The 57671-nt window shown below is 38.5% G+C and carries 56 protein-coding genes, 2 tRNA genes, 1 other RNA gene and 1 riboswitch (1 of these 60 only partly in view); of the genes, 23 read left to right on the top strand and 36 right to left on the bottom strand.

The features are described 5' to 3' along the window. Window positions 1-88 precede the first annotated feature (88 nt). The gene (locus A6E04_RS07550; protein WP_023604600.1) at window positions 89-838 is read right to left on the bottom strand and encodes a DUF481 domain-containing protein; all 750 of its coding nucleotides are present in this window, start codon (window positions 836-838) and stop codon (window positions 89-91) included. A gap of 240 nt (window positions 839-1078) precedes the next feature. Between A6E04_RS07550 and ffs the strand changes: the two genes are divergently transcribed. From ffs to A6E04_RS07565, 3 genes are all read left to right on the top strand, one after another. After that, window positions 1079-1175: signal recognition particle sRNA small type (ffs, locus tag A6E04_RS07555), an RNA gene on the top strand. A 167-nt stretch (window positions 1176-1342) separates the two neighbouring features. Beyond that, complete coding sequence (locus tag A6E04_RS07560; RefSeq protein WP_017022919.1) at window positions 1343-1834, top strand: type II secretion system protein; 492 nt, start codon at window positions 1343-1345, stop codon at window positions 1832-1834. Between the two features lie 193 nt (window positions 1835-2027). Further along, window positions 2028-5183, top strand: a complete 3156-nt coding sequence (locus A6E04_RS07565) for a chitinase C-terminal domain-containing protein (protein WP_065610756.1) — start codon at window positions 2028-2030, stop codon at window positions 5181-5183. A gap of 74 nt (window positions 5184-5257) precedes the next feature. Here the strand turns inward: A6E04_RS07565 and A6E04_RS07570 are convergent, their stop codons facing one another. Then, window positions 5258-7750, bottom strand: coding sequence for a bifunctional diguanylate cyclase/phosphodiesterase (locus tag A6E04_RS07570; RefSeq protein ID WP_065610758.1), 2493 nt, complete (start codon window positions 7748-7750; stop codon window positions 5258-5260). A 302-nt stretch (window positions 7751-8052) separates the two neighbouring features. On the opposite strand from A6E04_RS07570, the gene A6E04_RS07575 reads away from it, so the two are divergent. From A6E04_RS07575 to A6E04_RS07585, 3 genes are all read left to right on the top strand, one after another. Further along, the gene (locus tag A6E04_RS07575) at window positions 8053-8445 is read left to right on the top strand and encodes a cystatin domain-containing protein (RefSeq protein WP_017022917.1); all 393 of its coding nucleotides are present in this window, start codon (window positions 8053-8055) and stop codon (window positions 8443-8445) included. 31 nt (window positions 8446-8476) lie between these two features. Continuing rightward, window positions 8477-8851 (top strand): DUF333 domain-containing protein, encoded by a 375-nt coding sequence (locus A6E04_RS07580; RefSeq protein WP_017022916.1) that lies wholly within the window; start codon window positions 8477-8479, stop codon window positions 8849-8851. Window positions 8852-8981: 130 nt separating this feature from the next. Further along, a complete protein-coding gene (locus tag A6E04_RS07585; protein ID WP_065610759.1) occupies window positions 8982-9836 on the top strand; it encodes a carboxylate/amino acid/amine transporter in 855 nt (284 codons plus the stop codon). A gap of 45 nt (window positions 9837-9881) precedes the next feature. On the opposite strand, the gene A6E04_RS07590 is transcribed toward A6E04_RS07585, so the two are convergent. Further along, the gene (locus tag A6E04_RS07590; protein WP_023604745.1) at window positions 9882-10511 is read right to left on the bottom strand and encodes a hypothetical protein; all 630 of its coding nucleotides are present in this window, start codon (window positions 10509-10511) and stop codon (window positions 9882-9884) included. 422 nt (window positions 10512-10933) lie between these two features. On the opposite strand from A6E04_RS07590, the gene A6E04_RS07595 reads away from it, so the two are divergent. The 3 genes from A6E04_RS07595 (at window position 10934) to A6E04_RS07605 (ending at window position 13650) form a co-directional block, all read left to right on the top strand. Next, window positions 10934-12094, top strand: a complete 1161-nt coding sequence (locus tag A6E04_RS07595) for an MFS transporter (protein ID WP_012550490.1) — start codon at window positions 10934-10936, stop codon at window positions 12092-12094. A gap of 95 nt (window positions 12095-12189) precedes the next feature. Next, entirely contained in the window at window positions 12190-12507 is a 318-nt protein-coding gene (locus tag A6E04_RS07600) for a hypothetical protein (protein ID WP_012550489.1), read from the top strand. 162 nt (window positions 12508-12669) lie between these two features. Beyond that, window positions 12670-13650 carry a zinc-dependent alcohol dehydrogenase family protein gene (locus tag A6E04_RS07605; RefSeq protein WP_065610763.1) on the top strand — a complete coding sequence of 327 codons (981 nt, stop codon included), beginning with the start codon at window positions 12670-12672 and terminating at the stop codon, window positions 13648-13650. 69 nt (window positions 13651-13719) lie between these two features. Here A6E04_RS07605 and A6E04_RS07610 read toward each other — a convergent pair whose 3' ends face one another. The 6 genes from A6E04_RS07610 to A6E04_RS07635 all read right to left on the bottom strand — a co-directional run bounded on the left by A6E04_RS07610 (window position 13720) and on the right by A6E04_RS07635 (window position 19625). Next, window positions 13720-14145 (bottom strand): GNAT family N-acetyltransferase, encoded by a 426-nt coding sequence (locus A6E04_RS07610; protein ID WP_012550487.1) that lies wholly within the window; start codon window positions 14143-14145, stop codon window positions 13720-13722. Between the two features lie 105 nt (window positions 14146-14250). After that, entirely contained in the window at window positions 14251-15612 is a 1362-nt protein-coding gene (hflX, locus tag A6E04_RS07615; protein ID WP_012550486.1) for a GTPase HflX, read from the bottom strand. 266 nt (window positions 15613-15878) lie between these two features. Continuing rightward, window positions 15879-16274 carry an ACT domain-containing protein gene (locus A6E04_RS07620; RefSeq protein WP_017022912.1) on the bottom strand — a complete coding sequence of 132 codons (396 nt, stop codon included), beginning with the start codon at window positions 16272-16274 and terminating at the stop codon, window positions 15879-15881. Window positions 16275-16309: 35 nt separating this feature from the next. Beyond that, window positions 16310-18241, bottom strand: coding sequence for a penicillin-binding protein 2 (mrdA, locus tag A6E04_RS07625; RefSeq protein WP_065610764.1), 1932 nt, complete (start codon window positions 18239-18241; stop codon window positions 16310-16312). 454 nt (window positions 18242-18695) lie between these two features. Continuing rightward, window positions 18696-18783 (bottom strand) — tRNA-Ser (locus A6E04_RS07630). 392 nt (window positions 18784-19175) lie between these two features. After that, window positions 19176-19625: an L-alanine exporter AlaE gene (locus A6E04_RS07635; protein WP_065610766.1), complete on the bottom strand. Its 450-nt coding sequence runs from the start codon at window positions 19623-19625 to the stop codon at window positions 19176-19178. 325 nt (window positions 19626-19950) lie between these two features. Between A6E04_RS07635 and A6E04_RS07640 the strand changes: the two genes are divergently transcribed. Together A6E04_RS07640 and A6E04_RS21400 are read left to right on the top strand one after the other, a co-directional pair. Then, entirely contained in the window at window positions 19951-20541 is a 591-nt protein-coding gene (locus A6E04_RS07640) for a UPF0149 family protein (protein ID WP_023603768.1), read from the top strand. 109 nt (window positions 20542-20650) lie between these two features. Then, entirely contained in the window at window positions 20651-20899 is a 249-nt protein-coding gene (locus A6E04_RS21400; RefSeq protein ID WP_065610767.1) for a hypothetical protein, read from the top strand. 92 nt (window positions 20900-20991) lie between these two features. Here the strand turns inward: A6E04_RS21400 and A6E04_RS07650 are convergent, their stop codons facing one another. From A6E04_RS07650 to A6E04_RS07665, 4 genes are read right to left on the bottom strand one after another with little or no spacing between them, the layout of a single operon-like run. Further along, the gene (locus A6E04_RS07650; RefSeq protein WP_065610769.1) at window positions 20992-21654 is read right to left on the bottom strand and encodes a potassium channel family protein; all 663 of its coding nucleotides are present in this window, start codon (window positions 21652-21654) and stop codon (window positions 20992-20994) included. Between the two features lie 2 nt (window positions 21655-21656). After that, window positions 21657-22718 carry an AI-2E family transporter gene (locus A6E04_RS07655; protein ID WP_017022908.1) on the bottom strand — a complete coding sequence of 354 codons (1062 nt, stop codon included), beginning with the start codon at window positions 22716-22718 and terminating at the stop codon, window positions 21657-21659. A gap of 26 nt (window positions 22719-22744) precedes the next feature. Then, the gene (locus tag A6E04_RS07660; RefSeq protein ID WP_065610771.1) at window positions 22745-23764 is read right to left on the bottom strand and encodes a DUF2955 domain-containing protein; all 1020 of its coding nucleotides are present in this window, start codon (window positions 23762-23764) and stop codon (window positions 22745-22747) included. Next, on the bottom strand, window positions 23754-24875 hold the full coding sequence (locus A6E04_RS07665; protein ID WP_065610772.1) for an HlyD family secretion protein: 1122 nt from the start codon (window positions 24873-24875) through the stop codon (window positions 23754-23756). The genes A6E04_RS07660 and A6E04_RS07665 overlap by 11 nt, the downstream gene beginning before the upstream one ends. A gap of 275 nt (window positions 24876-25150) precedes the next feature. Here A6E04_RS07665 and A6E04_RS07670 point away from each other — a divergent pair, with 275 nt between their 5' ends. Both A6E04_RS07670 and A6E04_RS07675 read left to right on the top strand, forming a co-directional pair. Continuing rightward, window positions 25151-26158, top strand: coding sequence for a helix-turn-helix domain-containing protein (locus A6E04_RS07670; RefSeq protein ID WP_065610774.1), 1008 nt, complete (start codon window positions 25151-25153; stop codon window positions 26156-26158). A 111-nt stretch (window positions 26159-26269) separates the two neighbouring features. Further along, window positions 26270-26722: a hypothetical protein gene (locus tag A6E04_RS07675; RefSeq protein ID WP_017022904.1), complete on the top strand. Its 453-nt coding sequence runs from the start codon at window positions 26270-26272 to the stop codon at window positions 26720-26722. 78 nt (window positions 26723-26800) lie between these two features. On the opposite strand, the gene nadA is transcribed toward A6E04_RS07675, so the two are convergent. The 16 genes from nadA to aspS all read right to left on the bottom strand — a co-directional run bounded on the left by nadA (window position 26801) and on the right by aspS (window position 41197). Further along, on the bottom strand, window positions 26801-27850 hold the full coding sequence (gene nadA / locus A6E04_RS07680) for a quinolinate synthase NadA (RefSeq protein ID WP_017022903.1): 1050 nt from the start codon (window positions 27848-27850) through the stop codon (window positions 26801-26803). A gap of 126 nt (window positions 27851-27976) precedes the next feature. Beyond that, window positions 27977-28744 carry a tol-pal system protein YbgF gene (gene ybgF / locus A6E04_RS07685; protein WP_065610776.1) on the bottom strand — a complete coding sequence of 256 codons (768 nt, stop codon included), beginning with the start codon at window positions 28742-28744 and terminating at the stop codon, window positions 27977-27979. A 24-nt stretch (window positions 28745-28768) separates the two neighbouring features. Further along, window positions 28769-29326, bottom strand: a complete 558-nt coding sequence (gene pal / locus A6E04_RS07690; protein WP_012550474.1) for a peptidoglycan-associated lipoprotein Pal — start codon at window positions 29324-29326, stop codon at window positions 28769-28771. A 32-nt stretch (window positions 29327-29358) separates the two neighbouring features. Beyond that, window positions 29359-30711 carry a Tol-Pal system beta propeller repeat protein TolB gene (tolB, locus tag A6E04_RS07695; protein ID WP_012550473.1) on the bottom strand — a complete coding sequence of 451 codons (1353 nt, stop codon included), beginning with the start codon at window positions 30709-30711 and terminating at the stop codon, window positions 29359-29361. Between the two features lie 10 nt (window positions 30712-30721). Then, window positions 30722-31762 carry a cell envelope integrity protein TolA gene (gene tolA / locus A6E04_RS07700; protein ID WP_065610777.1) on the bottom strand — a complete coding sequence of 347 codons (1041 nt, stop codon included), beginning with the start codon at window positions 31760-31762 and terminating at the stop codon, window positions 30722-30724. 16 nt (window positions 31763-31778) lie between these two features. Further along, on the bottom strand, window positions 31779-32225 hold the full coding sequence (gene tolR, locus A6E04_RS07705) for a protein TolR (protein WP_017022900.1): 447 nt from the start codon (window positions 32223-32225) through the stop codon (window positions 31779-31781). Next, window positions 32225-32911 carry a protein TolQ gene (gene tolQ / locus A6E04_RS07710; protein WP_012550470.1) on the bottom strand — a complete coding sequence of 229 codons (687 nt, stop codon included), beginning with the start codon at window positions 32909-32911 and terminating at the stop codon, window positions 32225-32227. Before tolQ ends, tolR begins: the two co-directional genes overlap by 1 nt. Then, on the bottom strand, window positions 32901-33305 hold the full coding sequence (gene ybgC, locus A6E04_RS07715) for a tol-pal system-associated acyl-CoA thioesterase (RefSeq protein ID WP_012550469.1): 405 nt from the start codon (window positions 33303-33305) through the stop codon (window positions 32901-32903). Before ybgC ends, tolQ begins: the two co-directional genes overlap by 11 nt. Before the next feature lie 189 nt (window positions 33306-33494). Beyond that, complete coding sequence (locus A6E04_RS07720) at window positions 33495-33797, bottom strand: cyd operon YbgE family protein (protein ID WP_017022899.1); 303 nt, start codon at window positions 33795-33797, stop codon at window positions 33495-33497. Next, window positions 33790-33897: a cytochrome bd-I oxidase subunit CydX gene (gene cydX, locus A6E04_RS07725; RefSeq protein ID WP_012550467.1), complete on the bottom strand. Its 108-nt coding sequence runs from the start codon at window positions 33895-33897 to the stop codon at window positions 33790-33792. Before cydX ends, A6E04_RS07720 begins: the two co-directional genes overlap by 8 nt. A gap of 11 nt (window positions 33898-33908) precedes the next feature. Continuing rightward, window positions 33909-35045 (bottom strand): cytochrome d ubiquinol oxidase subunit II, encoded by a 1137-nt coding sequence (cydB, locus tag A6E04_RS07730; protein ID WP_065610779.1) that lies wholly within the window; start codon window positions 35043-35045, stop codon window positions 33909-33911. A 17-nt stretch (window positions 35046-35062) separates the two neighbouring features. Continuing rightward, window positions 35063-36649 (bottom strand): cytochrome ubiquinol oxidase subunit I, encoded by a 1587-nt coding sequence (cydA, locus tag A6E04_RS07735; RefSeq protein ID WP_023603773.1) that lies wholly within the window; start codon window positions 36647-36649, stop codon window positions 35063-35065. 376 nt (window positions 36650-37025) lie between these two features. Next, window positions 37026-38039, bottom strand: coding sequence for a Holliday junction branch migration DNA helicase RuvB (gene ruvB / locus A6E04_RS07740; protein ID WP_012550464.1), 1014 nt, complete (start codon window positions 38037-38039; stop codon window positions 37026-37028). A gap of 45 nt (window positions 38040-38084) precedes the next feature. Continuing rightward, entirely contained in the window at window positions 38085-38705 is a 621-nt protein-coding gene (ruvA, locus tag A6E04_RS07745; RefSeq protein ID WP_012550463.1) for a Holliday junction branch migration protein RuvA, read from the bottom strand. A 96-nt stretch (window positions 38706-38801) separates the two neighbouring features. After that, the gene (ruvC, locus tag A6E04_RS07750) at window positions 38802-39323 is read right to left on the bottom strand and encodes a crossover junction endodeoxyribonuclease RuvC (protein ID WP_017022898.1); all 522 of its coding nucleotides are present in this window, start codon (window positions 39321-39323) and stop codon (window positions 38802-38804) included. Between the two features lie 98 nt (window positions 39324-39421). Then, window positions 39422-41197, bottom strand: a complete 1776-nt coding sequence (gene aspS / locus A6E04_RS07755; RefSeq protein ID WP_017022897.1) for an aspartate--tRNA ligase — start codon at window positions 41195-41197, stop codon at window positions 39422-39424. A 482-nt stretch (window positions 41198-41679) separates the two neighbouring features. Here aspS and cmoA point away from each other — a divergent pair, with 482 nt between their 5' ends. The 5 genes from cmoA (at window position 41680) to A6E04_RS07780 (ending at window position 46862) form a co-directional block, all read left to right on the top strand. Continuing rightward, entirely contained in the window at window positions 41680-42408 is a 729-nt protein-coding gene (gene cmoA / locus A6E04_RS07760; RefSeq protein WP_012550460.1) for a carboxy-S-adenosyl-L-methionine synthase CmoA, read from the top strand. Between the two features lie 49 nt (window positions 42409-42457). Then, on the top strand, window positions 42458-43432 hold the full coding sequence (cmoB, locus tag A6E04_RS07765; protein WP_065610781.1) for a tRNA 5-methoxyuridine(34)/uridine 5-oxyacetic acid(34) synthase CmoB: 975 nt from the start codon (window positions 42458-42460) through the stop codon (window positions 43430-43432). 79 nt (window positions 43433-43511) lie between these two features. Next, window positions 43512-44282, top strand: a complete 771-nt coding sequence (locus tag A6E04_RS07770) for a putative ATP-dependent zinc protease (RefSeq protein WP_065610783.1) — start codon at window positions 43512-43514, stop codon at window positions 44280-44282. A gap of 102 nt (window positions 44283-44384) precedes the next feature. Beyond that, a complete protein-coding gene (locus A6E04_RS07775) occupies window positions 44385-45893 on the top strand; it encodes an inactive transglutaminase family protein (RefSeq protein ID WP_017022893.1) in 1509 nt (502 codons plus the stop codon). Window positions 45894-45896: 3 nt separating this feature from the next. Continuing rightward, entirely contained in the window at window positions 45897-46862 is a 966-nt protein-coding gene (locus A6E04_RS07780) for an alpha-L-glutamate ligase-like protein (RefSeq protein ID WP_017022892.1), read from the top strand. 89 nt (window positions 46863-46951) lie between these two features. On the opposite strand, the gene moaE is transcribed toward A6E04_RS07780, so the two are convergent. The 4 genes from moaE to moaA all read right to left on the bottom strand — a co-directional run bounded on the left by moaE (window position 46952) and on the right by moaA (window position 49123). Beyond that, window positions 46952-47398 carry a molybdopterin synthase catalytic subunit MoaE gene (gene moaE, locus A6E04_RS07785; protein ID WP_026469751.1) on the bottom strand — a complete coding sequence of 149 codons (447 nt, stop codon included), beginning with the start codon at window positions 47396-47398 and terminating at the stop codon, window positions 46952-46954. 1 nt (window position 47399) lies between these two features. Next, the gene (gene moaD / locus A6E04_RS07790) at window positions 47400-47645 is read right to left on the bottom strand and encodes a molybdopterin synthase sulfur carrier subunit (protein WP_012550454.1); all 246 of its coding nucleotides are present in this window, start codon (window positions 47643-47645) and stop codon (window positions 47400-47402) included. Beyond that, a complete protein-coding gene (gene moaC / locus A6E04_RS07795) occupies window positions 47642-48121 on the bottom strand; it encodes a cyclic pyranopterin monophosphate synthase MoaC (RefSeq protein WP_017022890.1) in 480 nt (159 codons plus the stop codon). Before moaC ends, moaD begins: the two co-directional genes overlap by 4 nt. Window positions 48122-48133: 12 nt before the next feature. Further along, complete coding sequence (gene moaA / locus A6E04_RS07800) at window positions 48134-49123, bottom strand: GTP 3',8-cyclase MoaA (RefSeq protein WP_012550452.1); 990 nt, start codon at window positions 49121-49123, stop codon at window positions 48134-48136. Continuing rightward, window positions 49112-49258, bottom strand: a riboswitch (molybdenum cofactor riboswitch). Its footprint overlaps the gene before it by 12 nt. 233 nt (window positions 49259-49491) lie before the next feature. Between moaA and yvcK the strand changes: the two genes are divergently transcribed. Further along, entirely contained in the window at window positions 49492-50370 is an 879-nt protein-coding gene (yvcK, locus tag A6E04_RS07805) for a uridine diphosphate-N-acetylglucosamine-binding protein YvcK (protein ID WP_017022889.1), read from the top strand. 49 nt (window positions 50371-50419) lie between these two features. On the opposite strand, the gene A6E04_RS07810 is transcribed toward yvcK, so the two are convergent. From A6E04_RS07810 to uvrB, 3 genes are all read right to left on the bottom strand, one after another. Continuing rightward, a complete protein-coding gene (locus tag A6E04_RS07810; protein WP_012550450.1) occupies window positions 50420-50752 on the bottom strand; it encodes an Hpt domain-containing protein in 333 nt (110 codons plus the stop codon). 11 nt (window positions 50753-50763) lie between these two features. Beyond that, window positions 50764-52209 (bottom strand): quorum-sensing sigma-54 dependent transcriptional regulator LuxO, encoded by a 1446-nt coding sequence (gene luxO, locus A6E04_RS07815; protein WP_175365415.1) that lies wholly within the window; start codon window positions 52207-52209, stop codon window positions 50764-50766. A gap of 296 nt (window positions 52210-52505) precedes the next feature. After that, complete coding sequence (gene uvrB / locus A6E04_RS07820; protein ID WP_017022887.1) at window positions 52506-54536, bottom strand: excinuclease ABC subunit UvrB; 2031 nt, start codon at window positions 54534-54536, stop codon at window positions 52506-52508. A gap of 474 nt (window positions 54537-55010) precedes the next feature. On the opposite strand from uvrB, the gene A6E04_RS07825 reads away from it, so the two are divergent. The 4 genes from A6E04_RS07825 to rsxC all read left to right on the top strand — a co-directional run. Continuing rightward, window positions 55011-55086: transfer RNA gene (locus A6E04_RS07825), tRNA-Asn, on the top strand. A gap of 132 nt (window positions 55087-55218) precedes the next feature. Beyond that, entirely contained in the window at window positions 55219-55800 is a 582-nt protein-coding gene (gene rsxA / locus A6E04_RS07830; protein WP_012550447.1) for an electron transport complex subunit RsxA, read from the top strand. 2 nt (window positions 55801-55802) lie between these two features. Continuing rightward, entirely contained in the window at window positions 55803-56387 is a 585-nt protein-coding gene (gene rsxB, locus A6E04_RS07835; RefSeq protein WP_012550446.1) for an electron transport complex subunit RsxB, read from the top strand. Window positions 56388-56390: 3 nt separating this feature from the next. After that, the coding region annotated (gene rsxC / locus A6E04_RS07840) for an electron transport complex subunit RsxC (protein ID WP_065610988.1) crosses the window boundary (this coding region is incomplete at its 3' end): on the top strand, window positions 56391-57671 show 1281 of its 1980 nt. 699 nt of the annotated region lie beyond the right edge of the window.

Here is a 57671-nt window from a genome sequence, read left to right on the forward strand (position 1 = left end):
ATATCACTATTTAAATTTATTCATACAAAAAAGCTCAAAAATAGCTCGAGCTTTAAGATTAAAATCAATTATAACCAAGAGTTACTCATTAAAAGCCATAATTTAAGCTTAATGTACTGTAAATCTCATCGTGTGTCTTCCCTGTTGCTACTACGCTGTTATAAATATATTCAGCGTCTAACATGAGCGATAAACTTTCCATTAGCTTATTCTTTAAGAATACATGCGTCGTTGTGGTTGTATTTGAACTGCCATAATCGACACGGACACCACCACCGGCTTCTAAGCCATCTGTTATTTTTGATTGCCCTTCAATAAAAAAGTTCGCAATCATTTCTTTTTCTGAATTATTAGGTAAATCGTCATCAAATGCTTGGCGTTTAGAGTATCTATAACCAGGCCCCGCCCCGACATCTAATGCTGAATGTTCAGTATCAATAAGATTCGCACCAAAACCGCCGACTAATAGTGCTTGTTCACGATAAGTCGCAAATTGGTCATGTTCATATTTTGCATTACCAAAAGCAAAAATTCTCTCAGTGATGTCATACTTTACATCATAAATTGTCTTATTCTTATTGGTTCCGTCATCCTCTTCATTACCTTTTGTGTAATACGTAGAAAATTCGCCAGTATGATGCCATCGTGCTTCTTGATACTTTAAAATAATACCAGAATTAACTGACATCGAGGTTTCATCTGTTTTTGAATAAATGAAACCGACTTTCGCATCACCACTAAACTCACCAGAAACATCATCTTCTTCTGCCGCTACGACGGAAAAATTAAATAAAGTAAGTGCCGAAATAAACGATGCTATCGCAGTTAACCTAAACATGCGTATCCTCTTAAATTAATTATAATTGTTAATGATTATAACGGGGTTTGCTTTATTGAATGCCAAACCTACACAGTCGTATTACATTTAAGACATGAACTATCGCTGATTTTAGTTTAAATTTCTTGTTTGTGTTGTTTAATTAAGCACTTGGCCTGTTTTTCATTATTTATCCTTGCAATCTACATAGCCATGTTTAATAATCTCTCTCGTTCTAACGAACAACAGAATCTATGGAGGCCCTGGTCCTCCCGCAACACTAACTCGTGAACTCGGTCAGATCCGGAAGGAAGCAGCCGCAGCGAGTGACGTGTGTGCCGGGATGTGGCTGGGGCTTCCACCCAATCCCCCTTTGCAAAACAACATCCTCAGCTTTATTATTCCCCTAAATTAAATTCGTAATGAAAATAAAACCAACATTGTTCTAACTTCATCAAATCAATACTTTACTGCTCATCTATATTGTTTAGACTATAGCCTTCTAAATAATCAGGATTGCATACGATGAAACAGAAAGGCTTCACTTTGATAGAACTTATCATTGTAATTGTGGTTTTAAGTATCTTAGCAATTACTGCAGCATCAAAATTTATAAACCTTCAACGTGATTCTCGAATTTCAGCGCTACAAGGGCTAAAAGGAGAAATGACTGGAGCAATGAACCAACTACACCCAAAAACAATTCTTGCAGGAGTTGACACTCAAGCAAGCGGGTCTATAACAATACTTGGTGATAATATTCACATTGTATATGGTTACCCAAAAGCCGATGCAGCCAAATCTTGGAATAAACTAATGAATCAAGTTTTTGTTGATTCTCAATACAATGACAATATTCCATCTGAATGGTATTTTCATAATGACACCAGTAAACCCTATATTACTTTCATGCACAGAAGTAAAAAATACAGTACTGATAAGTGTCATATTAAATACAGTGAAGCGGTAAATAGATCTGCAATCCCTGAATTTGAATTGATTGATACTGGTTGTTAATCACATAATTTAATTAGAAATACCCCACCTTCATACAAAAACTTGTGCAACTATTCACTTTGACATGAGTTTTATTGAGATCTGTCCTGTAATTTATAAATTGTTCCTAGCACATATTTATTTCTATTCTAATCTTATTTCACATCGATTAAAAAGTGGTTGATGATTTTTGAATTATCTTTAAGGATATGAAATGGAACATTCAAATTTAAAAAGAAAACATAATTATAAATTTACCCTCTCTACCCTCACAATTTCTTGTCTTATGGCATTTAATGCTCAAGCTGCGATAGATTGCGGTCCTCTAAATACATGGAGTGGCGACACCGTTTATAATGGTGGTGACCAAGTGAAACAGGGAAATAATGCTTATAAAGCAAAGTATTGGACTCAGAATAATGATCCGGCAACGGCTGGTGAATGGGGTGCATGGCAAGACTTAGGCTCTTGCTCTGGTGATCTTGTTAATATTGCACCAACCGTCGATTTGACCTCTCCTAGCTCAACAGATAACATCGCTATTGGGGATATTGTAACGTTAACCGCTTCTGCAGCTGACAGTGATGGTTCAGTCGTTCGCGTTGATTTTTCGGTTGATGGGTCAGTAATAGCATCATCAACGACCTCCCCTTATAGCGCTCCTTGGACAGCTCTTGAAGGATCTCATACCTTTAGTGCTCAATCTTATGATGATAAAGGTGCCGTCAGCACTGAAAGCTCTGTTGTTGTAGCAGTAACCGGGACTCCAACTGACAATATTGCGCCAACGGCAAGTTTAAACTTATCTGCGTCAAGTGTAGAGCTGGGGGCTATCGTCGCATTAACCGCTGATGCAACCGATTCTGATGGAACGATTGATAAAGTCGATTTCTACGTAAACAATACGCTTATTGGTACCAGAGCAACCGCACCTTATACTCTACAATACAAAACAACGGCTGCTGGTTCACTTTCTGTTTATGCAAAAGCAACCGATAATTTAGGCGCATCGACCAACTCTTCTCCTTCTACATTAACTGTAACAAGTTCACTTCCTATTGCAGACAACTGCCGTCCTGATGGTATGTATCAAACTGAAGGGGTAAATGTTCCATACTGTACTGTTTATGATAAAGAAGGTCGTGAGTTAATGGGGGCCGATCACCCTCGTCGTGTTATCGGCTATTTCACTAGCTGGCGTGATGGTGGTGATGACCAAAACAGTTATCTGGTTAACGATATTCCTTGGGAGCAATTAACGCATATAAACTATGCCTTCGTAAGTATTGGTTCTGATGGCAATGTGAATGTCGGTGATGTAACCGACCCAAATAATGCGGCCACAGGCAAAGAGTGGGCAGGTGTTGAAATTGATCCAACTCTTGGCTTTAAGGGTCACTTCGGTGCATTAGCAACAGCAAAAGCAAAACACGGTGTTAAAACACTCATTTCTATTGGTGGCTGGGCTGAAACAGGCGGTCACTTTGGTACCGACGGAAACCGCGTTGCTGATGGCGGTTTCTATACTATGACAACCAATGCCGATGGCAGTATCAATCAAGCAGCAATTGAAAAATTTGCAATTTCTGCTGTTGAGATGATGCGTAAGTATAAATTCGATGGTCTAGATATCGATTATGAGTACCCAACATCAATGGCTGGTGCCGGTAACCCTGACGATAAGACGTTCTCTGAATCACGTCGTCCTTACTTAATGAAGTCATATCATGAACTAATGCGCGTTCTACGTGAAAAGCTGGATGTGGCTAGTTCGGAAGATAATATCCATTACATGTTAACGATTGCCGCTCCATCTTCTGCTTACCTTCTCCGTGGCATGGAAACAATGGCCGTCACTAAGTATCTCGATTACGTCAATATCATGTCTTACGATTTACACGGCGCGTGGAACGATCATGTTGGCCACAATGCCGCATTGTTTGATACAGGCAAAGATTCTGAATTAGCACAATGGAGTGTTTATGACACTGAAGCTTACGGGGGTATTGGCTATTTAAATACCGATTGGGCTTTCCATTACTTCCGTGGTTCTATGCCAGCAGGTCGAATCAATATTGGTGTTCCTTACTATACTCGTGGTTGGCAAGGTGTCACTGGTGGTGAAAATGGCCTTTGGGGTCGAGCACCATTACCAGATCAAGCACAGTGTGATGCTGGTACTGGTGAAGGTGAGAAAAACAACTGTGGTTACGGTGCATTAGGTATCGATAACATGTGGCATGATAAGAACTCATACGGCCAAGAAATGGGCGCAGGCTCTAACCCTATGTGGCATGCTAAAAACCTTCAAGAAGGTATCTTTGGTTCTTATGCAAACATTTATGGGTTAGACCCTGCAAATGATCCTGCGGATAAATTGGTCGGCACTTATACTCGTCATTACGATAATGTTGCCGTTGCCCCTTGGTTGTGGAATGCAGAGAAAAAAGTCTTCTTATCAACAGAAGATAAAGCATCTATTAACGTAAAAGCGGATTACGTGATCGATAAAGAGATCGGCGGCATCATGTTCTGGGAACTTGCTGGCGATTATAACTGTTACGTACTTGATGCCAACGGTAAACGTACTTCAGTAGATGCCACGGAAGCCGCATGTCAAACTGGCAATGGTGAATACCACATGGGTAATACCATGACTAAAGCGATCTACGATAAATTCGCCGCCGCAACGCCTTATGGTAATACCGTTGCTACGGGAGCACTTCCAACAGAAACCGTTGATATTGCTATTTCGATTGATGGATTTAAAGTGGGTGATCAAAACTACCCTATCAATCCAAAAATCAGTTTCACAAACAACACAGGACAAGACATTCCTGGTGGAACTGAATTCCAATTTGACATCCCTGTATCTGCACCTGATAACGCGAAAGATCAATCTGGTGGTGGTTTACAAGTCATCGCTTCTGGTCACACTCGTGCAGATAATATTGGTGGTCTAGATGGCACAATGCATCGGGTTGCTTTTACTCTTCCTGCTTGGAAAGCTCTTCCTGCTGGCGGCGTATATGAACTAGACATGGTGTATTACCTACCAATCTCTGGTCCTGCAAATTATTCAGTAAAAATTAATAACATTGAATATGCATTTACCTTTGAACAACCAGATTTACCTGTCGCTGACTTATCTACTGGCGGTGGTGATAATGGTGGTATTCCTGATGCAGGCTGTGACGCGACAGGTTTAGTAACGTACCCTGACTTACCACAAACAGATGTGGCAGGTAACCCTAGTCATGCAAACACTGGCGATAAAATCGTTCATAATAACGTAATTTATCAAGCAAACTGGTGGACATCAGCGACGCCAGGCAGCGATGGCAGTTGGACAAAAGTGTGTAATCTTTAATATTTAATTAATAACAAAAAGAGCAGCCATTCAATGACTGCTCTTATTATTTTTATCAAATTAAAACACCATTATTATGAGGGAGTAATTCTATATCTACTACGAAGATCTTCTATCGAGAGTGGCTTATCAAAATAATAGCCTTGAACTAAATCACATTGGTACTCTTTCAATTTATCAAACTGCTCTTTCGTTTCTACCCCTTCGGCGACAACCGTCATTTGACATGAAGCACCAATCGCTATAATCGCCTTAACTAAGGTTTCACTTTGCTCATTTACAAACAAACTATTAATGAAAGTTCGATCAATTTTAATCTCTGTAATTGGCAAAATATTCAAATAGCTTAATGACGAATAACCCGTACCAAAATCATCTAATGAGATACCAAAACCTAATTGTTGTAGTTTTTGTAGAATAGGAGACACATTATCTAATTCACTGATTAAAATATTCTCTGTTATCTCTAATACTACTCGCGATACATCGATGCCTGTTTGTTCAATAATGTGCATCACACGTTGAATGAAATTTGGCTGAATTAATTGCTTCGGAGAAATATTCACCGACACTTTCGCTGCCTCTTTTCCATTTGGCATAAACGCCAATAAGTCTTCACACGCTCGCTGCAATACAAAATCACCAATCGAATCAATAATCCCAATTTCTTCTGCCGCCGCAATAAAATCAACAGGAGAAACAAAGCCCAGCTTTTTATTATTCCATCGACATAACGCTTCAACACCACATAATTTACCCGTTTGAATATTTATCTGTGGTTGATAACAAATAAAAATTTCTGAACGATCTAAAGCAAAACGTAATTCTTCTTCTAGATGAAACTCATAACTGACTTGGTCATCAATACTTTGATCAAAAAAGAGTGAGCCCCCTTTTTGTTTTTCTTTGGACTTATAAAGCACGATATCAGCTTTAGAAATAAGAGCCGTCGAATTATTCGCATCACTTGGGTACATCGCAACACCAATGCTGCAGCTTGTCGATATCTCTTTACCATGAATCAAAAATTGCTCATTAAATACAGATTTAATGAGCTCTACTTTGACTTCTGCTTCTTCTACCGAGGTTAATAATGGGAAACAGAACACAAATTCATCCCCCCCAAATCGGGCGACTATATCTTGTCCTTTAAGCATACGACTAAATTTAGAACTTATTTTCTTAAGTAAGACATCACCAACTTCATGACCAAAGCGATCATTTATTTTTTTGAAATCATCTAAATCAACGAACATCACTGCCAATTTCTTTTCTGACAATTCAGCACGCTGGATACCCAATTCAATTTTAGATTCAAGCATCACTCGATTAGGAAGTTGCGTTAAAGAATCATGTAAGGCCATATGCTGCATTTTATTTTTCGTTTTTTCTAACGTCGTAAAATCATGATGAATACGAGTTTTAAATCGATTAAATCGCATTTCAACATAGCGACTTACCGCTAATGACAACAACGTTAAAATAAAAGCCAAGGTTAATGTTAATAATAATATCTTCATTAACTCTTTTTCATTTTGAACAATCAGCATTTGTTCTTTTTCTTCTAATAGCTTTTCAGTATCCGCCGTGTATATTCCAGCACCGATTGCCCATCCCCATGGTTTATACCCTTTAATGTAACTGAGTTTCTCTGCAGGCCCTAAAGTCGCTGGTTTAAATGAACTGGTATACTCAATGAAACCTTCACCTTTTTGAGCGATTTCTAACATCTTCTTAGTTAGATTCATTGGATTTGGGGTGTCTACTGTGTATTTTTGTGGGCTAACAAACTCTTTATTGTAATGGGCTAGTACATTACCAAATGAGTCTAATAGGAAAATATATCCATTTTTTCCATAACGAATTTCAGATATCCAACTCAATAAACGCGCTTGTATATCGTGCTCTATATCAAAAATATACTCCCCCGTACTGATGTATAAATCTAACGGTTTAAAATATTTTGCGTATCCTATTTTTTCAAACTCTTGCTCTGAACCATTCGGTTTTGGGTACCACCAACGACTAAAGCCCTCGCCTTTCTTTTTTAATAATGCGGTTAATTCTTTATGTACAAAGGTGCCTCTGACGTCTTGAAATTGGCTAATGTCCGTCCCTTCAAACTCAGGAAAAATAGGATGCATAATATTAATACCATCCATTGAATGAATAAAAAAGTACCCTCTTCCCTCATTGAATCTAACTTGTCGTAATGCATTGGAAATTAAACTAAGTTGTTCTGCTTTTGTTTTGTCTCTGTTTTTTTCATAGATAAAACGGATAGTGTTATACCCATCATCCACTCGTTCTTTTATCCGTTTCTTTAGCGTTGTTTCTGCCAAATTACGTTCATACTCTATTTGCTGAAAAATATTTTCTACTTGATGCTTAATTTGATCTTTCTGTTGATCAACAGATTCTCGATAAACGGATTCAATTAAAATTTCTACTTTTGATCTATTTTCATGAATCACCATTGCGTTTAACACGAATGTAAACACACCAATTAATACAATTGGCATAATAGAAATCAGCATTAGTAGTTTTTTATCTGATTGTCGTGGCATCAATACCCATTTCCAAAATTAGAAATACAACATGACATGATAATAAATTTACAAATTAATAACAGTAATAATCTTACTATCATTAATATCAAACAGAAAAAAATGTGACTCCTGCCAAATATAAGCACGCCTGTTACTTAAGTAAATTATAGACACATTAATAATCAATCGATTAATTTATCCTGAAATAATTGCCCTGAATATGAGACTCACAATAACCTGTGTAAATTTGATTTGTATAACCCTTAACTCCGTACTAAATTAGTGGGTATTAAATAAATAGTTACCATCTTGAGGTTTTCATGAAACGCATTGCTATATTAACACTATCAACTGTTTTATTATTCACAGCAGGATGCTCCCAACAAACAGAATCAACAACACTACTATCTTCAGATAATATAAATCCACTGTGTAATGTTGATAATGGAATGAGTGGAGGTTGGGTAACATCAACCGTAACTCCAGAAGTTGAAGCCGCTTTAAATCATGTGTTAAGCATGATGAATACATCTGCAAAACTAAAACAAATTACCGAAGTGAAAACACAAGTTGTTAATGGCATTAACTACGCGATTGATTTTGAGCTTGATGACGGTCAAATTTGGAATACTCGAGTATTTAGAAGTCTTGATGGCAAATTCAAAATGACCCAACCCGCGCAACAAGGCAGCATGACTCAAGATTGCCAATAATTTCATTTATACTGTTTTAAGAGGATTTTTTATGTTTAAGAAAACATGCATTACACTTGGCCTGCTTCTTTCTTTAGCTGCGTGCAGCTCTTCAGGCACACAAGAACCAACAACAGCTCAAAAAGCCAATCCAGCCGCTGAATTTTGTGCTGAGCATGGAACTTATGATGTAGAGTCAGGTAACTGTAACTTAAATACTGGTGAAGTTGTGAATGGATGGGAATACTACCGCAGCCAAAAGCACACGATGACAAAACCAGTTGAGAAACCAATTGGCAAGCCAAACCCTGCTGCAACTTATTGTATTGACCAACTGGGTGCTTATAATTTAGATAACAGCACGTGCACACTAAAAAATGGTGAAATGGTTGATGCTTGGGATTTCTTTCGTAGCAGTCAAAAATAATACCCTAACTTAGGCTTCTTCTAAGTAGATAAAATTAAGGCTGATTTCTCAGCCTTTTTTATTATCTTTTTCTTTACTGATAGTAAATCTCATTTAGAATGCCTTCATTGCTTTTATTAATGGATTAGACATGTCGTATTTACTTTCAATAACCTTACTTTGGGCCTTTTCATTCAGTTTAATTGGCGTGTATTTAGCAGGACAAGTCGATGCTTGGTTCTCTGTCTTAATGCGAATAGGCCTAGCGACGCTTGTTTTTCTTCCTTTCTTACGTCCAAAACAAGTCTCTTTGCCAATCGCTATTAAATTAATGCTCATTGGCGCGATCCAACTTGGGTTAATGTACGTTTTCTATTATCAATCTTTTCTCTATTTAACGGTTCCTGAAGTTTTACTTTTCACCGTAATGACACCCATTTATATCACCTTATTAAACGATGCTTTTGAAGGTAAATTTCACCCTCATTTTATGATCAGCGCTCTCATTGCCACTCTTGGAGCAATAGCTATCCGATACAATGGTATAGATGCCGGGTTTTTATTAGGCTTTGCTACCGTACAAGGCGCGAACCTTTGCTTTGCAACAGGACAAGTCACTTATAAACGGTTAATGAAAGATAACCAACTTGAACAAAAAAACGTATTTGGTTTTTTCTTTATTGGCGCGTTGGTTGTGGCAAGCGTGTGTTATGCCCTTTTTGGAAATAGTGAAAAACTTCCAACAACATCGACACAATGGGGAGTATTAGTTTATCTAGGGATAATTGCTTCTGGGCTTGGCTATTTCATGTGGAATAAAGGGGCAACACTGGTCAATGTTGGCGTTCTAGCAGTCATGAATAATTTATTAATTCCAGCGGGGATATTAGTCAACTTAGTCATTTGGAATCGCGATGCTGATATATTCCGTTTAAGCCTTGGTGGAGGGTTAATTCTCATCGCTTTAATCGTCAACCAACAATTAGAAAAACGACGTTCTCGATAAATAAATAGGGCACTATTAAAATAATAAATAGTGCCCCTTTACCAATTACTTCTCTACTCTCTTACAACCATAGGACGCAGCAGTACAAGTAAAATATAACCATGAAGCTGCACCAATAAATTTACAGCCTTCTTCAAATACTTGAGTCACTTCATAACCAAACGGCAAATACCCTTGAATAACATCTGTAGCGATAGAACCCGCAAGTAATCCTCCAGCAACTAAAAATGCAAATCCATCAATTTCAACAATATCTTTAAAATGAAAAGCCAATAGCGCTAATGCCACCACCACATAAAAGAAATAGCAGATATATTGATTTACATAACGATCATGAATTAAGAAGAAATCATCTACCGCTAAGATAGATGCCAGCATTCCCATTAATATCAACAACCTTCTGTGTTTGCCACTGTGTAGATAAATAGCACTGAAATAAGCAACGGCGAGTGAGGAAATCCAAAACCAGACTCCAATATTAGAAAGAAAACCTAAAAAGCTATGTACTTCTGTTTGTTGCGCTAAATCACGCAAGACCTGCATTGGTGTAAACCCAAGTGCCTGATGCAATCCAACAAGTGAAAGTGCATAAAATAAGATTGCAGGAATAAATGCAAAAACAAAATAAAGCATTATTTTTTTAGGTTCAAAGATCTGGCGGATAATGTGATTCAAAAGGCTACCTCTAATATGGTTGATAGGAATATGACGTAATTTACAAGCTCCAATATTCTGCCTCTCAAATGACAATAGCAACGCCGCTGCCCTCTTAAAATTAAGACCACATTAAAATAGAGGTTATCTTTACGTCTTGATAATTTAGATTAAATTTATTAATACATAATAAAAACATAACTTTCTATTTAACCCAATTCAATCAACAAAACAAATAATAACAACTTTATCAATAACTAGCGTAAATAGTGTGTTTCGCCCTGTAATATCTATATATTTATACAAAATTTAACTTTCTAAAATATCCCTTTTACCATTAGTAAATTTAATCATTACAAGAAAAATTACTCGTTTTACTTGGTCGCTTTTTAGCCTCATAGTCGCGGAAAATCTACTTCCTATTCATTATTTGAGGCACTGCGGTGAACACAACAACATCAACTCAATCACAATCTGGCTTATTCGTTCCAGTGATTGCACTTTCTTTATTTGCTATAGCATCTGGGTACTTAATGAGTCTTATCCCATTGATGTTAAGTCAATATGGAATGGAGGCGAAATACGCCAGTTGGTTAGCAAGTGCTTTTTACGCAGGCCTATTAGTTGGCGCAGGATTAATTGAACCTTTTGTTGCTCGTCTTGGTCACAAAAATGCATTTGTATTATTCTTAGCATTACTTGCTGCAACTATCGTGATCTTACCTGTAGCCCCTGTTGAATGGGTATGGATGACTCTTCGTTTTGTGGCTGGTATTGCGGTTGCAGGCGTTTTTGTTGTTGTTGAATCTTGGCTGCTTATTGGTGACGCTGAAAGTCGTCCAAAACGCTTAGGTTTATACATGGGTGCTTTATACGGTGGTTCATCTTTAGGTCAACTGGGTATCGGTTTTATTGGTATTGAAGGGTTACTTCCTTATTATATGATCATTGGCTTACTTATGATGGCTATTGCATGTTTACTGTTTGGTAAAGGTGCTCAACCCCAAGTTCAGCATCATAATGTATTAAACCTAAAACAAATTTTAAAACTAAACAAAGCGTCTATTATGGGCTGCGTTGTTTCTGGTTTATTACTCGGTGCAGTTTATGGCCTGATGCCTCTAGAACTAAAACACCGTAATATTAATATCACTCAAATTGGCAGCTTAATGGCGTTGATTGTTTTAGGTGGAATGGCAGTTCAACCATTAGTTTCGTACTTATCTCGACACTTAGGGAAAACATTATTGATGGCATTATTCTGCGTGCTGGGCGTTTTTGCTATTGGATTAACTACGCTAAGTGATCATGCTGCCGTTCTAGCAACCTCATTGGTGCTTCTAGGTATGGCCGCTTTTGCTATTTATCCTATTGCTATCTCTTTGGGTTGTGATCAGTTGGATGAGTCTTACATTGTTTCAGCAACACAAGTAATGCTATTTAGCTATAGCATTGGTTCTGTATGTGGCCCTGTATTAGCAAATACACTAATGAACACTGCTGAAGGTTTAATGAGCTATTTATTCGCCATTCTACTAGCGACCGCTATTTATATGTTACTAGCGAGTATGCGCCAACAGCGACCAATGGTTGCTGGCGAATAACGTCTAACCGGTAAAGCCTTTCTTTTCATAAAAACTAGGTTCTTAGGGTTCATAGCGATACAATAGCCCTAAGAATTCTTGATGAGTAATGACCAATGGAAGATACACAATACGTTGTGGAATGGGGTGATACGATTACCCTAAGCTTTGAAGGCGCCCAAATTGTTTCTGCATATCACACTTGCCCAGAAGAAGGCGATGAGATTGAGCTAGACTTTGGCGAAGGTTGGTTCCAAGGCCCTGACGATGAAGAATATCGTATCGAGATGCAGTTAGCACCTTTCCATCCTTATGATGAAGATCCTGTTCGTCTAGCAAACATCACCATTAATGGTGAGATTGTGAAAATTCTAGAAATTACAGAAACCGCTGATGGTGAGTTCTTCATCGAACCAAGCGACGGCGATTATTAAATAATTTTTTAATCGAATAATAAGAGCACACGGTTTAATTAACGGTGTGCTTTCTTCGTTTAGTCTCTAGTAAATAGACTTATCTCGGTAATTCTTTCATCATTCGTTCTGATATGTTACATATTGTCTTTCATTTTCAAGCGCGTATCTAGGCAGTTATCAATGAGAGCAATTGTTCATCAATTTGGTTTAGCACCAGAATCTATCACAGTAGAACCTTATACTTCAAAACCTTTGACTCCCTTTCAGATTCAGCTAAAAATGCGTTACAGCACAATAAACCCATCTGATTTAATTACCATTTCAGGGGCTTATCGCTCGCGTATACCGCTCCCTTTTATTCCAGGCTTTGAAGGCCTTGGTATAATAAAAGAACGCTACGATTCACACTCTGCATTTTCTATTGGCGACCGAGTTCTCCCTATTGGCAGTGCTGGCGCATGGCAACACTATCGAAATATAGACGAAAAATGGTGTTTTACAATCCCAAACCAACTAAGCGATGAACAAGCGGCAACCTCTTACATAAACCCAATGACAGCATGGTTGATCGTATCGGAACGCTTACGTCGACACAAAGAAATGACATTAGTCATCAATGCGGCCAACTCAGCAATTGGACTCATACTAATACGGATGCTCAATCACCTAGGAATAACGCCAATAGCATTGGTTCGTCGAGATAACACAGAAGCAGATTTTGAAGGATGTAATGTTCGTAGCATCATCAATATACAAAACAGAGATAGCGTACAACAGCTTTTGGAGAGTAAGCAGAGTACTGGAATAGACGCGGTTCTTGATTGTGTTGGAGGGATAGAAGCCTTGCAATTATCACACTTACTTAAAGAAGGCGGACAATTCATTAACTACGGTTTATTATCAGGAAAACCCATCCCCCCTACTTTTTGGCGTGAACGATCTGATATTGATTTTTCTTATTTTCACCTAAGACAATGGATTCATTCTTCAGAAAAAAACATCATCCAAGAAAAACTCAATGAAGTCATGCTGCTCGTTTATAGTGGCATTGCAGATACGATCATTAGCGCTCATTTTTCTTTAAATGACATCCATAAAGCCATCACTTATATTCAAGATAAGAAAAAGACAAAAAAAGGAAAAATACTGATTACATTTTAATACTCTCGTTCAATACTGTATGAAATAAAAAAACGTATTAAACGACAAACGTATTAAACGACAAACGCATTATTTATTTAATTGTTTTTCCATTGATAAGTGTGGAATACCCGCTTCCATAAACTCTTCGCCATAAGGTTGGAATCCTAATTTAGTATAAAAGTCTATTGCGTGCTTTTGCGAACCTAAATAAACACGTTGATACTCATTATTTTCAGCAACACTCATCAGCGATAACACAATTTTAGAGCCCAAACCTTGCGCACGGTACTCTTTAATAATTGCAATACGTCCGATATGCCCATCATTAAGAATGCGACCCGTTCCTACCGCTTTACCATCAGATAACACAAGCGCATGTACCGCGACCTCATCTAAACCATCGAATTCAATCTCAGGATCAATCTGCTGTTCCTTAATAAACACCGTATCACGGATGCTACGGATCGCACTTTTATGATCACCGGTATATTCAACATTCTTAACTTCAAACATGTTAATACTCACGCTATATTTATTATCAAATTGGTATTAGGGTATGTTATAGAGGTTGAAAGCATTAATGCCTTCAACCTCTATCAATACACATGAAACGTAGACTTATAACTCTTCGTTATTTTCTTCGTCTAAATTCGACATTAACTTTTCTAATCTTGCTAAGTCAATGGCACTTGATCGTACTGTCAGTTTAATATGACTGTATTCATATTCTTCTTTAACGACACTCATGCTTGAACGAATTTCCCCAATAATACCTTTAGCGGTATAAGGCACAATGATCTCTTCTTCAATCATTTCGTGTTGAGAAACACCAACGATATATTTGTGCAGTTTAGCAATATCAAGCGGGTTTCGAGTTGACGTCATCATCGCATCAGGAAACTCTTCCATTAACTCTTCTTGTTGCTCAACAGTCAGTTGGTCTGATTTATTAAGTACAAGTAGTTTCTTAACGTCTTCAACCCCGACTTCTTTTAGTACTTCATGCACAACATCAAGTTGTGTACGGAAAGACGCATCAGAGGCATCAACAACATAAAGCAGTAATGAAGCATCATGTGCTTCCGCTAGTGTTGAGTGAAATGAGGCAACTAAGTCGTGAGGCAGCTTTTTAATAAAACCAACAGTATCGGATACTAAGATACGAGGCTGAGTCACTGGATAGAGTGCACGTACAGTCGTATCAAGCGTAGCAAAAAGTTTATCTTCTACTAATACTTCACTTCCCGTAAGCGCTCGCATCATGGAGGATTTACCGGCATTGGTATACCCAACTAAAGCCACACAGAAAAGCTCTGAACGTTGTTTACGGCGGCCTTTCAGCTCACCTTGAACGCTTTCTAACTCTCGACGTAATTCAGCTAATTGATCTCGAACTTTACGGCGATCTAGCTCTAGATCAGTTTCACCGGCACCTTTACCCATTTGGCGTTCATTATCACCAATGGTCGATTCTCTTAATCGCGGTGCGACATAATTAAGGCGAGCCATTTCAACTTGTAAACGTGCTGTTCGAGTACGAGCGTGACGACTAAAGATTTCAATAATAATCCCGGTACGGTCATACACTCTAATGCCTAATTGGTTTTCGACATTACGTAACTGTGACGGACTTAAATCGCAATCAAATACCACTACATCAGCGCATGCAAATGGCAGATCTTCTGAAGGAACGTCGTCAAAATCTGTCTCATCAAAGAAATCTTCAGTATCAGCGTCATCACTCTCGCCTTGATTACCAGTAAGATGCGCTATTTCAGCCAATTTACCAGACCCCAGAACATTCACTTTTTGAGTAGAACTTTGTTTTTGCGACTGCGTACCGACGACTTTAAACCCTAGGGTAGTCACTAAGCGAGCAAGTTCTGCAAGTGAGTCTTTTGCCTCATCACCTTTAAACTGCGGTGTGCAGATAGAAATAAGTAAAGCATTAGTAAGTGATGCTTTTTCTGTTAGTTTCATTATTTTCTCTTAGTGCACCTAAGTGCAAACTTGGTTTTATCTAAAGTTACCTGATCCTACGCTGTTATAGATGAGCTTTATAGAGGAATAGAACACTAAATACATATATTATTTTAATTGGAGAAAAAACGACGTCATTTAGCGAGTATATTCCGCTATATCACCTTTTCAACCTTACATTTTCAATAAGACTATACATTTAGTGTTTCAGGGCTGATTTTCTGAGCAGCTTGAACGGTAAGATATGAGGGGGCGATCAACTTACATCAAGCAGAGAATTCAGACAACGCTAACATTGCCGCATCGGCTTTCTCTGTTTGAACAAGAATGTGATCATGATAATAAGCCGCAATAACGTTCGCACTAATATTATGCTCAGTTAATTTTCTAGCAACTTCCGCGGTTAAACCCACAGCATCTAAACTTGAATGAATTGTTAAAGTAATGACTTTGAATGTCGATTCAAATTCAATTCCTTCTTGCTCTGCGTGATTTTTAGTCACCACTAAAGTAAGCCCTTCTTTTTCTCTAAAAGACGCTAATGGCATTAAATGCTGATAGTCACCATACTCACCAGGCAAAGAACAAAAAACATACTCATCACTCTGAAGCTCTGGTGACATCGATTTCAATAATATCTTTAAATCTACGATTCCACTCATCTACACATCCCTTTATTTTCTCAACATTGTCTAATTTAAGTTGGTGGTAATTTAAATGAATTATCATCTAAGTTAACTTTAGGACTGACCAGAACATAATCCATGATATTACGACCAATTGGAGCCGCATATTTCCCCCACCCTGCATTCTCTAGTACCGCTGCAACTAAAACCTTGGGTGTATTTAATGGGGCAAAACTCGTAAATAAAGCATGATCTCGCAAGTGCTCTGCCACCTCTTCTGAATCGTATTCTTCACCTTTTGCTAAACCAAACACCTGACTCGTCCCTGTTTTACCACCCGCTTCGTACGCTAAATTTTGAAATAATTTACGTGCCGTCCCTGACACTAATACGCGATGCATTCCTTCTTTTGCTAAATCCCAATATTGTTCTTTAGTGCCACTGACGGGCGGAAAATCTTTAAATGCCACAGATTCAAACTGCCCATCTTCCATCACTGATTTTAGCAAATGTGGTCGATGTACCACACCTTTATCTGCAACAACCGCGGTCGCTTTTGCAATTTGCATTGGCGTTGCAGTCCAATAACCTTGTCCAATACCAACAGGGATTGTATCGCCTTGATACCAAGCTTGGTGATAATTATTATGTTTCCAGTCTCGTGTTGGCATATTAGCCGAGCTTTCTTCTTTAATATCAATACCAGATGGTTCCCCATAGCCGAATTTATTCATCCATACCGACAATCGATCAATTCCCATATCGTAAGCAACTTGATAGAAGAAGGTATCTACTGACTTTTCAATCGCCTTTACAACATTCACCTCGCCATGCCCCCAACGAACATCATCACGAAATTTACGGCTTTTAGAGTGTGGTATTCTCCACCAACCAGGGAAATTACTTGTTGTACTTGGTGTGATCACCTTCTCACTCAACGCTGCCACTGCTATCTGTGGTTTCACAGTTGAACCTGGAGGATAAACACCTAAAGTCGTTCGATTTAATAATGGGAGATCAGGATCATTCAATAAGGCATTATAATGTTTTGATGATATACCATGAACAAATAGGTTCGGATCATAACTAGGACTGGATACCATCGCTAATACCGAATCATCTCTAGGATCCAACACCACGATAGACCCACGACGATGATAATCTTCCATCTTATGGGTCGTAGGATTTTGTTTCTGAATCGTTAATTGCTTATAAGCATACAACTGCAGACCCAAATCAATATTTAATTTTATGTCTTTACCTGAAATTGGAGCGACATAATCAAGAGTTCGAACAATACGTCCACGGCTATCCACTTCTACTTTTTCGTAGCCTGATTGGCCGTGTAATGTGTCTTCATAATAACGCTCAATACCTAACTTTCCGATAGTACGAGTGCCTTTATAATTAGTGTATTTATTCCCTTCTTTAAGATGACGAATATCACGATCATTAATTTTACCGACATAACCTAAAACATGGGTTAAGCTGGCCCCGTATGGATAATAACGTTCAAGATACGCATCAATATGAATTCCATCATAATGAAATTGATTCACTGAAAACTCAGCAACTTGCACTTCACTCATCTGCTCTATTAAGGTAACAGAGCGAGTCCTTAACGTTCGGCTCATTGCCTTTTTAAATTCAGTGATTTCATCATCATCCAAACTCAGCATTTTTTTTAATGACGCTAATGTACCCTCCATATCATCTATCTTGGCGGGGATTAACTCTAAAGCATAGACAGGGACGTTTTGTGCGAGTAGTACCCCATTGCGGTCATAAATTCGACCACGATTAGGCGCAACAGAAATAACTTTAATACGGTTATTGTTTGAACGAGCTTGATACTGATTATGATCTTCAACTTGCAGATGATATAAGTTATAAATCAACCCTCCAATACCTACCAATATAAATAGGAAAGCAATAATAACTCGTCGAGCAAATAAGGATATTTCAAATTGATGATCTCTGAATAGCATCTTTCTGTTGGGCATAACAACTCTTTATAACTGAGGGACGGTCACTACTCTACCTTCTTTTCTGTGAGGTATTTATTGGCAGGATTTAATGTATTAAATAGGGCTCTAATATACTCGCTTAAGATCCATTTGCGATACCCCCTGTCATTTTTTACCGAAAACTAACATCAAATAGAATAACTTGTTTGTGAATATCAAGCACTAAGACGGATCAAGTTAGATCACCCGGTTAAAACCAATAGATATTCAGAAAAGATAAAAACAGAAATGAATAGAATAAAAAATCACAATAGAAAGTAGTAAAGCACTGAAAAATAATAGTATGAGGATTAAATACGCATTATTTTTAGAGGGTATGCAGTAGATTTTTTAAATTATCGTTAGCTTGTGTACTCTTTTTTGTACTCTCAGTGGGCACTGAACAAGCTATAGATACGAAAAAGCCCCGAATAATCAGGGCTTTAAAATGTGGTGGTGAGTGAGAGATTCGAACTCTCGGTACGTTGCCGTACACACACTTTCCAGGCGTGCTCCTTCAGCCACTCGGACAACTCACCAAGTCGTTGACTCTTTCAAGACAACGAGCGCTAATTTAATGATTTAACCGCTTAGGGTCAAGGCCTTTCTTGCTGAATATGTCTATTTGCTTTATTTTTGTTCGCCATGACGATCTTATAAGCGTATTGAAGCGCTTATTATGTATAAAATCACAGATTTACTGTTTAAAAATAAAGTCACTACTGCACGTTAATTACAAAAATGGTGCAGCTGAAATTGTAGAAATACCAATTAAACCAATAAGGCTTAAAAACAGCATTGCATAAAAATGTCTTTTCATTATTCCATTAATCTAAATTAGGTCTCAAACGGGAGATGTATTAATAAAATGTATTCTTTACATTTTATACATAAGCATTAACAATGCATACTGCTTTTATGTTACTAATTTTTACACTCTTTGCGTATAGCCAGGAACTTTGAATGCTTTACGGCATGCATCAAGAAAATACCCATAAAAAACACCCATCACACATGAAACAGCCGCATTACTTGATACTGCGGTAATTATTTGATCGGTACTCGCCCCAACCATAAATAAAATAGCCGCGTAAACCGGTGATTGAAATAATACATAAGCCGTTAAATCTGCAACGTTCTTTATAAACGACATCGATGATACTCGAGATCCTTGGCGTAGCATAAAGTCTCGAAAAACACCGTAAGGCCATGCAATCGCTATATTAACTGGAATAGACAGCGTGCGTGACGCTAGAGATTGCTCAAACGTCATTCCTGAAATAAAAATTTCAATGAACATGCCCGTAATAAAACAAAAAATCACCATAGCAAATGTATCAGCCGCAGCATTGCGAATACTAAATGGTCCTTTTCTAGACATTCTTTTTCTATCCCCAAAAAATAAAGTTAATAATACTACTCAAAGTGTAACCCACAGTCATACCGACCACTAATAATGGCATGAGCAGTAATTATCGCTATTAAATCACAACTTAATCAGAATTAGATATCGAAGTTAAAAGCATGTAGTAAATTTACAACTATTTTCTGATTTAAAATCAGATTAATCCGCTACCTCTTACATTTCGTAGTTTAATTTCACAATATTGCAACTTGTCACTGTCAAATACCGCGTAACATTTCAGTTCAGACAAGGAGAAAAGTTCTTGATACAATGAGTAAAACTTGAATGAAATGAGAATATTATGTCTTTATCACTTACTGAAATTCTTTCAAACCCTGAATTTGAAAATACATTACTAACAGAAGCCCAAACTCAAGGCTTTGTTGCCGCTATGGCTGTTGCTCCTAACTTAATTAGCCCAAATGAATGGTTAGCTTTTCTATGGGGTGGTGAAGAAGTATCTCCATTTACAACAGCTGAAGAGTTAGAAGATTATGCAAACGCAGTTGTCAATTTATGGAATGAATATCGCGAGTCTTTCTTAAATGGTCAATGGCAATGGCCAGAAGCTTGCCAACTTGACGATGAAGAAATTGTAACCACACAAACTCGTCAGTTTTCTGAAGGTTTGTTACAAGGTTGGCAATTAACGCGTGATGATTGGGAAACGTTGATGCCAGAAAATAGTGAAAATAACGCATTACTTGGTGGTGTATTACTTTCAATCAGCATGCTTTTTGATCCAGAAACCGCATTATCTACATTAAAAGAGCAAGGCATTGCAGGCTTGGACGAATTCGTAGAAATCTACAAAGCGGTACCAATGATGCTTTGTGGCTTAACGATGCGTGGTAGTGAACTAGCAGAAGCAGATGCAAGCAGAGATGAGTAAATCTAGATAAACAAAGATTTCCCAGAAAAATGGCGACCAAATCGGTCGCCATTTTTTATTATATGAATCATGATATTTACTCAGTAATGCATTTCATCATTGGCGCTAAATGGTAATTATCATTTTTGTTTTCAACGTATCATTCTTCCATCAAAAACACTTTGGATTGGATGCCACCAACTTTTGGAAGCAAAAAATGACAATGAATGATTTTAAACACTCAGATTTTTATCACATACTAAAAGTCGCAAAAGAACTCGGTATGTCTATATCTCAGTTTGTAATAAACTCATGCTTAAATATAGGTAAAGGTCTCGTTTGGACAAGTAAGAAAACATACCGTTATGTCATGAGATAAAAATAATAACGACTTAATCCCTATAATAAGATAAAAAATCTCGTTACTTTATTTAAAAGATAACGAGATTTACGGTCAGTACGTCAAATCAATTAACGTTGGTTGTCTGACTGATTTAAACGACTACTCACTAAACTTGCCACCATTATCGCTAAATAAAAACTACCAATAAGTGACTCTAAAAAAACAAAGAATTTAGGTATGGGTAAAACAGGTGAAATATCGCCATACCCTACCGTTGTTAATGTAATGAAACTAAAATAAATCACTTCAAATAAATTATCTATCCAAGCCTTATCTTCAATACCATAAAATGCCTGTGGAAAAAGTTCTATTTGAATAAGATAGATAATTGCCCATGACATCCCAAGCAATAAATAAACGCAAACAGACCCTACGATCTGATTGCGGCTAACATAATCTGTTAACATGACTTGCTTTAGCGCGGCATAAGTATGAGACAGTAAAAAAAACAATAACGCTGTTAATGTAATGAAGGACCAATCATAACCTTCAAAAAATGAAAATATTCCCGAGATTGCGGCAAGACTTAATAAAAAGCCATACCAACTTCGATAAAAGGTTTGTTTATGATTTACACCCACAATAGAAACCGCCAAACAAATAATGATCAACGCCAAGATCATTTTTTGGCCTCCTTCAAATAGTTGTTGCATTACCGAACTAGTAAACAGAAGGCCTAATAAAGCAAAAAATAAGAAGTAGAAATTATCATCCCTTGACATTTTTTTCATCGTTACTCCTCTTTTGATTCACTATCTAACCAAACGGTAAACAACTGATAAGTTAAACTCAAGACTACTGCCCCAACGAATAAACCGACAATACCTGACATCGCCATTCCACCTAATGCCCCTAATAAAATAACCAACATAGGAATATTAGAACCACGACTTAACAACATTGGTTTTAATATCGCATCACTGCCACTAACGATAATGCACCAAATAAGAAAAATGACAGCCGTTGTCGTGGTATCTACGCTAAAAACGTAAAAAATAACAGGCAACAGAGCTAAGATAGGAGGGAGCTGGATTATCGCGACAAGCATAACAAGTAGCATCCATAACCCAATAGCAGGAACACCCGCGAATGCCATGCCTAAACCTGCCATCATCGATTGTATTACAGCAACACCAATCACCCCTTGAACAACACTTCTCACGGTTTTTTTTGATAATGTCGTTAATGCTTCACCATGCTCACCAGTAAGTCTATCTGCTATTACGATAAAGGCACGTTCACATTTATCAGCATTAGCCATAAAAACACCCGCGATAATGGTAGAGATAATAAACTGTATGAAACCACCGCCAAGTGAACCAGCTAAAGAAGCTAATTGACCAGCAATCGCCTTAACTTCTTCTCCATATTTTAAAAGCACACTTTCTAAGTTAGACGATACTTGAACACCAAATGCATAAGCTTTCTCACCAATAACAGGCCAATCAGCCATACTTGCTGCTGGTTTAGGAATTGATATCGTCCCATCTTGGTAACCAGAAATTAATTCTGATCCACTCGTATATAAACCAGTAGAGAGTGCAATAAGCGGCACCAATAAGAGTAATACACCAACAAAAGCTAACCCCCCACTCACCTTGCCTTTGCTTATTCTAAATTTATTATGCCCCCATGATACGACTGGATATAACGCAGTTGCGATAATTCCCCCCCAAACCACAAGTAATATAAAAGGCCTTAATATAGAAAAGCACCAATAAAGTAGAATCGCAATGGCTGCAATTTTTATGAACGCATCAATTGCTTGTTTTGAAAAGTTCGCTTCAAGTTTCATAAACATTCCTTGTTATTTATGCGCACTTAAGTTTGCATAGTTAAAAATTTCCAATTACGCGTCTCTAAAAAGAAAGAAACAACGATCATATAAATTCCAATCAAAAATAATTGAAATATACGTATAAACATATTGTTATCAATCTCCCCTGAACTCATTAATGTACTGCCTAACAACACAAGTACAGTACTAAATGCGGTTGCGTAAATCGGGGCTTTTTCTGGTTTAGTATAAATTTGTGTTGCCATAATAATGGCCACAAGTGAAATAAATAATGTATAAAAAATGATGTTAGGTGCAAGGCTTAAAACACCAAATACACCGATGGCGAGTAAACCACCAATACCATTGCTAAGAATTAAAAATGCACTTAATTTAATCGATTTCTCACCTGTTATCATTAATGACAGCAACGCAATAAACATCATCGTTAATAGTGCTTCTGATATTTGAAAAATAAAGAAAAAACAAACTACAGGAAAAGAAATAATCATCGCTCTAAACGCCGCATACCATCGTTGTTGCTTTGATAACGGGGAAGATTGATAACCTGTGAATGTCGATTCTGACTCAGGGAAGTAAATATGAACAAAAGCAAAAATAAGTACCGCGACAACTCCAGAACTGCTTAATCCGATGGCTAAAAATACAGACACACTAGGATTTGATATCGCCATAAAGGGCAACATTAGTACCGCAATAATTAATATTGTTGCAAACAAGTTCCACTTAGGATCAGTAAACAAATAATACCCCCACAACATCATTAATCCGATAAGGATTAACATTGGAATTGGGTAATGGGTGATGCCATTCGATAAAAATAATCCGAGCGCAATGGTTACGACCATCGCGAGCATCAATTCATAAATGGTTTCTTTGTTTAACTCTGGTTTATCTAATAAAAATTTAGCGACAAATACTGGTGCTACAAACGCCAATGGCCAATCAATCAACGCAGCTAAAAACACCGCTAAGCCAACACCGACGGTATATCTTATTATCTTAGTTTGGGTTCGAGAATCCTCGATAAGGCTATCTGACATAAGACATCAAGCTCACAAAGCGGATCCACAATTTACCAATAGTATTAAAAATAACATTATCACCACTGTAGACGATCACATCCGCTTGGCCACCAATTCGTAGTAATCCAGTTGCTTGTGAGTGATCAAACTCAATCGCTATCGGTAGCATTTGTGTTTGACGTAACCAACCCGTTTGATTATTCGCTTGCGCTAATTTACCCGCTTGATCATTCTGCCCCCAATCAACCCCCCAATCGACACTCGTTACTGTGCCTTTAATTACTTTTCCTGGAGCAAAATCAAGCGCAACCTCAACAGCATCTCCAACCTTAATGTTACCTAAGCTATTCTCTCGAAAATAAGCTTCAATCCATATGCTTTCTGTCGAGACAAATGTCATGATAGGCTGTCCCGCTGACGCGTAAAAACCTTCAGATAAACTAAAATTAGAAACACCACCAACGGTAGGTGCTTTGATTTCTGTCCGTTCTAAATTAATTTGGGCTTGCTCTAATGCTAATAACGCCGCTTTAATCTGACTGTTGTCTTCTCCATCGGCTCCTAATTGGCGTTTTGATTTCTCAAGATCAGCTTGTGCATTAACAACATTTGCCCTTGCCGTTGCCAGTGATGCTCGAGATTGGTCAGCATCAGATTGAGACACAACTCCACGCTCTGCCATTTCAAGGATTCGACCAGATTGTAATCTCACATTTTCTAATTCAACATTCGCACTCGTTAATCTTGCTTGCGAAGAAGCAATCACTGCCGTTTGCGCCCCAACATTTTGACCCGCAATTTCCAGATTTTGTTCTGCTTGTTTTACTGCAATTTCATAATCGACAGGATTTAGCTTAGCGAGTACCTCTCCTTGTGCTACAAGCTGATTAGGCTGAACTAAAATATCAAAAACTTGCCCTGATACCTGTGGTTTAATTGGAACCACATACCCCTTCACTCGTGCGTTATCTGTAAGTGGAATGACTCGATCAGAAATAATGCTAAATAATAATAAAGTAATGACCGTGATTAGTAGGTAATTTGTTATTTTCCGGACTTTATTTGTCTTTTTAACCGTTTGATTAACTGATTTTTTTTCTGCCTTTGGGTCTTCTATTTTTTCTGTCATATTTATAACCTACTACTAATTGATTCCATTCATATATGTATAGTTGCTTTCTTAAATTAATGGAGTGATGTTTATCAAAATTCACTTATTATTTAATCGTTTATTAAAATAATAAATTCTAACGATAGAAACACTGTCGCACTTTGTATTTGAGTTACCTGTCGCAAAAAGAACAGATAAATCAATATATCAAACTAAGTAGGATGAAAACTTACCACTTTACGCCAATAATTAATTCTATAAAGAATGGATTAGTAAAAAGAAGGGAGATATTAATGATAAAAAAAGCATCAAAACCACTACCAATGATCCGGACTGGATACACAAAAATCCTTTTAGACGTTTTTTCAAAGCACGGGATCAATATTCAGGCATTATTAAATGACTCCGGTTTACCACCCGATCTTTTTGAAACAGATAAAGACTATTTACCCGTAGAACCGGTGAAACGTCTCGTATATTTACTGTCTTCACAAGTAGGCGTAAATAGTTTTAGCGAGTTGTTACGTATCGCATTCCGTCAACGAATAATACCCCAGATACTTAAACAATTTGATACCACCGCAACCGTTAAAGAAGCTCTTGAAAAAGTAAATGCCATATTCAATCATGACTCTCCCGGCAGTAAAATTACATTTGAAAATCAATATGATAAATATTGGCTTTGCCGCTCAGCCCCTTACGAAAATACACTCTATTTTATTTGGGGTGAAGTATTTGCCGTCTTATATATCATCGAACTCATTCAGGCATTAACAAAATCAGATTGGTTTCCTGAACAAGTAAAGGTCCAACATATTGATGATGATGTGATTCGTTCAGCGCTAAATAAAAAAACACAATTCTTTATAGCTCAAAGTAAAAGCGCGTTATTAATTGATGAAAAAACGCTCAATTCTACCGTTAAATTTATTCCATCAGACACGAAACATAAAGAACCATTCATTGAATGGCATTCTAGCTTCAGTGATAGCGTCTTTACCTCGTTGCTTCCTTATGTTCGTGAACACTCTCTCAGCATCACTCAAGCCGCTAAGCTATTACAAATGACAACCAGAACCTTCCAACGTCGACTAAAAGAAGAGAGAACATCATTTAGACAGTTAAAAGAAAGCCTTACTCTATCTATATCATGTGAATTGATGGAAGAAGGTCATTCACTAACTCATATATCAAACCAACTTGGTTATAACAACATTTCCCACTTTTCACGGGCATTCAAACGCATTAGTGGGCTAACACCAAAAGTATATAGAAAGTCGATACTTGGGCTTGCAGAATAAATTTACCATTATACGCCAACCGATTTTCTTTCACTTTTAATACGAATGATTATTAGGCAATATAATAAACAGAACAACATCGAACAATTCAATTAATAGCTAGGAATTACTATGAGCTCAGTAGAAAAAGAATATGGTTTTAATACTCCACAACGTTTATTTGTAGGTTACACACTTGCAGTATTGGTCGATCTAACTGTACTAAACTTTTTTGATGAATATTGGGATTTTGTGAATATCGAATCATTCACAATCTCTTTTGCTGCTGCAATACTCCTGCAGTTATTACTAAAACTATCCATAAATGCAGAGCATAGAATTGCTGATTATTTTAAAAACAAACCGGGAACCGCACCAAAAATATACCGTGGTTTAAGCAGTTATGTCATATTAGTCGGTAGTAAATTCGTTATGTTAGAGGCAATTAATATTCTATTTGGTGATAAGGTATCGTTTGACGGTCCATTAAATGGTGTCGTTGCTTTCTTTGCCGTAGTATTTACGATACTCATAGCAGAAATTACCGTATCTAAAATTTACTTTGCTTTAAGTGACAAAAAATAATTAATCAAGCTTACTAAAAGAACCGATAAAAAAATGGCGACCGCATTGGTCGCCATTTTTATTTAAACTACTTATTTACTATTTACGGGCGTTTAACTGCTCAGCAAAATCTAACATACGGTTTAATGGAATAAGTGATTTAATACGGATCTCTTCATCAACAAAAATCTCATGACCTGCACCACCTTCGTTTAATGCTTTTTCAATGGCGACTAAACCATTCATTGCCATCCAAGGGCAATGTGCACAACTACGACACGTTGCACCGGCACCAGCTGTTGGAGCTTCTAATAATTCTTTTTCTGGTACCATTTGCTGCATCTTAAAGAAGATGCCTTTATCCGTTGCCACAATCATTTTTTGTTGTGGTAGCTCTTTAGCCGCTTTAATTAATTGGCTTGTAGATCCAACGGCATCTGCTAATTCAACCACACTTGCAGGTGATTCAGGGTGAACAAGAACAGCGGCATCAGGGTGCAGTGCTTTCGCATCTTTTAATGCTTTTGCAGAAAATTCATCATGAACGATACATTCGCCCTGCCATAACAGCATATCTGCGCCTGTTTTATTCGCAATATACGAACCTAAATGGCGATCAGGTCCCCAGATGATTTTCTTATCTTCGTCATCTAAATGCTCTACAATTTCTAATGCAATACTTGACGTCACAACCCAATCAGCACGAGCTTTAACGGCTGCTGAGGTATTCGCATACACAACAACGGTATGATCTGGGTGAGCATCACAAAATTCAGTAAACTTATCTGCAGGACAACCAAGATCCAAAGAACACTCGGCGTCTAACGTTGGCATTAAGATTGTTTTTTCAGGCGTTAATATTTTTGCTGATTCTCCCATGAAACGCACACCAGCAATCACTAATGTTTTTGCATCATGACGATTACCAAATTTAGCCATCTCTAAAGAATCACCAACAAAGCCGCCAGTTTCTTCAGCTAATGCCTGGATTTCAGGATCAGTATAATAATGGGCAATTAACACCGCATTTTTATCTTTTAATAATTGTTTGATTTTAGCAATGTACTGAGTCTTTTCGTCAGCACTTAATTTTGTAGGTTTTGGAGGGAAAGGATATACAGTGTTGACATGATCTAGAATATGGCCCATTGCTCAGCTCATTAATTTTTAAAATAATCTGAACATTATACCTCTTCTTAGGGGGTCATCAAGTTAAGGGAAATAAAAAAGGAGCAAATCAGCTCCTTTTACTACAGTAATATATCAAATAATGAATTATAACGATTTCAATTGTGCAGCAGCGGTTTGAGCTGTTGTACTGTCTGAGTACTCTGTTATTACTTTTTGATAATATTTTTGTGCTGCAGCTTTATTATTATTACGTTTGGCTAACTCGCCCAGTTTTAGCAAAGCATCCGCTCGTTTATTCGAATCCGCGTAACTAACCACTTTGGTAAAGCTTTTTGCAGCCTCAACGTCATTCTTCTGAGCAAAATAAAGTTGCCCTAGCCAATAATGAGCATTAGAGCTATAAACCGAATCAGGATAAGCGGCAACAAATTCTTGGAATGCTTTTGTTGCTCCTGCGTAATCTTTTTTCTTCAAGATCAAATCAACTGCATTCTGATACGCTTCATTTTCGTTCGTATCAGTTGCGTATGAGCCTTCACCAGAATTAGCGTCATTATCTACAACAGGTTTTGCTGTCGATGGTTTCGCGGTTCTTAAGGTGTCAATTTCAACATACAGTTGACGTTGACGCTCTAACATTTGATCAAGTTCATAACTATTACGCTCAACAGTGCCTCGAATCTCAGAAAGTTCTTCTGATAATCCATCGAGTTGTTGTTGTAACTGAAGTTGAATTTGATTGCGGCTTTTAATTAAACGCTCTAAACGCTCAATACTCGTTGATGACGCTTGAGCAGATGAGCTTGAGGTCGCATTTAAATCCGTGACTGGAGCAGGAGCGGCGACCACAAGGGTCGCCGCACTCGCCAGCAACGTAAGCGGAATAATTCGCTTAAGGTTACTGTATTTCATATAAGCTGCCTTATAAACTATCGATTAGTATACTAATACTGCACGACGGTTTTTAGCGTAGTCTTCAGCTGTTTGGCCAAGAACTAGAGGTTTTTCTTCACCGTAGCTTACGATAGAGATTTGGTCTGCAGAAACACCTAAAGCTTGTAGGTATTTAGCAACTGCATTAGCACGACGTTCGCCTAGTGCGATGTTGTACTCAGGAGTACCACGTTCATCGGCATGGCCTTCAACGGTTACTTTAACTTCAGGCGCTTTGCTTAAGAAAGCCGCGTGAGCTGCAAGCATATCTTCATACTCTGAAGAAATAGTTGAGTTATCAAAAGCGAAGTAAACAGTCTGAACTTGACGTAAAGCTTGTTCTTTAACTTCTTGCTCAGTTAGAACTTCTTCACCTTCAACTACAGTAACAACCGTTGTATCTGTTTGGCCTTCACCAGCAGTACCGCTTGTTGTTTCTGTTCCGTTTGTTGATTCTTGACCAGCAGTACTATCAGTTGCGCTATCGCTAGAACTACAAGCAGAAAGAGCAACCACTGGCAGCGCGATTAAAAGACTCTTAAGAAGTTTATTTAGTTGCATTATATTTTCCTTATTTCCTAAATATTTAGTAGCTATAAAAATGGCGACCACGCTGGTGCCCTTACACGTCCGTTTGTCGCTGGTAAGCGAGCTTTAAAACGGCCATCTATAGAAACCATCGAAAGGACGTTTTGTTTTCTATAAATGGAACTGTAAATCACCATGCCGCCATTTGGCGCAATACTTGGTGACTCATCCAGTAGTGTCTTAGTTAAGACCTGGACAGCACCGGTTTCTAAATCTTGTTTTGCTAGATTAAATCCAGTCTCTGAGCGATTCACCATAACGATGTATTTACCATCAGGAGTGATCTGCCCACCAAGATTTTGACTGCCTTGCCAGGTTAAACGTTTTGTCGAACCGTCTTCTAAATTTACTCTATAAATCTGAGGTTTACCACCCCGATCTGATGTAAATATTAAAGACTTGTTATCAGGAGCCCAAAAAGGCTCAGTATTATTCGATCTACCTCGAGTAATTTGGCGCATCTTTTTCGTTTGTAAATTCACAATATAAACTTGAAGACTGCCGGTTTTGGATAATACGATCGCAAGTTCTTTTCCGTCATGAGAAAAACGAGGCGCACCGTTATGACGAGGATACGAAGCAATTAACTCCCTCTTCCCCGTGTAGATATTCATAATGAAAACTTGTGATCTTCTGTTTTCAAAACTTACATAAGCTAATTTCTTACCATCTGGAGACCAAGCTGGTGACATGATTGGCTGTTTCGACTTTAAAACCAAACGTTCGTTGTAGCCGTCATAATCCGCAATTCTTAACTGATATGGATGTTGAGATTTATCATTAACAACCACATAAGCAATTCGCGTTAAAAACGCGCCTTTTTCGCCTGTTAATTTTTCATAAACAACATCAGAAATACGGTGAGCGTATTTTCGTAACTGTGTTTTTGAAAGTGTCGCAATTTTATTAACTAAAATATGGTCTTGTGTTAAAACTAATTCCCCTGAATTACTTAACCCTTTAGATTTACCTTTCGTTAATTGACCACGAACCACATCAATAAGCTTATAAGAAACCTCATACTTTCCAGCGGCATTAACTTTCACTTCACCCGTAACAATGGCATCAACGCCCATCTTGGTCCAAGCTTCGTAATTAATGTCTGCATCTTTATATGGCGTTTGTGGCATTTTATTTGTCGGTAATGGACTAAATTTACCACTGCGCTGTAAGTCAGAAGAAATAATAGCTGAAATATCTTGTGGTAACTTGCCTTCACCATGCCACTTAAATGGAACGATGCCTATGGGTCTAGCAGAATTTACGCCCTCTGTGATTACAAGCTCGAGTTCAGCTTTAGCTATTTGGCTAAAACTCAAACACGCTATAAAAAGAGGTAATATCCATCGTTTAAGCACTTGCTCTTCCTTATTCTGGTTGAACCATAAGATTTATATTTGTAAGTTTAGCTGCAATGTCTGCGTCTTTTGGTGTTGGGAAGACATTAACTTTAGTTACTGCTGTTTTTGCTGCTCTACACACTTGAGCATCTCCTCCCAAGGTTGTTACTGAGAGCAATAATCCAGAAGATGCCAGTTTAATTTTCACTCGGCAACTTTTTCCCATATAAGTATCATCAACAAGTAAATTCTGTTGAATCATTTGAGTATAAATTGCGGCGTAGCGATTCACTTCATCATCAATATGCTGCTGTTTCGCAGAGCTATTTTGAACGGTTTCATCTTCTAAACCTGCAAATATGTCATTTAATGCCGCTTCTTTTTGCTTACGTGCAGCTTCCGCTTTTGCGGCTCTTGCTTTCTCTTTTTTGGCGTTTTCTGCCGCTAATTTTGCCTTTGCCTTTCTATTCGCCTCTGCCTTCGCTGCTTTTTCTTTTGCTATTTTTTCTTTCGCGACACGTTCAGCTTCTACTTTAGCTGCTCGTTCTTTATCTAAACGGGCTTTTTCTGCCGAGGCTTTTGCTGCTTTTTCTTTATCAGCCTTCACTTTTGTTAATCTTGCCGCTTCCGCTTTCGCTGCTGTATCTGCTTTACGCTTTCGATCGGCTTCTGCTGCTGTTGCTCGTTCTTTCTCTTTTTTTGCTTGAGCGACAGCTTTCTTACGTTCATCTTCCGCTCTACGGGCTGCTTTTTTCTCTTTTACTTGTTGTTCTTTTAGCTTACGAATCCGATTTTCTTCGACTTTACGGTTTTTTTCTAATTGATCTGCCTGTTGTTTTAATCGATTTAGTCGCTCAGTTTCTGCACGAGAAGCTCTCTCTCTCTCTTGACGAATTTGAGATGCTTGTCTTGCAATCGTGCTTGGATCTATTACTACGGCTTGGATTGTATTTGGTTTTGCCTTTTCATCCATAGAAAAGTCACTACCGAAGATCAACGCGACAGCAAGCAACAAGTGCAACACGACAGAAACAACAATAGCAAAGGTGTAATTATTATCCGATTTCATCGATTATTATTCACTTCTATTCCTTGAGATCGGTAAGTAACCCAACTTTACTTACCCCTGCGCGGCTTAATTCATCAAGAACTAATACTATCTCTGAATATGGCGTACTGGCATCCCCGCCAACTGCGACGGGAGAATTAGGCTTAATGCTTAGTTCTGCTTTAACGTTCGTTATCATTTCTTGCATTGACATTGGACGACGTACGTCTTGATTATCAACACTTAAGCCTAGATTTCCGTCTTTATCAATCTCGACAATAATAAACGTTGCATTAGGATCTTCGCCTGCCATTTCTTGTGCTGATTTCGCATTAGTCATCTCTGGTAATTTCACGTCTACCCCTTGAGTCACAAAAGGAGCCGTTACCATAAAGATAATTAGCAATACCAACATAACGTCAATATAAGGTACAACATTAATCTCAGCGGTTAGCTTGCGTTTTTTAGGTTGATAGCCAGACATTACTTCTCCTGACTTGCCATTGCTTGACGATGTAGAATACTAGAAAACTCATCCATAAATGCAGCGTAGTTATGCTCTAACTTACCTACTTTCACACTTAATTGATTGTAGGCAATTACCGCTGGAATTGCTGCAAACAGCCCCATAGCCGTTGCAACCAATGCCTCTGCAATACCAGGAGCAACCATCGCTAGAGTTGCTTGCTTTACCGCACCCAAGGCGATAAACGAATGCATAATACCCCATACCGTACCAAACAAACCAATATAAGGAGTAATAGAACCAACGGTTGCTAAAAATGGAAGGTTTGTTTCTAAATCATCAACTTCACGAGAGACCGTTACACGCATTGAACGTATCGTTCCATCCATAACCGCTTCAGAAGATGATGAATTTACTCGAGATAGACGTGCAAATTCATTAAAGCCAGAATAAAAAATCTTTTCAGTACCACTGATTCGATCTTTACGTACTTTCACTTCATTAAATAATTGCGCTAGATCCATGCCCGACCAGAATTTGCTTTCAAAACGTTCTGCATCAGTATGAGCAACGGCTAACACTTTTGAGCGTTTAAAAATCATTGCCCACGACATTACAGACAAGCTTAATAGAATAAGCATCACGATCTTAACTAATAAACTAGCGTGTAAAAATAGATCGAGAATTGATAGTTCACCTGTCACAAGATATCTCCGATAATATAAATAATGGTATCGCTTTTGGTTTCATTTTAGCGTTATCAATACAGGCTACCTTAACTGTAGCTTTGCACAATACTTTACCCTCAAAATTAACCAATAACTGACAAAAGGTCAGCGATACCCTTTTAATTTCTTCTATGAATGTTTCAACTGTGAGCTGCTCATCTAAACGAGCACCTTGTATAAAATCTATATCAACATGTTTAACCACAAATCCGAGAGACTCTTGCAGCAGTATCCCTTGAGATACTCCTTTTTCTCGTAATAATTCGGTTCTGGCTCTTTCAAAAAACTTTAAATAATTAGAGTGATAAACTACGCCACCTGCATCGGTGTCTTCATAGTAAACCGTGATAGGCCATTTGAAAACTGCCATTTTATATCACCCTCTTTTTCTTTTTTATTGAGAAATCAGTAGTTAACTATAACTGATAATTACCTATCGTCACTAGGTGAATTACCAAATTTTGAACTTAATAGCCAAAAATAAAGCGGCTTGTTACCTAAAAAAGTAACAAGCCGCTTAGTATGATGTTCCAATGTTCACATTTTATTAATTATGAAATCAAATAAAATAGAGATAACTAAAGTAACTTAATATCATCATTGAAAAATAAGGACTAAATAGCAGTTTCCAACCCCACTTTTGTGGAATAAAACCCACAACAAAAATAAACGCAGTACATACTGCATAAATCAATGCTGGCGCCATTAACCCACTAAAACCACCGATATTTTCTGAATATACCGTTGGCTCCCACATAAGCATTCCCATGTGGAAAAGTGCGGCCCCAATCAATATCAACTTAACGATGATATTATTGATTGGGCTATGAACACTGTCTATTTTCCCAGCGATATTACTCACTGTCTTTATCCATCATTTCTGAGTGCTCTAACCAAAGAGCATTAATGATTGCAAATGAGCATGCTAGTAGCACACCTAGAATCCAAGCAAAATACCACATTGTTATACTCCTTAATAAAGCGAATTTTTGTTGTCTTCAACAAATTTAGTATCAATACGACCAAACATTTTATAATACGTCCATGCTGTGTAAGCAAGGATGATTGGGATCATAACAGCAGCTACCACTGTCATAATGTTTAGTGTTAATTCGCTTGATGTTGAATCCCACATAGTCAAACTATGGTTAGGATTTAAACTTGATGGCATTACGAATGGGAATAATGCAAAACCAGAAGTTAAGATCACACCAGCATTAGTCAGACTTGATGCGATGAAAGCAATTCCAGGTCTCTTCAACTTAGTTGTAATCATAACAATAAGAGGCATAACTACCGCAAGAGCAGGTGCTATCCATAACAATGGGTATTCTTTAAAGTTCAAGAATAAAGCGCCCACTTGACGGATAACTTCTTTATTTAATGGATCTGATGGTGCGTTATGATCCATAACACTCGTGATCACAAACCCATTAATGCTTTGAGCCCAAAAGCCAGCAATAGTAAACAGAACAATTACTAACGCAGCACAAATCATAGAAACTTGACTTGCTCTAGCGTGAATTTGATCCGTTGTTTTCATTTGTAGCCATGTTGAACCTTGCAGTACAAACATTGCAGAACTCACTAGACCACATACCAATGCAAATGGATTTAATAAGTCAAAGAAACCACCATGATACTTAAGCATCATTAGGTTGTTCAGTTCAAATGGAACACCTTGAAGTAAGTTACCAAAAGCAACACCAAAGATGACTGGTGGAACAAAGCTACCAATGAAGATCGCAGCATCCCACCCTGAACGCCAGCGTTTATCTTCAATTTTAGAACGATAATCAAACCCAACAGGGCGGAACCATAATGCAGCTAATGTCAGAATCATAGCTAAGTAAAAGCCAGAGAATGAAGCAGCATACACTAAAGGCCAAGCAGCAAATAATGCACCGCCTGCTGTTACTAACCAAACTTGGTTGCCTTCCCAGTGAGGAGCGATTGAGTTAATCATCACTCGACGTTCTGTATCTGTTTTACCGATGATAGGCACTAGTGTACCTACCCCCATATCAAAACCATCTGTTACCGCGAAACCAATCAGTAATACACCAATCAATACCCACCAAACAAATCGCAATACTTCGTAATCAAACATTGCTCAAATCTCCGTTTTTATGCTTCTACTTCGCGAGTTAACTTTGCTTCAGAACCTTGACCGTCTTGTTCAAAGTGATAGCGACCAGTTTTCAAGCTACTAGGTCCTTTACGTGCGAATTTAACCATTAGGTAAACTTCAGCAATCAAGAAAATAGTATATAAGCTAATAATTGCAGCTATTGAAATTAAAACTTCAGTAACAGTGAGTGATGATGCGGCAACATGTACAGGTAGTATTTCACCAACTGCCCATGGTTGACGACCATATTCTGCAACAAACCAACCCGCTTCAATTGCGATCCACGGCAGTGGCATACCGAATAATGCCGCTTTAAGTAACCATGGTTTTTGACCAATTTTTTGACGACACGTTTGATAAAACGCAAGACCAAAAATAAGTAGCATTGCTACGCCACAAGCAACCATTATGCGGAAAGAGAAGAATAATGGTAAAACATTTGGAATAGAATCATCTGCTGCCGCTTTAATCTGATCTTCAGTTGCATCAACAACTTTATCAGTATAACGCTTAAGCAATAAGCCATAACCTAAGTCATGCTTAACATCATCAAATGCTGCTATATTTTCAGGTGTTTTATCACCATTACGTAATTTTTCAAGAAGGTCATAAGCGATCATACCGTTACGAATACGAACTTCGTGCTGTGCTTTAAGATCGCGTAAGCCAGTGACTTGCTTATCTAATGAACGCGTTGCAATAATACCCATAACATAAGGGATCTTAATTGCATAATCCGTTTCCATCGTTTCTTGATTTGGTAAGCCAAATACGGTGAAAGCCGCAGGTGCTTCTTCTGTATGCCATTCAGCTTCAATCGCTGCTAGCTTAACTTGTTGAACTTCACCCAGTTCATAACCAGATTCATCACCAAGTACCATTACAGATAAAATTGATGCCATGCCGAAAGACGCAGCAATTGCGAATGAACGACGTGCAAAGGCAACATCACGACCTTTTAGTAGGTAGTATGAACTAATACCTAAAACAAACATTGCGCCAGCGGTGTAACCAGAAGCAACGGTATGAACGAATTTAACTTGAGCGACAGGGTTTAGTACAACTTCAGCGAAGCTAACCATTTCCATACGCATCGTTTCAAAATTAAATTCAGCACCGACAGGGTTTTGCATCCAACCGTTTGCTACTAGAATCCAAAGCGCTGAGAAATTCGAACCTAAAGCAACTAACCACGTTACTGTAAGATGCTGACGTTTTGATAAACGATCCCAACCAAAGAAAAATAGTCCTACAAAAGTAGATTCAAGCATGAAAGCCATCAGTGCTTCGATCGCAAGAGGCGCACCGAAGATATCACCAACATAGTGAGAATAGTAAGACCAGTTTGTACCAAACTGGAACTCCATGGTTAGGCCTGTTGCTACACCTAATGCGAAGTTAATACCAAATAACTTACCCCAGAACTTTGTCATGTCCTTGTAGATTTGTTTGTTGGTCATTACATATAACGACTCCATGATAGCCAATAGAAAGGCCATACCTAAAGTCAGAGGAACGAATAGGAAGTGATACATCGCTGTCATTGCAAACTGCAACCGCGATAACTCCACTACATCAGTGATCATGAGAACTCCTTTGTGTCAGGCTGAATGACACAGTGCTTTCACACTTTTGGGTGAACGTGGCACTTTTTATTTAGCTCTAATAGTTATAATTGTATTAGTAACTATAAAGTGTTGCACGAATGTATAATAAACGTTAGCTTAATGTTAAGCATAACCTAATATAGAACGTGCTAATATTAATAGGAAACACGATATCTTTCAAAAGATTTGTCCCTTATTTGAAAGTTAATTACAGATATTTTTACATAACCGTTCGTTTTTCACACTTTACACATTTCTTATACGAAAAAACGAGTGATTTTGATCACTCGCTTTCATTTTTTTTACGTCAATATGAATAGATTATGACAATATGTGTATATTTCACCATTAACTATTTATCTGGTCTATCAATACCAAAATGAAGATAGGCTCGATCTGACACAATACGCCCTCTTGGTGTTCTCTGAAGGTAGCCTTGTTGAATTAAATAAGGTTCTATCACATCTTCAATCGTATCTTTTTCTTCACCAATTGCAGCGGCTACGTTATCTAGACCCACCGGGCCACCATTGAATTTCTCCATGATTGCCAATAATAACTTTCTATCCATGTAATCAAACCCACACACATCAACATCTAACATGTTTAATGCCTTATCTGCTATGTCTGGTGAGATATGACTGTCACTCATAACATCTGCATAATCACGAACTCGACGTAACAATCGGTTGGCAATTCGTGGTGTACCACGAGCACGTCGAGCCACTTCCAATGCGCCCTCTGATTCCATGGACAAATTCAAACAATCTGCACTACGTTGAACTATATATTGTAAATCGTCTACTTTGTAATATTCTAATCGTTGAACAATACCAAAACGGTCACGCAGTGGAGAAGTCAAAGAACCGGCTCTGGTGGTTGCACCAATTAATGTAAATGGGGGCAAATCAATTTTGATTGAACGAGCTGCAGGACCTTCACCAATCATAATATCTAATTGGTAATCTTCCATCGCAGGATACAGTATCTCTTCAACTACAGGACTTAATCGATGGATTTCATCGATAAATAAAATATCGTTTTCTTCTAGATTAGTAAGAAGCGCAGCTAAATCTCCCGCTTTCTCAAGAACAGGACCCGATGTCGTTCGGATACTCACTCCCATTTCATTGGCAACAATATTAGCTAACGTTGTCTTACCTAATCCTGGAGGACCAAAAATTAGTAGATGATCAAGTGGCTCTTGTCTCATCTGCGCAGCCTTAATGAAAATTTCCATTTGACTACGAACATGATCTTGCCCGCGATAATCTTCCAGTTTCTTTGGACGTATCGCACGATCGATGACTTCTTCGTCACGAAAAACAGGGTTATCAGCAGCAATAAGGCGATCGGCTTCAATCATAAAAGGTCTCAAAAAATTCTGTAAGTAAAGAGGCGATAAATAAAGTTAGATCATTGATTTCAATGATTCACGAATTAGAGATTCACTGGTCATATCAGGTTTTGCGACTTGAGATACCATTTTAGACGCCTGCACTGGTTTATAGCCTAAAGAAATAAGCGCACTGACTGCTTCATCTTGCGCACTTTGAGGCGATGAAATCAAATCAGAAGCATCATCCATTGACGTAGTGTCTGCTGGAGTAAATAAGTCACCCGCTCCCCACCCTTTTAGGCGATCTTTCATCTCTACGACTAAACGCTCTGCCGTTTTTTTACCAACACCTGGTAATTTGACTAAGGTCGAAATATCTTCACGCTCAACACTTTGAACAAATTGAGAAGCAGTCATGCCAGACAGTATCGCCAAACCAAGTTTTGGCCCCACGCCGTTAGCTTTGATCACTTCTCTAAATAACGCTCGTTCTTTTTTAGTATTAAAACCGTAAAGTAATTGAGCATCTTCACGTACTACATAATGAATATAGATAATGGCTTCGGTACCAATAGGTGGTAATTCATAAAAACAACTCATTGGCATTTGAACTTCATAACCAATACCACTGACTTCAATGAGTAATTCTGGTGGTTGTTTTTCTAATAGATTTCCACGAAGGCGTCCGATCACAATAGATACTCTTTAAAATAATTAACTGGTTAGGATAGTAATAAAGAACTGGATAGATATCCAGTAAAAGAAATGAGAATTTATTCCCTCTTTTATCTAGCGATATCGTCCTCGCCTTGCTCCTGTCGCTTTCCCCGCTAAGGCGATTAACGTTTTATTCGTATTCGCATGACAAATTGCAACCCCTAAACCATCAGCGGCATCCGCTTGTGGTTTTGCTGGTAATTTAAGCATCGTCATAACCATATGCTGAACTTGAGCTTTATCGGCTGCACCCGTTCCCGTTACGGCTTGTTTAATTAAACGAGCAGCATATTCATATACAGGTAAGTCTGCATTAACGGCAGCAACAATCGCACTTCCTCTTGCTTGTCCTAACTTAAGTGCTGAATCCGCATTTTTTGACATAAATACTTGCTCGATCGCGAATACATCTGGTTGAAACTGCGTAATAATTTCAGAAACGCCAGCATAGATCTGCTTTAAGCGACCGGGAAGTTCTTTTTCTGACATCCGAATACAACCACTCCCTAAATATTGCAAATGACGACCGTTTTGACGAATAACGCCATAACCGGTAATACGAGAGCCGGGATCAATTCCTAAAATTATAGACATAGCATTATTTAAACCACTGATTATTTATACAGTTATAGTATATACAAAAATGCCCGCATAAGGCGGGCATTTTTTAATAAAAAGAAAACTTTAATTAATTAAGCGTCTTTTTTCTCAGCAAATTTTACTGCAATCGCTAATTCTGCAAGAGAATCTGGATTCGCAGGGCTTGGAGCATTCGTAAGTAAACATGCTGCAGCCGTTGTTTTAGGGAATGCAATAACGTCACGAATGTTTTCAGTACCGCAAAGTAGCATTGCAAGACGGTCAAGACCGAAAGCAAGACCTGCGTGTGGCGGCGTACCGTATTTAAGCGCTTCAAGTAAGAAACCAAATTTCTCTTGTTGCTCTTTCGCTTCAATACCTAGAATACCGAATACTGCAGTTTGCATTTCAGCATTGTGAATACGTACAGAGCCACCACCAACTTCATAGCCGTTGATAACCATATCGTAAGCATCAGAGTTTGCAGCAGCAGGGTTTACTTTAAGCTCTTCCGCTGTCATGCCTAATGGAGAAGTAAATGGGTGGTGCATTGCATGCAAGTTACCTTCGCCATCTTCTTCAAACATTGGGAAATCAATAACCCAAAGAGGTGCCCATGCTTTTTTATCTGTTAGCTCTAAGTCATCACCAAGCTTGATACGTAATGCACCCATTGCTTCAGAAACAATGTTTGCTTTATCTGCACCAAATAGGATGATATCGCCACTTTCAGCTTCTGTGCGTTCTAAAATACCATTTACAACGTCTGCGTTTAGGAATTTAGCAACAGGAGATTGAACACCTTCAAGACCAGCAGCACGATCGTTTACTTTCATCCAAGCAAGGCCTTTCGCGCCGTAAATACCAACAAATTTGCCGTATTCATCAATTTGCTTACGAGAAAGCGATGCGCCACCAGGAACACGAATAACCGCTACACGGCCTTTTTCGTCATTTGCAGGACCAGCGAATACTTGGAATTCTACGTCTTTAAGAAGATCTGCAACGTCCACTAATTCTAGTGGGTTACGTAGATCTGGCTTATCAGAACCAAAACGACGAATCGCTTCAGAGAATTTCATTATTGGAAATTGACCAAGCTCAACATCAAGAAGTTCTTTCCACATGTCATGAACCAAACGTTCAGTAATATCACGAACTTGGTTAGACGAAAGGAAAGAGGTTTCGATATCTATTTGAGTAAATTCAGGTTGGCGGTCAGCGCGTAAATCTTCATCACGGAAACATTTAACGATTTGGTAGTAACGGTCAAAACCAGACATCATCAGAAGTTGCTTAAACAACTGTGGTGATTGTGGAAGTGCGTAGAAGCTGCCTTTATGAACACGGCTTGGTACTAGGTAATCACGAGCGCCTTCTGGCGTTGCTTTTGTTAGTACTGGTGTTTCGATATCTAAGAATAGGTTCTCATCTAAGAAACGACGAACAAAGCTAGATGCACGAGCACGTAACTTGATACGGTCACTCATTTCTGGACGACGTAAATCAATATAACGGTACTTCAGGCGTTGCTCTTCTGAGTTCGTTTGATTGAAATCCAATGGAAGTGCTTCAGAACGGTTGATGATCTCAAGACCTGTCGCGTAAAGTTCAACTTCACCCGTAGACATATCTTTATTTACTTGGCTGTCAGGACGAACACGTACTTCGCCAGTAAATTTAATACAGAATTCATTGCGCAGTTGGTTAGCAATTGAAAAGATATCTTTCATATCTGGGTCAACAACTACCTGAACGACACCTTCACGATCTCGCATATCAATGAAGATAAGACCGCCTAAATCACGGCGACGGTTTACCCAGCCGCAAAGTTCTACAGTTTGTCCTGCAAGGGACTTGTTCAAGTTACCACAGTAATGGCTGCGCATAATGATTTCCCAATCTAAATATACATATCAATAATAAATGCAGTGAAATAGTCTCACTGCATTTTTCATAAACTGATTCTACGTTTGTTTAAATGATGAATAAAACAGCAGGCTCGCTGAAATAGTAAGCAAAACGCAAAAATATGCCCTCATTATAAAGAAAAATCAGGTCACGATATAGGCCTGAATGAAAAAAACAGGCTTAATGAGAAAGTTCCACCTAAATTATTCTCTCTTTTTAATTTCATTCTCTTTCAAAGTGTAATGACACTAAAGACATCAAGCTCAGAATTAATTACAATAGCGCGTTCATGAGCAGGAAAGCCATGAAACCTATCTTTCTAGGTAAGTAAATGAATTGATATTTACCTAGACTGATATGAAAAACACCACTGCCATTAAAATAAACGTAATGACGTAATCATGATTGGTATTGGTTGATAATACGTATGGACATAACAACGCGTCTTTGTGAGAAAACCATGGCTAACCCAGATACTATATTTTCAGCTCCAATCGATAAAATTGGTGACTTTACCTTTGACGAACGTGTCGCAGAAGTATTTCCAGACATGATTCAACGTTCAATTCCAGGCTATAGCAACATTATTTCTGCTATTGGTATGCTTGCTGAACGTTACGCTAAACCTCATTCAAGTGTTTATGATTTAGGTTGCTCACTGGGTGCGGCAACGTTATCTATGCGTCGTCACATTAATCAAGAAGGCTGTCAGATTATTGGCGTCGATAATTCCTCAGCAATGGTCGAACGTTGTCGTTTACTGATTAACGCTTATCGTTCAGATACACCCGTAACCATTGTTGAAGCGGATATCCGTGATGTCAATATTCAAGATGCATCGGTCGTCGTATTAAATTTTACTTTGCAATTTTTAGTGCCAGCCGATCGTAGAGCCCTATTGGAGAAAATCTATTCTGGATTACGTCCCGGTGGCATTCTTATTTTATCTGAGAAATACATCTTCGAAGATGGTGTCGTTAACGAGTTATTGATCGATTTACATCATGATTTCAAACGTGCTAATGGCTACAGTGAATTAGAAATAAGCCAAAAGCGCAGCGCCATTGAAAATGTCATGCTGCCAGATCCAATTGATGTTCACAAACAACGCTTCCAAGAGATTGGCTTTAAAAGCTCTGAAGTCTGGTTCCAATGCTTTAATTTTGGCTCAATGTTCGCGATCAAATAATCGATATAAATCCTTTATTTTCACTTATTAATTAACTAAAGATATTTCAATGTTTAATTTTGCTAATTTTTATAAACTTATTGCTCAAGATACCGTTCTTCAGCCTTGGCTAAACACCCTTCCCCAGCAATTAACCGATTGGCAAAATGCTGAGCATGGGGATATAGAACGCTGGCTTAAAGCGCTAAAAAAAATCCCTGAAGGCTGTGCTGAAAACATTGATTTAAAAACGTCAGTTACGCTATCAAATAATAGCCCTTTGATTGATGGCGAACGTAAAAAACTAGAAAGTTTATTACGCACCTTCCATCCATGGCGTAAAGGCCCGTTCACGGTTCATGACATTCATATCGACACTGAGTGGCGCTCTGACTGGAAATGGGATCGTGTTCTACCTCATTTATCGCCATTAAAAAATAGATCTATCTTAGATGTCGGCTGTGGTAACGGATATCATATGCTTCGTATGTTAGGAGAAGGGGCTCGCTTGTGTGTTGGTATCGATCCCTCTCACCTATTCTTAGTTCAGTTTGAAGCAATTCGTAAATTAATGGGCAATGACCAACGAGCGCATTTATTACCTTTAGGGATCGAACAGCTTCCTGAATTAAATGCGTTTGATACTGTATTTAGTATGGGCGTGCTGTACCACCGTCGTTCGCCTCTTGATCATCTTATTCAATTAAAAAATCAACTCGTCGCTGGCGGTGAGCTCGTTTTAGAAACCCTCGTTATTGATGGCGATGAAAACGCAGTATTAATGCCAGTTGATCGTTATGCTCAAATGCGTAACGTCTATTTCTTCCCATCAGCTAAAGCGTTAAAAGTATGGTTAGAAAGCGTCGGGTTTATTGACGTAAAAATTGTCGACGAGTGCGTAACAACAACAGGTGAACAACGCTCTACAGAATGGATGAAACACAATTCATTACCTGAGTATTTAGACCCTACGGACTCATCAAAAACAATTGAAGGTCACCCTGCACCTAAACGTGCGATCTTAATTGCAAGAAAACCTGACTAAACTCTTACATTAGAGGGCTTCTCGCTCTCTTTTTTTATCGTTACTATGCACATGTTAATCTAACTCAACGGAACATAAAATGATCCAACGAATTCTACCACTGGTTGCAATTTTAAGTCTTTCAGGATGCGCTCTCACTCAACAGGCGCCCCCCGTTGCAGCAGATAATTCAGAAACAGTTGCCGCTATTAAGTCTATGGAAACCAATCTAGATACTCGCTTAGATGGAATGGAAACCAAAATAGAAACCCAAAACGACTACATTTCAACCTTAGAGAAAGAACTTTCGAACGTATCAGAAGAGTTATCTCTGGTTCGAACAGAACAAACTAAGATTCAAATGAGTATCAAACAAGCAACGAATAAGAAAGCTCGTTTAGTTCAGATGCCAGTCTCTCTTCAAACACAATCATTAAAAGACACTATCATTTTAGGTGCCATCGAAAATGTAGAAATTGCAGATATTAAGCAAGTATTTACCGCTCGAATAGATACTGGCGCAACCACCTCATCATTGAATGCAGTCGATCTTCAAGAATTTGAACGCAATGGCACACAATGGGTACGTTTTCATTTAGTTGCACAGAATAAAAAAGCGGAAACTGATGAGTTAGAGTGGATTACCGCCCCTGTTATACGCAATGTTAAAATCCGTCAATCAACAAACGAAGAGGCCGAACGACGACCTGTCGTTGAATTATGGATTAAACTTGGGGCAATCCATGAAAAAGTACAGTTTACCCTTGCAGATCGCTCTCACATGACCCATTCTATTTTACTTGGACGTGAGTTTATTCAAGACATTGCCGTTGTTGATGTCAGCAAAGAATTTGTTCAAAGCAAAAAATAATCGCCTTCCAAGAAAGCAATAACATAATAAATATAATTGAACGTTATGTTATTGCTTAAATTATAATTATCTTTCCACTTATGCCATTACAACGAGGATGTTATGCCATCAAGAGTGCCTTTTTATTTTCTTATCTCCCTACTAATTATTGCGGGACTTACGTTGAGCTGGCTACGCCACGATTCATACGGAGTGCCTTGGACACCAGGTGAGAGAAGCCAAGTTTGGGATGTAGAAGCCCGAATTCAATTTGATGCAGTAAATAAACCAGTCAAGGTTTCTATGGCTGCACCACAAACTCAAACAGGTTTTACTATTGTCGATGAGAGTGCATCTTCTCCAGGCTATGGTATCGCTTATCTAACAACAGAGCATGGACGCCGAGCTGAATGGACAATTCGTCAGGCTGACGGACCACAAACGCTCTATTATAAAACTCAAATCTTAGTAGACCCGCAAGCAGACTCCGTTATTCAGCCCCCAGAATCAGAGAAACCTGAAGCCGTCACTTTTGAAGGCCCTCATGAATCTGCGGCAATCTCATTATTAGATCAAGCCAGAGCTCGTTCTTCTGACGATATTACGTTAACTCGCGAACTTATTAAGCAATTTAATGATAAAGATAACCAAAATGCGTCTTTGCTTCTTAATGACTTAACGAGAGTTCAAGCTATTTCAAAACTCTTAAGTTTTGAGAACATCCATAATAAAGTTATTGGTACTCTTTGGTTAGAAGATGGGCGTCGTCGTCAATCTGTTCAGCATATGATTGAAGTATGGAGTGGCAAAAACTGGCAGTTGTTTAATCCAGAAACGGGAGACCAAGGTCAACCGGCTAACTTACTGCTTTGGGACGAATCAAATGTCTCTCTCTTAGACGTTGTTGGTGGTAAAAATAGCCAAATCAACTTCTCTATGATTGCACAAGAAATTTCTCCTACTGCTGCAACCGAGAAGAAAGTAGAAGCAGACAACCTGCTAAACTTCTCTATCCACAGTCTTCCTCTTGAAGAGCAATCGATGTTTAAAACCATCATGCTTATTCCAATTGGTGCACTGATGGTTGTGTTCTTACGAGTCATTATCGGTTTGAAAACATCAGGTACTTTCATGCCAGTGTTGATCGCGGTTGCTTTTGTGCAAACACAATTAATCACAGGTATTGTTGGTTTCTTACTGATTGTTGGTACCGGCTTAATCATTCGTAGCTATTTATCCAAATTAAACCTACTCCTGGTATCCAGGATATCCGCGGTGATCATCTCTGTAATCATGATCATTTCAATCTTCACGATTGTTGCCTTTAAGATTGGTTTAACAGCAGGATTAAGTATTACCTTCTTCCCTATGATTATCCTTTCTTGGACTGTAGAACGTATGTCGATTCTATGGGAAGAAGAAGGCTGGAAAGAAGTTGCGACTCAAGGTGGCGGTTCATTATTAACAGCCGTTCTTATCTACATCGCAATGACAAACCCGTTCGTACAGCACTTAACGTTTAACTTTATTGGTATTCAGCTAATTATTTTAGCCATTATACTGATGCTTGGTAATTATACTGGTTACCGTTTAAGTGAGCTTCGTCGCTTTAAGCCTTTAGCGGAGGACTAACCTATGTTTAGTAGATTCACGTCTCCGTCTAAACTAAAAGAAAAAGGGATCATGGGCATGAATCAACGTAATGGCAGTTATATCGGCCGTTACAATGATCGAAGCAAATACCCATTAGTTGATGATAAGTTAAAAACAAAAGTGATTGCGGTAAAAGCAGGCGCTACAGTTCCTAAACTTATTGGTGTAATTGATAGCCAAGCTGAAGTGAAGAATATTCACGATATCGTTAAAGACTGGCCTGGTTTTGTTATCAAACCAGCCCAAGGCAGTGGCGGTAAGGGCATTTTAGTTGTTACTTCTCATAAAGATGGCGTGTATTACAAGCCATCTGGAGCAGAAGCAAACAAACAAGATGTAGAGCGACATATTACCAATACACTTGCAGGTCTTTTTTCTCTTGGTGGAAAAAACGATGTTGCGATGATCGAGAACTTAATCGAGTTTGATGATGTGTTTGACGGCTTCAGTTATGAAGGAGTGCCAGATGTACGTATTATCGTATTTAAAGGCTACCCTGTCATGGCTATGATGCGTTTATCAACAACAAACTCCGATGGAAAAGCCAACTTGCACCAAGGTGCTGTTGGTGTGGGTATCGACATAGGGACAGGAAAAGCCGTACGTGCCGTACAATTTGATTTACCTGTAGAAAACCATCCTGATACGGGTAAATTATTAAGTACGCTAGAAGTCCCTCATTGGCATAAACTATTGACCCTTGCATCTAGTGCGTGGGAAATGACCGGATTAGGTTATCTGGGTACTGATATGGTACTCGATAAAAAATACGGACCAATGGTTCTAGAACTTAATGCTCGTCCAGGCTTAGCAATTCAAATTGCAAACGGAACAGGGTTACTCCCTCGTTTAAAGCATATTGAAAGCTTGGAAGAAACCGTTCCCTACCCAACTCCAGAAGCTCGTGTTGCTTATGCAATGGAACAGTTTGGTATTTATAATAAATAACTGACCTGTGTACATCAAACTAAAAAAGGGAAGAAAGCTTATGCTCTCTTCCCTTTTTATTTATATAAACAAACATCAGCTAATTCGGTCTATTTTTCCCAACGCTGCGCCGCAGATTTATCAGTGTCTCTAGATTCAACCCAACGTACTTCTTTGGTTGTTCTTTCTTTCTTCCAAAAAGGTGCATTTGTTTTTAAGTAATCCATAATGAATTCGCAAGATTCAAACGCAGCACCGCGGTGTGCACTCGATACGCCAACAAACACAATTTGATCGCCCAGTTCCAGATCACCAACACGATGAATCACTTTCACTTTTAATAGCGGCCAACGTTCTTTCGACTGTGCAACAATATCATTCAATGATTTTTCTGTCATACCGGGGTAATGCTCTAAAGAAAGCCCCTTCACATCATCACCAAGGTTCATATCTCGAACCTTACCGATAAAAGTAACCACAGCACCAGAGGCTGTACCTTCTGCTAACAGAGTATATTCATCACCAACATTGAAGTCATGTTCTTGAACAGAAATCATCTTAACCACCTGTTACTGGTGGGAAAAAGGCAACTTCATCACCATCAACAACCGCGGAATCTAAGCTTGAAATAGTTTGATTTATTGCGACAAGCAATTTTCCTTTTTCTAGGGCTAAATCCCACTTACCTTCTTTTTTACTTAACTCTTCTCGAATTGCTTCCGCTGTCGCGTACTCACCTGTAAGTTCCAGTTTACCGGTTCCTACTAACTCTTTAGTTTGGGCAAAAAATAATACTGTGATCATGCGTCAACCTTAAAGTGTCCAGATTTACCGCCCGTTTTTTCTAATAAACGAACTTGACTAATAACCATGTCTTTTTGAACGGCTTTACACATATCATAAATGGTTAGAGCCGCAACAGAAGCAGCTGTTAAGGCTTCCATTTCAACGCCAGTTTTTCCAGTTAACTTACAGACTGATTCAATACGAACCATGTTTTCAGCTTCAATGGCTTCAAGTTGAACTTCTACTTTAGTCAGCAACAACGGATGGCATAATGGAATAAGATCCCATGTCTTTTTCGCTGCTTGAATGCCTGCAATACGTGCGGTAGCAAAAACATCACCTTTATGATGAGAACCAGAAACAATCAACTTTAGAGTTTCTGGCGCCATATGTACGAATGCTTCTGCACGCGCTTCACGAACGGTTTCTTGTTTTGCTGATACATCAACCATGTTCGCCTCACCAGAGGCATTAATATGAGTAAAATTTGACATAATTCTTCTTTATTATCCGCCAATAGAGGCTAAATGAGGGGTCATTCCAGCGTGGCCATCATGTAAAAAGTGGCCTTCTGCTTTATTATCTAATTGCGTTTGAATGCGCTGAATTAACTCGTCTTGCTGAGTATCAGCTTGCAATAAATCACGTAATTCAACACCGTAATCACCAAATAGGCACATATGTAACTTACCTTTTGCTGATACTCGTAATCGATTACAACTCTGACAGAAATCTTTTTCGTAAGGCATTATCAACCCAATTTCACCCATATAATCTGGATGAATAAAGACTTGAGCTGGGCCATCACTTTCGCCACGAGCTTTTAATATCCAATTATTCGCAATTAAGTGATTACGGATCGAGACACCAGATTGATGATGATTTTTGAAAAGATCGTCCATTTCACCCGTTTGCATCAACTCAATAAAACGCAATTGAATAGGACGAGTTTGGATCCACTTTAAAAAGAGAGGTAATTCGGTGCTGTTGAGATCTTTCAGTAATACCGTATTCACTTTGACTTGCTTGAAACCCACTTCAATTGCTTTATCAATACCAGCCATAACTTCGGCGAATTTATTTTCACCTGTGATCTGATAAAACATATTTGGATTTAAGCTATCAACACTGACATTGATATTCGTTAGACCTGCTTCACGCCATTCAGCGACATGTTTTTCCATCCGATAACCATTTGTTGTCGTAGCAACTTTAGTTATCCCCGGCTGAGAAGCCACAGTACGGATAATGTCAGTGAAATCTTTACGAAGGCTTGGCTCTCCCCCTGTAATACGCACTTTTGACGTACCACAACGGGCAAACGCACTCACAGTACGTTCGATTTCATCAAGCTCTAGAAAGGACTCTCGCTTACCATTTTCAGGTCGATAACCATCAGGTAAGCAATAAGTACATTTAAAATTACAGACGTCTGTAATCGACAACCGTAAATAATAAAACTTACGGTTGTAGTTATCTTCAAATTGTTTCGCCACGGAACACCTTTCCAAACACGGGAGGCTTGTTCATTTCCAAACAAACCCTTGTGACCGAATTGTCACTGGCTCACACTACATATTGAATATTTCTTAGAACAACTTAGTAGCTTGAGCTCGGAGTTATGGCAACCACACTAAACCAGTATTAATTCAGTTGGTGCTCTTATTAAAATACTCAATATTTCTGTGGTTTTCCAATTTCTTTTGAAATTAACCCAAAATTTCTCTATTTTATTTGATTACTGTTAACTTTGTTAATAACAAATTACTTAAAACTGTGATTAATTCAACATTTACTTTATTAGTACTTGTCCAATTTATTATTATCCACCACACTCAATTTACGTTTTTTAAAGAATATAAACATGACTGAACATAAAATTGTTGCCATTGGTGGTGGTCACGGCTTAGGGCGAGTTCTTGCTGCGCTTAGTGATTTTGGAAGCAATGCTACAGGCATAGTAGCAACAACAGATAATGGAGGCTCTACAGGGCGCATTAGAGAGTGCCAAGGAGGAATTGCGTGGGGAGATACTCGAAATTGTATCAACCAGCTCATTATGGACCCTTCGATTAGCTCTATGATGTTTGAATACCGATTTAAAGGCCTAGGTGAATTACACGGTCATAATCTTGGAAATCTAATGCTTACCGCGTTAGACAACCTAAGTGTTCGCCCATTGGATGCCATTAATTTAATTCGAGATATGCTAAAAGTAGAGACAAACATCATTCCAATGTCTGAGCATCCATCAGATTTAGGCGCGTTAACCACTGATCTACGTAAAATATCAGGGGAAACCAATGTTGATGACATGGAAGAAGTTCCACTTCGTCTTTTTCTTGATCCTGAAGTACCAGCAACCTTAGAAGCAATTGATGCAGTAAAAGAAGCGGATTTGATTTTACTTGGACCAGGCAGTTTTTTAACGAGCATAATGCCACCGTTACTATTACCCGGAATTGGTAAAGCTATTGCAGGAAACAAGCATGCAAAAGTCGTCTTCATTGATAATTTATCTAAAGAGTTTGGCCCTGCAGGTAAAATGAACCATTCAACGATGTTAGCTTGGTGTGAACGCGCGTGTTCGGGAAGAAAAGTAGATATCGTTCTAACAGATCGAGAATTAGCTGAGTTACAAAATGAATACGATTGCAGAAAAACAGATCTCGCGTCACCAAATCATGATTGGCGACACGATAGAGACAAATTAAAACAAGCTATCGTTGGGCTATTAAACTAACCAAGGCAGCTTTAGAATTGGCTTTTATTTTATAATAAAAGCCAATTTCCTAAATCAGAAACTCTCGATAAGCACGCTCTGTTTGACGAGCAATATCAACAAACTCAGACATATTATTCTGAACCCATTCTTTTTGATGTGATTTTGCTTTTTCTTCGACATCAATCGCCATTCCCGCTAACTTATCCGCACCAAAACTCCCGGCGCTACTCTTTAAGCAATGGCTAATTTCTCTTACTTTATCAATTTCAGGTTGAGAACTTAATGTATCAATAAAGTCATGTAATTCATCACAGAAAATACCAAATAAAAAGGGCACATTCTCATCACCAACTTCCTGCACTAACTGATTGACGGCTAGTTGATTTACATATTGATTCACGGTATCACCCTCTATTTATCATTCCATGACTGTAATTTTCTATATATTGTGGAAGGGCTCACCTCTAATTGCTTAGCGGCTTGTGGAATGTTCCCATCACATAGAGTAATTGCATCTTCTATAATCTGCTTTTCAGACAACCATAATGGTCTAATTTCTTTTTTCATATTGCCTTCAGGTACGAATTCAATATCAACTGGAGGTTGTTCAAAATGACGGCTTAAGCGATTAACTGCTTGTAAAGATGCAATATTCGAACCATTATGATCTTCTGGTGCTAACGGTGGCGGAAGCATAGAAAGCAAGACTTCTTTACCTCGATTCAATACCACGACATTTCTAATGACGTTTTGTAATTGCCGAACGTTTCCCGGCCAATCATATTCAAGAAATCGAGAGACCACATCTGGGCTAAATGTAATAAATTCTCTCCCTTCTTCATGAGAAAAATGACCTAATATTGAGTGACCAATTTCAATAATATCATTGCCTCTGTCTCGTAACGGAGGCAGCGTTAATGGGATAACATGCAATCGATAATATAAATCTTCACGGAATCGACCTGCTTGAACTTCTAGCCAAGGATCACGATTGGTTGCACAAACAAATCGAACATCAACTCGACTCATTTTAGAAGAACCTACTTTTTGAAAGGTCCCTGTTTGAATAAAACGTAATAATTTGGTTTGCAGGTCTAAATCCATTTCGCACAATTCATCTAAGAACAGGGTTCCTCCGTCAGCTTGTTCTGCCGCCCCTTTCCTATCAACTGACGCTCCTGTAAATGCGCCTTTAACATGACCAAACAACTCACTTTCAATCAAGTCTTTCGGTATCGCGGCACAGTTAATCGCGATGAATGGCCCGTCTCCCCGCTTACTTGCTGCGTGAACGGCTTCGGCACACACTTCTTTACCTGTTCCTGATTCCCCAGTAATAAAGACCGTGGCTTTACTTGGCGCCGCAGAATCAATAGTTCGATATACTTGATGCATTTGAGAGCTACTACCAATAAAACCTTGGTATTGATTGTTGCTTTTATTTGGATCAAGACCCGTATTATCTAAGTTCTTTTGCGCTCTTCTTAATGCACTATTTACAGTGACTCTGAGCCTATCGGCTTCACATGGTTTAATAAGAAAATCCTGAGCACCTAAACGCATCGCTTCAACGGCAACATCAATAGAACCATGGGCAGTCATTAACACAACAGGTGTATCATGATGAATTTTTCGAATTTCCGTTAAAACCTCAAGTCCAGTCATATCCGGCAAGCGCAAATCCAATAAAATTAAATCCGGTGCCTTTAACGTCACTTTTTCAATCGCATCAACACCTTTTGCTACAACATCGATATCTAAACCTAAAGGATTAAGGTAAGAACGATAAAGCGCAGCAACAGAAGCGGTGTCTTCAACCATGAGTAAATATTTTTTTTGCATCAGAATCCAAACCATTAAAAAGCATATCAACCTTTGCATTTTCGCATAATGCAATTGCATAACGCAAAGGTATTTTCGCATTATGCAAAACAGTTGTGATATCGCGTCTTTTTTGTACTAAATTAGGCGTTTTTCATGCTATAAAAAGTTGGCACGCTCTCTGCTATATGTATAGTGACCCTTTAAGCCAAAGGGTCACCTAGCCAACTGACGTTGTTAGTGAAATTTACTTTCACATGAACAATAAAGCCAACCGGTATATTACGGTTGGCTTCTTTTTTTCTTAAAATCAATAATTTACAAAACAGTCATTAACTATTCGTTATAAATTGATTCCTTAATTTGTCTACCTCATCCCTTACTTTAGCAGCCTGTTCAAACTCGAGATCTCTCGCATGTTGATACATTTTTGCTTCTAATCGTTGAACTTCTTTTTCTAATTGCTGAGGCGTCATCGATTGATAACTCGCTCCTTCTTCTGCCACCTCTGATAGCTTCATTTTAGGTGCGACTATTTTCCGTTTATTCTTAGTCATATCTCCCAGCTCAAGAATATCAGCCACATTTTTTTTCAATGCGGTTGGCACAATACCTAATGCTTCATTATGTAATATCTGTTTTTCACGTCTTCTTTCTGTTTCTCCAATGGCTTTTTCCATTGAGCCCGTGATCCGATCTGCGTATAAAATCGCTTTACCTTCTAAATTACGAGCGGCACGTCCTATCGTTTGGATTAATGATCGTTCGGATCGTAAGAAGCCTTCTTTATCTGCATCTAAAATCGCGACTAAAGACACTTCTGGCATATCTAAACCTTCACGCAATAAGTTAATGCCGACTAACACATCAAACTTACCTAAGCGCAAATCACGGATGATCTCAACACGCTCAACCGTATCAATATCAGAATGTAAATAACGAACTTTCACTCCATGCTCTGCAAGATATTCAGTCAGATCTTCAGACATACGCTTGGTAAGCGTCGTCACCAACACTCTCTCACCCACCTTCGTACGAATTCTGATCTCAGATAATAAATCATCCACTTGAGTTCCAACGGGGCGAACTTCAATAATAGGATCAAGTAAACCAGTAGGCCTTACTAATTGCTCAGCAATATCAGAGCCTGATTTTTCGATTTCATATTTTCCAGGCGTAGCAGAAACGTAAATCGTTTGTGGAGCACGGGCTTCAAATTCATCAAAGCGCATAGGACGGTTATCTAATGCCGAAGGTAACCGAAAACCGTATTCAACCAAATTCTCTTTACGTGAACGATCACCTTTGTACATTGCCCCTATTTGAGACACGGTAATGTGGGATTCATCAATAATCAGTAAGCCATCTTTAGGTAAATAATCAAATAAAGTGGGCGGCGCTTCACCTTGAGGACGACCACTCAAATAACGAGAATAGTTTTCAATACCAGAACAAAAACCAAGCTCATTCATCATTTCAATATCGAATTGAGTTCGTTGTGAGATTCTTTGTTCTTCAACTAGCTTATTATTAGCTAATAATTCTTTTTTTCGCTCAGCTAAATCGACTTTTATCTGTTCAATAGCATCAAGTACTTTTTCTCTGGGTGTTACGTAGTGTGTTTTCGGATATATAGTACAACGAGGCATGTCTTTAGTAATAATTGAACCCGTTAATGGGTCAAACTTACTAATACGTTCAACTTCGTCATCAAAAAGCTCAATTCGAATCGCTTCATGCTCTGATTCTGCAGGAAAAACATCCAAAACCTCACCACGAACACGGAATGTACCTCGCTCAAAAGCCATGTCATTACGTTTATATTGTAATTCAGCTAATCGACGTAAAATATCACGTTGGTTAATGATATCCCCTCGACTCAAATGCAGCATCATACTTAAATACGCTTGAGGATCGCCAAGACCATAAATCGCAGAAACAGAAGCGATAATAATCGCATCTTTACGTTCTAATAATGCTTTTGTCGCAGAGAGGCGCATTTGCTCGATATGCTCATTAACCGATGAGTCTTTTTCTATAAAGGTATCCGTGGTTGGGACATAAGCCTCTGGTTGATAATAATCAAAATAAGAAACAAAATATTCCACGGCGTTATTAGGGAAAAAAGCTTTCATTTCACCATAAAGTTGAGCAGCTAATGTCTTATTATGTGCCATTATCACGGTAGGACGACCTGATTTAGCAATCACATTCGCCAGTGTGAATGTTTTACCTGATCCAGTAACCCCTAATAACGTTTGATGAGCAAGACCATTTTCTAGCCCTTCATTTAGCGTTTTAATTGCCTGAGGTTGATCCCCTGCTGGCTGATAGTCTGAAACTAATTCATACGCACTAGTCATTTATATTGCTCCACATTTTTACGGCTCTTTTATAGAAAGACACACTATCAAATCTTACTCTTTTTTTATAGAAACGCTTTATTAAGATAAAAGTTTTCCCCAGACAAGAACAAATTATAACCAATGTTGTTTTTTTTCTTTATTAATTTATTACTTATTGATTAGTTCATCATCAAAACAACGCTAAGTCATTGATTTATTAAAATCATAAACCCATATTTTTATTTTAATACCGATTGCATGCACTGATACAGCTAGCCAAATACGACTTAACACCGTTTCATTAACATACTTATCCACAGTTTTAGTGGATAACTACCCACAAGCCTTGTTTTCTATAGGCTGCAGCTAATGTCAATAATTTTTTGAACAAAAATAGTTAATTGTTGGCTAAATAATCGATCGATTATTTTTTGTCCTTTAGCGGTTGACAGTCTTTTTTTGAATCGTTATTATCACGTCCGAAAAAACTTTTCCCTTTTAGTTCAGTTGGTAGAACGCCGGACTGTTAATCCGTATGTCGCTGGTTCAAGTCCAGCAAAGGGAGCCAAATTTTAAAGCCTTGTCTAGCGACGAGGTTTTTTTTTGCCTAAAATTTAAAAACCTATTCTTTCTAAGGTTGTTATCACTGCCGTAAAGTCCGATAATAACCAGACCATCTATTATTATAAAAATCATCTGCATGACTGAGTATCTCTTACTTCTTATTGGGACTGTTTTAGTTAACAACTTTGTATTGGTAAAGTTTTTAGGACTTTGTCCATTTATGGGTGTGTCTAAGAAACTAGAAAGTGCCATTGGAATGGGCCTTGCAACGACCTTCGTTCTGACTTTAGCGTCAGTATGTTCTTATCTTATTGAAACCTATATTTTAGCGCCTCTAGGGATCGAATACTTACGCACGATGAGTTTCATTCTAGTGATCGCCGTTGTTGTTCAATTTACAGAAATGGTTGTTCACAAAACCAGTCCGACGCTTTACCGTGTACTTGGTATATTTTTGCCACTAATAACAACAAACTGTGCTGTACTTGGTGTCGCCCTATTAAATGTCACCGAAAATCATAACTTTATTGAATCTATCATTTATGGTTTTGGTGCTGCCGTAGGTTTCTCTCTTGTTTTAATCCTTTTCTCTGCCATGCGTGAACGCATCGCCGCTGCAGATGTTCCTCTGCCATTTAAAGGCGCATCGATTGCTATGATTACTGCAGGATTAATGTCTTTAGCCTTTATGGGCTTTACTGGTCTAGTGAAATTATAAACATGAGTTCTATTTTAATTGCCGTTATTGCAATCTCTGCCCTAGCCCTCGTTTTCGGGTTAATTCTCGGTTTTGCATCAATAAAATTCAAAGTTGAATCCGATCCAATCGTCGATCAAATTGACTCTATATTACCACAAACTCAATGTGGTCAATGTGGTTATCCAGGCTGTAAGCCTTATGCAGAAGCCATTGCAAACGGTGACACCATTAATAAATGTCCTCCAGGTGGTCAAGCTACGATTGAAAAGTTAGCCGATCTAATGGGCGTTGATATCCCAAGTTCTGCTCATGACGAAGAAAAAAGTATTAAAAAAATCGCCTTTATTCATGAGGACATGTGTATTGGATGTACTAAATGCATTCAAGCCTGCCCTGTGGACGCGATTGTTGGCGGCACAAAAGCACTACATACTGTTATTGAAGCAGAATGTACTGGCTGTGATTTATGTGTTGCGCCATGCCCAACAGATTGCATTGAAATGATCCCTGTAAATACAACGCCTGATAATTGGAAATGGGATTTAAATACAATCCCTGTTGTGAATCTTCCTGCAGATAAACCAACTAAAGCATCGGAGCTGTAACCCATGTTGTCCATTATCGAAAAAATCAAACAAGGTCAATTATGGGATTTTCACGGAGGTATTCACCCTGCTGAAAATAAACACATTTCGACACGAAATACCGTCCAACAAGCGGGGGTTCCAGATCAACTAATCCTTCCACTAAAACAACATATTGGTGCTAAAGGCGATATTCTTGTTACCGTAGGTCAACACGTATTAAAAGGGCAACCCCTCACTCAAAGTAATATTGCTATGTGTGTGCCTATTCATGCGCCCACTTCAGGAAAGATCGTAGCAATAGAGCCAAGAACCGTTGCCCACCCTTCAGGCCTAACAGACTTGTGCATTGTTATTGAGTCTGATGGTAATGATCAGTGGATTGAAAATAGAAAACCGATTACTGATTTTGCAACCCGAGATCCAATAAAACTTATTGAGCGTATTCGTCAATCTGGTATATCAGGCATGGGCGGAGCGGGTTTTCCTACGAGTAGAAAATTACAAAGCGGTATTGGGAAAGCAGACATGCTGATCATCAATGCAGCTGAATGTGAACCCTATATCACCGCGGATGATCGTTTAATGCAAGATTATGCGGCTGAGGTGATTGTTGGTATAAAAATCCTACAGTACATTTTAACGCCTAAAATAGCAATTATCGGCATTGAGGATAACAAACCGGAAGCGATTAAAGCATTAAATGCGATCGTAACAGAACACGATAATATCTTAATTCGAGTGATTCCAACCAAATACCCATCAGGTGGTTCTCGCCAGCTAGTGAAAATCTTGACAGGTAAAGAAGTACCTGCGAGTGGGCGCTCTACCGACATTGGGGTTATTGTTCAAAATGTAGGTACAATATTTGCCGTTAAGCGCGCGATATGTGATGCAGAACCATTAATTGAGCGAGTGGTTACATTAACAGGGAACAGTTTAGATATACCGGGGAATTTCTGGGTTCGCTTAGGTACCTGTGTCGACTATTTAATGACGCTTACTGGCTATAAAGCCGATAAAAAACACCCGCGTATTATCATGGGTGGATCGCTAATGGGATTCACATTACCCCACCAACAAATACCAATAACTAAAATTACCAACTGCATTATTACGCCAGACAGAAAAGAGCTCCCTCTTTACAACCATGAAATGGCCTGTATTCGTTGCAGTAGTTGCGCAGATGCTTGTCCCGCAGCCTTACTACCACAACAATTATACTGGTACTCAAAATCAGAAGATTATGAAAAATGTGAAGAATACCATTTATCTGATTGTATAGAATGTGGGGCATGCGCTTAT

It is taken from the genome of Aliivibrio logei, from assembly GCF_001691055.1.
GTDB lineage: Bacteria > Pseudomonadota > Gammaproteobacteria > Enterobacterales > Vibrionaceae > Aliivibrio > Aliivibrio salmonicida.

Excerpts from the sequence above, each read along its gene's own strand:
- A6E04_RS07550 (WP_023604600.1), bottom strand. The coding sequence starts at position 838 with ATGTTTAGGTTAACTGCGATAGCATCGTTTATTTCGGCACTTACTTTA.
- A6E04_RS07560 (WP_017022919.1), top strand. The coding sequence starts at position 1,343 with ATGAAACAGAAAGGCTTCACTTTGATAGAACTTATCATTGTAATTGTG.
- A6E04_RS07565 (WP_065610756.1), top strand. The coding sequence starts at position 2,028 with ATGGAACATTCAAATTTAAAAAGAAAACATAATTATAAATTTACCCTC.
- A6E04_RS07570 (WP_065610758.1), bottom strand. The coding sequence starts at position 7,750 with ATGCCACGACAATCAGATAAAAAACTACTAATGCTGATTTCTATTATG.
- A6E04_RS07575 (WP_017022917.1), top strand. The coding sequence starts at position 8,053 with ATGAAACGCATTGCTATATTAACACTATCAACTGTTTTATTATTCACA.
- A6E04_RS07580 (WP_017022916.1), top strand. The coding sequence starts at position 8,477 with ATGTTTAAGAAAACATGCATTACACTTGGCCTGCTTCTTTCTTTAGCT.
- A6E04_RS07585 (WP_065610759.1), top strand. The coding sequence starts at position 8,982 with ATGTCGTATTTACTTTCAATAACCTTACTTTGGGCCTTTTCATTCAGT.
- A6E04_RS07600 (WP_012550489.1), top strand. The coding sequence starts at position 12,190 with ATGGAAGATACACAATACGTTGTGGAATGGGGTGATACGATTACCCTA.
- A6E04_RS07605 (WP_065610763.1), top strand. The coding sequence starts at position 12,670 with ATGAGAGCAATTGTTCATCAATTTGGTTTAGCACCAGAATCTATCACA.
- A6E04_RS07610 (WP_012550487.1), bottom strand. The coding sequence starts at position 14,145 with ATGTTTGAAGTTAAGAATGTTGAATATACCGGTGATCATAAAAGTGCG.
- hflX (WP_012550486.1), bottom strand. The coding sequence starts at position 15,612 with ATGAAACTAACAGAAAAAGCATCACTTACTAATGCTTTACTTATTTCT.
- A6E04_RS07620 (WP_017022912.1), bottom strand. The coding sequence starts at position 16,274 with ATGAGTGGAATCGTAGATTTAAAGATATTATTGAAATCGATGTCACCA.
- mrdA (WP_065610764.1), bottom strand. The coding sequence starts at position 18,241 with ATGCCCAACAGAAAGATGCTATTCAGAGATCATCAATTTGAAATATCC.
- A6E04_RS07635 (WP_065610766.1), bottom strand. The coding sequence starts at position 19,625 with ATGTCTAGAAAAGGACCATTTAGTATTCGCAATGCTGCGGCTGATACA.
- A6E04_RS07640 (WP_023603768.1), top strand. The coding sequence starts at position 19,951 with ATGTCTTTATCACTTACTGAAATTCTTTCAAACCCTGAATTTGAAAAT.
- A6E04_RS21400 (WP_065610767.1), top strand. The coding sequence starts at position 20,651 with ATGGTAATTATCATTTTTGTTTTCAACGTATCATTCTTCCATCAAAAA.
- A6E04_RS07650 (WP_065610769.1), bottom strand. The coding sequence starts at position 21,654 with ATGAAAAAAATGTCAAGGGATGATAATTTCTACTTCTTATTTTTTGCT.
- A6E04_RS07655 (WP_017022908.1), bottom strand. The coding sequence starts at position 22,718 with ATGAAACTTGAAGCGAACTTTTCAAAACAAGCAATTGATGCGTTCATA.
- A6E04_RS07660 (WP_065610771.1), bottom strand. The coding sequence starts at position 23,764 with ATGTCAGATAGCCTTATCGAGGATTCTCGAACCCAAACTAAGATAATA.
- A6E04_RS07665 (WP_065610772.1), bottom strand. The coding sequence starts at position 24,875 with ATGACAGAAAAAATAGAAGACCCAAAGGCAGAAAAAAAATCAGTTAAT.
- A6E04_RS07670 (WP_065610774.1), top strand. The coding sequence starts at position 25,151 with ATGATAAAAAAAGCATCAAAACCACTACCAATGATCCGGACTGGATAC.
- A6E04_RS07675 (WP_017022904.1), top strand. The coding sequence starts at position 26,270 with ATGAGCTCAGTAGAAAAAGAATATGGTTTTAATACTCCACAACGTTTA.
- nadA (WP_017022903.1), bottom strand. The coding sequence starts at position 27,850 with ATGGGCCATATTCTAGATCATGTCAACACTGTATATCCTTTCCCTCCA.
- ybgF (WP_065610776.1), bottom strand. The coding sequence starts at position 28,744 with ATGAAATACAGTAACCTTAAGCGAATTATTCCGCTTACGTTGCTGGCG.
- pal (WP_012550474.1), bottom strand. The coding sequence starts at position 29,326 with ATGCAACTAAATAAACTTCTTAAGAGTCTTTTAATCGCGCTGCCAGTG.
- tolA (WP_065610777.1), bottom strand. The coding sequence starts at position 31,762 with ATGAAATCGGATAATAATTACACCTTTGCTATTGTTGTTTCTGTCGTG.
- tolR (WP_017022900.1), bottom strand. The coding sequence starts at position 32,225 with ATGTCTGGCTATCAACCTAAAAAACGCAAGCTAACCGCTGAGATTAAT.
- ybgC (WP_012550469.1), bottom strand. The coding sequence starts at position 33,305 with ATGGCAGTTTTCAAATGGCCTATCACGGTTTACTATGAAGACACCGAT.
- cydX (WP_012550467.1), bottom strand. The coding sequence starts at position 33,897 with ATGTGGTATTTTGCTTGGATTCTAGGTGTGCTACTAGCATGCTCATTT.
- cydB (WP_065610779.1), bottom strand. The coding sequence starts at position 35,045 with ATGTTTGATTACGAAGTATTGCGATTTGTTTGGTGGGTATTGATTGGT.
- ruvB (WP_012550464.1), bottom strand. The coding sequence starts at position 38,039 with ATGATTGAAGCCGATCGCCTTATTGCTGCTGATAACCCTGTTTTTCGT.
- ruvC (WP_017022898.1), bottom strand. The coding sequence starts at position 39,323 with ATGTCTATAATTTTAGGAATTGATCCCGGCTCTCGTATTACCGGTTAT.
- aspS (WP_017022897.1), bottom strand. The coding sequence starts at position 41,197 with ATGCGCAGCCATTACTGTGGTAACTTGAACAAGTCCCTTGCAGGACAA.
- cmoA (WP_012550460.1), top strand. The coding sequence starts at position 41,680 with ATGGCTAACCCAGATACTATATTTTCAGCTCCAATCGATAAAATTGGT.
- cmoB (WP_065610781.1), top strand. The coding sequence starts at position 42,458 with ATGTTTAATTTTGCTAATTTTTATAAACTTATTGCTCAAGATACCGTT.
- A6E04_RS07770 (WP_065610783.1), top strand. The coding sequence starts at position 43,512 with ATGATCCAACGAATTCTACCACTGGTTGCAATTTTAAGTCTTTCAGGA.
- A6E04_RS07775 (WP_017022893.1), top strand. The coding sequence starts at position 44,385 with ATGCCATCAAGAGTGCCTTTTTATTTTCTTATCTCCCTACTAATTATT.
- A6E04_RS07780 (WP_017022892.1), top strand. The coding sequence starts at position 45,897 with ATGTTTAGTAGATTCACGTCTCCGTCTAAACTAAAAGAAAAAGGGATC.
- moaE (WP_026469751.1), bottom strand. The coding sequence starts at position 47,398 with ATGATTTCTGTTCAAGAACATGACTTCAATGTTGGTGATGAATATACT.
- moaD (WP_012550454.1), bottom strand. The coding sequence starts at position 47,645 with ATGATCACAGTATTATTTTTTGCCCAAACTAAAGAGTTAGTAGGAACC.
- moaC (WP_017022890.1), bottom strand. The coding sequence starts at position 48,121 with ATGTCAAATTTTACTCATATTAATGCCTCTGGTGAGGCGAACATGGTT.
- yvcK (WP_017022889.1), top strand. The coding sequence starts at position 49,492 with ATGACTGAACATAAAATTGTTGCCATTGGTGGTGGTCACGGCTTAGGG.
- luxO (WP_175365415.1), bottom strand. The coding sequence starts at position 52,209 with ATGGTTTGGATTCTGATGCAAAAAAAATATTTACTCATGGTTGAAGAC.
- uvrB (WP_017022887.1), bottom strand. The coding sequence starts at position 54,536 with ATGACTAGTGCGTATGAATTAGTTTCAGACTATCAGCCAGCAGGGGAT.
- rsxA (WP_012550447.1), top strand. The coding sequence starts at position 55,219 with ATGACTGAGTATCTCTTACTTCTTATTGGGACTGTTTTAGTTAACAAC.
- rsxB (WP_012550446.1), top strand. The coding sequence starts at position 55,803 with ATGAGTTCTATTTTAATTGCCGTTATTGCAATCTCTGCCCTAGCCCTC.